Raw genomic sequence first — 42740 nt, forward strand, 5'->3', positions numbered from 1 at the left:
GGTCAAGGCGGTGCCGATCAGCGCGCAGGTGCGCGCGGCGCTGGGGCTGGCCGACAACATCACCTCGCTCTCGCCGCCGGAGTTGATGCGCGCCATCCTGCTGTCCCCGGTGGATCTGCTGTGGAACGGCGGTATCGGTACCTATCTGAAGGCATCCACCGAGTCCAACGCCGACGTCGGCGACAAGGCCAACGACGCGATCCGCGTCAACGCGAACGCCATGCGGGTCAAGGTCATCGGTGAGGGTGGCAACCTCGGCGCCACGGCGCTGGGTCGGATCGAGTTCTGCGCCAACGGCGGCAAGATGAACACCGATGCGCTGGACAACTCTGCGGGCGTGGACTGCTCGGACCACGAGGTCAACATCAAGGTCCTGCTCGATGGCGTGGTGACCAGTGGCGAGCTGCCCGCGGCCGACCGCAATCCGCTGCTGGCCTCGATGACCGACGACGTGTCCGCGATGGTTCTGGCGGACAACGTATCCCAGAACTTCCTGATGGGTATGTCCAGGACCGAGGCGCCGCGGATGCTGAATGTGCACATGCGCGTCATCGACGATCTCCAGGAGCGCCGCGGCCTCGACCGCGAACTCGAGGCGCTGCCCTCGGAGGCGGAGATGAATCGCCGGGCCGAGGCCGGAATCGGTTTGACCTCACCCGAATTGGCGAATCTCATGGCGCACGTGAAGCTTTCGCTCAAAGCCGACCTGCTCGAGACCGATCTGCCCGAAAGCCCGTACTTCTCGGCGCGGCTGCCGGAATACTTCCCGGCACCGCTGCGCGAGCGATTCGGTGCGGCGATCAAGCGGCATCGGCTGCGCAGCGAGATCGTCACCACCATGGTCATCAACGAGATGGTGGATCTGGGCGGCATCACCTACGCACATCGGCTGAGCGAGGAGATCGGTGCGAGCACGGGTGATTCGGCGCGTGCGTTCGCGGCGGCGAGTCAGATCTTCGACCTGCATTCGATCTGGCGGCGTATCCGTGCTTCCGACACCTCGGTCGCGGTCAAGGATGATCTCGAACTCGAGACCAAGCGCACCCTTGATCGGGCCTCGCGGTGGTTGCTGAGCAACCGGCCGCAGCCGATCGCCGTGGGCTCGGAAATTCATCGGTACAGCGAATCGGTGCGCGAGTTGGCACCGCAGGTGCCGGGGTGGCTGCGCGGTCACCACATCGACACGCTCGAGGAACAGACGACGAAGCTGATCGCCCGCGGTGCGCCGGAGGCGCTGGCCACCGAGGTGCTCGGCCTGCTCAATCTGTTCCCGCTGCTGGACGTCATCGATATCGCCGATATCACCGAACGTGACGGCGGCGAGGTCGGCGCGCTGTACTACGCACTCAACGAGCACCTCAAGGTGGACTGGTTGCTGCAGGCGGTCAGCCACCTCGAACGGGGTGATCGCTGGCACGCGCTGGCCCGGCTCGCACTGCGTGACGATATGTACTCCTCGTTGCGTTCGCTCACCCTGGACGTGCTGTCGGCCGGTGATCCGGAGGAGACCGCCGAAGAGAAGATCGCGTACTGGGAATCCAAGAACCAGGCCCGTCTCGGCCGCGCCCGCGCCGCCCTGTCGGAACTGTTCGAATCCGGCACCCACGACCTGGCCACCCTTTCGGTGGCGGCTCGCCAGGTCCGCAGCATGGTCAGCGGAGTCGGCGTGCAGTCCGACATGCGCTGAGTGCCGTCCTGCCGGTCCCCGATCGAGGGCGACCGGCAGGACCGATCCGGTCCTCTGGTGATCGCGGGTGGGCGGCATACTGGATAGCCGATTCGGTCCGCACGCGGTGTGGCGGTGGACCCGGCCGGGCACAGAAGCTCAGCAACTCCGGCCGCCCGCGATGAGCGGGCGGCCGTCCGATCGGGAGGTATCGCGTGACGAGTGTCGGTTCGCCGGACAGTGAGCAGAGCATCGAGGGTGTCGCGCTGCCCCGGCGTTTCCACACCAAGGTCGAGGTTCGGTGGTCCGATATGGACGTCTTCCAGCACATCAACCACGCCCGGATGGTGACGTTGCTGGAGGAGGCGCGGATTCCGTGGTTGTTCGGCGACGAGAAGCCCACCGATGGGTTGCGCACCGGCTGTGTCCTGGTCGACCTGCATGTGCAGTACAAGGGACAACTCCGTCACGAGGACACCCCGTTGGACGTGGCGATGTGGATCGAACAACTGCGAGCGGTGGATTTCACCATCGGCTATGAGGTGCGGGCCTCGGGTACGGCGCCCGATTCGCGGGCGTCGGTGATCGCCACCACCCAGATGGCCGCCTTCGATATCGATACTCAGCGCCTGCGCCGCATCACCCCGGCCGAACGTGACTACCTGGCTCTGTGGAAGTGATGACACGGCGATGATGCCCGGACAGGGGACGCTACTGATCCCCGATCCCGCCGAACGAGAGAACCTCACCACCTTCGTCGGCCGAGCGGTGCGCTTGGACCCGGCTGCGGTGATCCGGCTGCGCCGCCGCGACGATCGCTACATCTCTGCTTGGGCCGCAACGAGTTTCGAGGTTCTGGCCGTGCGCACGGTGGTGGGCGCACTCGGTGTCGACGATGTGACCGCCGGTGGTGACGTGTTGCTGTCGGGCTTGCGTGCTCCCGCGTCGGACGGCCGGATCGCTCTCGGGTTCTCCATGGACTCGGCCTGGCGCACGGCCCTGCCGCCGGTGACGGGATTCACCCATATCGATGACATTCCGGCCCGCTCGCTGGTCGAACTGGCCGAGCGTGGCGTGGAATTGGCCGCCGAGCACGGTAGCGGCCACGGTCCGCCCGCCTCCCTGCTGGAGCAGACGGTGCTGACCGTCACCGGCGCGGGTGAGCGGGCCGAGGTTCCTATGCGGGTCGTATTCGCCCTGACCGCAATGGATTTCATTCCGCACGCGGGTGACCGTCCCGATCCGCGCCGGATCGCTCCCGGCGAGATGGTTCGGGTCCGCGCCAGCCGGACCTGGCTGCGCCTGGACGCCCGGTACGGGTCGGTGGCCCGCCGACGCGGGCCCGCCCTGCTCGCTCGCTGACCAGCGGTTACCGGCGCACGGGATCGGAGGCGGTGAGCACGGGACGCAACGGTCCGCTCGACAGTTTCCTCACCAGGGGAGTGGCGGTGCGCCGCAACAGAATCGCGGCGACATAGCCGATGACCACACCCACGATGGCGCCGGCGAGGACATCGTGCGGATAGTGCGCGCCGACGTACACCCGGGAGATGCCCATGACCGCAGCCGCGACGAACGCCCAGATCCCCAGTCGCCGGTTGACCGCCAGTAATGCCACCGCCATGGCGAAGACGACGACGGTGTGATTGCTGGGAAAGGAATAGTCCTCCGGTGCCGGGCATTTCTCCAGCAGGAATGCGGTGGGGAACCGATAGCAGGGGCGTCGTTCGGAGACGATCAGTTTGATGGCGTCGTTGACGATGTAGGCGATGAGCGCGGCGAACGGAACCGCCAGTGCCGCGGCCATCGCCGATGCGTCGCGCCTGCGGGCCAGCCACCAGCCGATGACCATGAACACCACGAACAACCCGACTCCGATTCCGCTGTACACGGTCATCGGCGTGTTCAGCCAGGGCGTGTCCTTGGCGAATCGGGTCATGTCGACGTACCAGGATCCGTCGATACCGGACGGATCCATGCCCTGGATGTCGCTGGTCATATCCTCGATTTCTCGGTCGAGGTGCGGTCGGAACGTCGCTCGCACCGTGATTGCGCGGATTATCCAGGCTCGCACACCCACGCTGAGAAATTGCTGAGTTCGCCAGGCACGGGTGGTCTTCAGGCCACTCCGGCCAGGCGCAACAGTGCCGTGGCGGATGCCGCGGCGAGGGCGACCACGACCAGCGGGGCCTTGCGCCAGGCGAGGATCGCGGCGACCAGCACACCTGCGGGCAACGCGAATCGGGCCCGGTGGTCGACCGGAACGAGAGTGGTGACCGCCAGCGCGATCAGCAGGACGACCGAGCCGATCTCGAGCAGTTGGGCGACGCGCGGCGGGAAGGTCATGCGACGACGCAGCATCGGACCGGCGAATCGGAAGCCGAAGGTGCCGATGGCGAGGCCGGCCGCTCCGGCGATCAGTGCGGCGGTCATGGCGCGGTGCTCCGTTCCGCGTCCGGCCTGTTCGATGACACGCTCCGGCTCGCCCGGCGTGCGGCGCGAATTCTGCCGAGCATCGACCCTGCGGTCAGCGCGAGGAAGGCGGCGGGCAGCGCCAGCAACACCGGAATTCCCGCGGGCAGGAACGGGGCGGCAACGGCTGCCGCCACGGCTCCGGCCAGCGCCGCGCGTCGCGTTCCACGATTCCGCAGGGCGGGCAGCGCCAGTGCGATGAGCACCGCGGGAAAGACCGCGTCCAGGCCGAATTCGTCCGGGTTCGGAACCGCGGCGCCGAGGCCGACACCGAGCAGTGCGCCCAGCGGCCAGGCCAGCAGAACGCCCAGACCGCACAGCCAATACGAAGCGCGGCTGCGTTCGCGGTCGGCTTCGCCGAGCGCCATCGCGACCGATTCGTCGTTCATCACGTGTGTGCCGAGCAGCCGACGCCAACCGGTACCGAGCACATCCGGCAGGGCCAGTCCGTACGGCAGATGCCGGGCATTGACCAGCAATCCGGCGAGCACCGCCGCGATCGGGCCACCACCTGCGGCGATGATGCCGACGAAGAGGAATTCGGCGCCTCCGGCCAGCACCAGCACGCTGAGTACGATCGGTAGCCAGGCGGGCAGTCCGGAGGTGATCGCCGTGGCCCCGTAGGACACGCCGATCACGCAGACGGCCAGACAGACCGCCGCGATACCGGTGAGATCACTCCGAGTCAGTGTTCGTTGTATCGAACGCACGGCTTCTATAGTGAACGCGGCGGCGTGGTTCGTCAACGTCGCCTCGGGCACGCCCCATGTACCCTCTGGAATCACGATGACCGAGCAGCGCAGCATCCCCGAATCGACCCCGCAGCAGGCGATCGCGGCCGGGCTGCGCCGTGAGCGCGCGCGGTCCGGGCTTTCGCTCACCGAGGTGGCCCGACGCGCCGGAATCGCGAAATCCACACTCTCGCAACTGGAATCGGGTTCGGGTAATCCGAGTATCGAAACCCTGTGGGCGCTGTGCACCGCTCTGGGTATCCCGTTCTCGAATCTGCTGGATCCCCCGCAGCCCCAGGTGCGGGTGATCCGCGCCGGAGAGGGGCCGGAGGTGGCGTCCTCGACCTCACGCTATCGGGCCACGCTACTGGCCGCCTCACCACCCAATGTGCGCCGCGACCTGTTCCGCGTTACCGCCGAACCCGGGCACCCCCGCGATTCGGACCCGCATCTGCACGGCATCGTGGAACACGTCCTGCTGGCCGCGGGTCGCGCGATGGTCGGCCCGGCCGACGACCCCGCCGAACTACACCCCGGCGACTACATCTGCTACCCCGGCGACCGGCCGCACGTCTTCGAGGCCCTCGAACCCGGCACCTGGGGCATGCTCGCCAGTGACTACGCCTGAGCTGTTCCGCCGCAACGCATTTCCCGCAGCGCAGGTCGTTCGGCGCGGAACCGGTCCCGGCGGTCGCCGCACGTTCCGCTACCCGCGGCGGCACAGCAACCACGCGCCGAAGCGATTGTCAGCCCGGTCCTCGGTCGTCAGGTTCGCCGATCGTCTCGGCCTCGTCGCGCACTCGGACGAGTGCGTACACCGCACCACTCGGCTCGGTGGCCTCGATGTCGTCCGCCGGCGGCTACGCGGCTCCCTCGCCGAGGTACTGCAACCACACCGGATCGAGGTCGGCCGTGGTCGACAGCAGCCGCCAGTGCGGTCCTTTCGGGGCGACCATCGGGTGGTGCAGAGTCCAGCCCAGTTCGCTGAGCAGCTTGTCGGCCTTGCGGTGATTGCACGGTGCACAGGATGCGACGCAGTTCTCCCACGAATGTGCGCCGCCGCGGCTGCGCGGAATCACGTGGTCGATGGTTTCGGCCTTGCCGCCGCAGTAGGCGCAGCGGTACCGGTCGCGGTGCATGAGGGCCGCGCGGGTCATCGGGACTCGCGCGCGATACGGCACGCGGACGTAGTTGCGAAGTCGGATGACCGAGGGCAGCGCGATCGACGCACCGGCCGAATGTACGACCGGCCCCTCGGCGTTGTGGTGGATGGCGTCGGCCTTGTCGCAGATCAGCAGCACGATTGCGCGACGTGCGGACAGGGCGGTCAGGGGCTCGTAGGTGGCGTTCAGAAGCAGCACCCGGCGCTTGCGCCATGCGGCCTGCGTTGGATTCTCCAGATTGCGATGCACCGGGGTATCGCAGGGAGAGTGATGCTCGCGATCGGTGTGGTCACGATCGGGATGGGAATACTCGGACAAGATCTGCAGCGGAGAGGCCCCCGACCCACGATTGTGGACGTCGGCGGGCTGGAGTTGTCGATGCGCCCTGGCCTCCTGGGACCGGGCGCTGTGCCGCTGCTTCATGAGGACCCCGAATTCGTGTAGTCCGGTTCGTATGGTATCTGGGCAGACACTGCCACCCAGTTGACCACGGAACTCGTACCAATGCACGATTATTTCGCACATTGTCGGGCACGTTCGGATGAACAGCACGTGATCGGCGGCTGTCGCGGACGGATGCCGGTCGATATTCCCGCTGCTGGGGAATCGGCGGGATCGGCCCGGTTCGGATCGGGCGCCACGGTGCGCGTCGTGCGGGCGGTGTCGCGATCCCGCGGCCGACCGGCCGGTTCCCGGCCGCCGACTATGCTGCGAGTACGGCGGGGTATCCGGCTGGAGCGACGGCATGCGCGCGGGGCGCATGCCGCGTCCGATGGCCGCGAACGAGGCGACGAATGGAGCGAACAGGTGGCCGGTGAACGACGAGCCGCGAACAGCCGCGAGCACACCGGACCGAGCGAGGTGGTCGCATATGGCTGAGCGTTCGGGCGCGGGGGCCGCGAGCTCCCCGGAACGTGCGGCGGATCCGGCGGCGTTCTACCAGGCGGTCGGCGGCGCGGAGACGTTCCGGCGACTGGTCGCGACGTTCTACCGCGAGGTGGCCGCCGACGAGGTGTTGCGCCCGCTGTATCCGGAAGAGGATCTCGGGCCCGCCGAGCGGCGCCTGCGGATGTTCCTCGAACAGTACTGGGGCGGTCCGCGCACCTATTCCGACGAGCGCGGACATCCGCGACTGCGCATGCGGCACATGCCGTTTCGAATCGGGCCGATCGAACGCGATGCGTGGCTGCGCTGTATGCACATCGCCGTCGACGAGATCGGAAGCGATGTCATGGACGACGAACACCGTCGGGCCCTGTTGGATTATCTGGAGATGGCGGCGAATTCGCTGGTCAACTCGCCTTTCTGAATGGCGTGGCACAAAACCTGGTGCAACCCAGAGCTTTTCCGGACAACGGGTAACGTCTGCTGATCATTTGCCAAATGTCACCAACACTGCGTAGTTGCCGCACCTTCGCCGGAAACCTTTGGCACTATTGGGTGTCGTGACGCCTTCATCACCCGGAGATCCGGCGGCAAGCCCGGCTGAGGGGTCCTCCGTGGTTGTTCCGACGGCCTCGTCCGGGCCCGAGGTTTCCGACGAATCGGCAGCGGCCGCGCCCGATGCGCCCGACGGGCGGTGGTGGCGCTCGGCGGTGTTCTATCAGGTCTATCCGCGCTCGTTCGCCGACTCCGGCGGCGACGGCGTGGGCGATCTGGGCGGCTTGCTGGACCGGCTCGGCTATCTCGAACTCCTCGGCGTCGACGCGCTGTGGATCTGCCCGGTGATGCGCTCGCCGATGGCAGACGGGGGGTACGACGTCAGCGATCCGCGCGATATCGATCCGCTCTTCGGCGATATCGAGGTGTTCGACGAGGTGATCGCCGAGGCACACGATCGCGGTATGCGAATCACCATGGACCTGGTGCCCAATCACACCAGTGACCGGCATCCGTGGTTCGCCGCCGCGCTGGCGGCGGCGCCCGGCAGTCCCGAACGTGATCGCTACATCTTCCGCGACGGCCGCGGTCCCGGCGGGGCCGAGCCGCCGAACAACTGGCCCAGCATCTTCGGCGGCCCGGCTTGGACTCGCGTCACCGAACCCGACGGCACGCCCGGCCAGTGGTACCTGCACATCTTCGCCGCCGAACAACCCGATCTGAACTGGGACAACCCTGAGGTGAGCGCGGATTTCGAGCGGACCATGCGCTTCTGGCTGGATCGCGGCGTCGACGGATTCCGCATCGACGTGGCGCACGGTATGGCCAAACCACCGGGGCTGCCCGATATGGACCGCGTGGATACCCGGATGCTCGTGCATGACGACGGCGATCCGCGGTTCAACAATCCGGCGGTGCACGACATCCACCGCCGCTTCCGCAAGGTGATCGACGAATATCCGGCCGCGGTGTCGGTCGGCGAGGTGTGGGTGGACGACAACGCGCGATTCACCGAATACGTGCGACCCGACGAATTGCATCTGGCCTTCAACTTCCGGCTCGCGGAGACCGCCTTCGACGCCGCGGAAATTCGTGCCGCAGTGGATAACTCGATCGAGGCCGTGGCCTCGGTGGGTGCCGTGCCGACCTGGACGCTGTCCAATCACGACATCGAACGCGAGGTGACCCGGTACGGCGGCGGGGCCTTGGGGCTGCGCCGGGCGCGAGCGATGATCCTGCTCGAGCTGGCGTTGCCGGGCGCGGTATTCCTGTACAACGGTTCGGAGTTGGGCCTGCCCAATGTCGATGATCTGCCCGACGACGCATTGCGGGACCCGGTGTGGGAGCGGTCCGGGCACACCCGACGCGGTCGCGACGGGTGCCGAGTGCCGATTCCGTGGGAGGGCCGGCAGCCGCCGTTCGGATTCACCAGCGCCGAGCAGTCCTGGCTGCCGGTTCCGCCGCAGTGGGCCGGTTTGACCGTGGAGTCGCAGCTCGAGCGACTGGACTCGATGGTGTCACTGTGCCGGATGGCGATCGAATTGCGTGGTGTGCGACCGGAATTCGCCGGAACCGGCCTGGAGTGGTACGGCAGTCCGGCCGGATGCCTGGCCTTCCGGCGCGCGGGCGGGTTGACCTGCGTACTCAACACCTCGCCCGTGCCGACGCCGCTGCCGCCCGGAGATGTGCTGCTGTCCAGTGTGCCGATCGAGGGCGCCGCGCTGCCCCCGGATACGGCGGTGTGGCTGGTGTAGCGGCGGCGCTCGGCGGGTGTGAATCGACACGCACGGGTGACAGGCTCACCAGTCCGACGCGCTCTCCGGCGCATCGACTACCGTTGGGTCGTGAGCATTCTCGAGACAGTGCTGATCTTTGTCGGCATTCCGTTGGTGATCTACGCGGTCATCGCGGGGTTGTCGTTCCTCGGCAAGCCGTATCCCGGGGAGAAGCCGGTCCACTACAACCTCGGCGAGAAGTGGACCGCGGACCCGGTGCTGTGGAGCGCGACCGACGAGGTGACCGGCCACGGCCATCACGACACCTCGCACGGCACCCACGATGCAATCGAATCCGCCGAGTCGGACCTGATCGGAGGCCGGGCAAGTGGCAAATTCTAAGTGGCCCGCGGTGGTCGAGGCCGACCTCCCGCACGGATGGGTCGTCACCACCAGCGGACGGGTATCCGGGGTGCACGAGCCGGGCACCGTGTTCCGGGAGGCGCCGTTCAGCGACACCGAGCGGTTGATCATGGACAACACGCTCACCGAGGTCACTCGCGCGACCAAGATCCGGTTCAACGTCTACATCGGTGATCTGGGCGCGGATCCGGCCGCGGGCGCCGACGCGATCTTCCCGAGCACCCCCGAGGCGGCACGTTCGGTGCTCATCGCCGTCTCCCCGAACGACAAGGCCGTCGAGGTGCGTTCGGGTCGCGACGTGGCCGACCGGGTCAACGACCGGATCTGCCAGCTCGGACTGACCGCTCTGCTCAGCTCGCTGCGTCAGGGCCAGCTGATCGACGGTCTGGTCTCCGCGGTCCGAGTCATGGGCTCGGCCATCAGCTAGTTCCCCCGCCTCCCCGCGACTCGAGCCGTCGCACGACGACGTGCCCGTCAGCGCGAAGCTGACGGGCCGTTCTCGAGTTCAGGGGAGCCGAGTGCGGCGTACGGACCCCGTGACGGCGTTGACCGTGGTCTTCCGCATCGTGCTCGGCGGATGCATACACCGCATGCTGACGGTGCAGGCCGTCCCGGACGGCATCTCCTGGCCGCGCTGGACCGAGGATACCTCCGATATGGCCATCGCGTACCTGACCGCGCCCGCTCGCAACCGCGGGTGATACGGGCCGATATCTGCTGTGAGCAGAATCGGCGCGTGCGGCGGGCAGGGTGCTCGTAGGCTCGGATCATGGCGCAGCATCCGCGACTTCATGCGATTCCCGGCGGACGTGACGGACGATCCGAGCCGGATGCGGCTCGCCCCGATCCGGCGCGAGCCGAACCGGCGCGGCACACCGGTGAGCCGCTGTGGCGAGAGGCGCTGGGGCGACGGCTCCGGACGCTGCGCACCGAACAGGGCGAGACGCTCGTCGAAACCGCTGGCCGCGCAGGCGTTTCGCCGCAATACCTGTCCGAGGTCGAGCGCGGGCGCAAGGACCCGTCCAGCGAGATGATCGCCGCGCTGGCAGGAGCTCTCGGCACCACGCTGATCGGCCTTACCGAACTGATCGTGCGCGATCTGTATCAACAGCGCCGCAGCGCATTCGCCACGGGCGTGCCGCGGCGAACCTCCGGGCCGACGATGTACGCGCTGGCCGCGTAAGTGCCCACGGCTGTCCATTTCTGGTGTGGCCCTGGCATTCGGGCATCGGGCGACCGGCCTGCCGTCACCGCGATGTCCGCACCGGCGTCGCGGACGATTGTTGCGAGGCCACGGCGGCCGTCGTCGCCGGGTACCGGTCGATGCCCGGTCTCGGCGACGCCCCCGTGCGGCCGTCCCAGCGGCGAGCTGTCCGCCACTGACTGAGGGCCTCTCGGCGGCAATAGGTTTCGAGCCGCGCCGCGGAGTGGTCGGAGCTGACGGCCGCCGAGGAATTGGTCAGCCGATGGGGTCGAGGATGCGGTCGACCAGGCCGTAGTCGACGGCGGACCGCGCGGTGAAGACCCGGTCGCGGTCGGTGTCGTGCCGGAGAGTCTCGATGTCCCGACCGGTGTGCCGGGACAGGATCGATTCGATCTCCGCACGCATGCGGACCAGCTCGTCGGCCTGGAGGATCAGGTCCGGGATGGCGCCTTGGCCCCGGGTGGCGGGCTGGTGCAGGACGACGCGGCCGTGCGGCAGCATCGAGCGGCGTCCCGCGGTGCCGCCCGCGAGCAGGACCGCGCCGACCGCGATGGCCTGGCCGACGCAGGTCGTCGCGACAGGGGAGCGGACGTACTGCATGGTGTCGTAGACCGCGAGCATGGCGGGCAGATCGCCGCCCTCGCAGTTGATGTAGAGGTTGATGTCCTGTCCCGGACTGTCCGCATCCAGATGGAGCAGCTGCGCGATGAGAGCGTTGGCGACGCCCGCATCGATCGGGGTGCCCAGGTAGACGATCCGCTCGGTGAGCAGGTGGGAGTAGACGTCCATGATCCGCTCGCCGTGCGGATGCTGGGCGATGACGTTCGGAATCGTGTAGCTGGTCATGAGTGCACCTCGGTGGTCGTGGTCCGGTCGGTCATGCGTTGATCCCCACCCGTGGCCGTTTCGGGATGACCTGGTCGAAGGAATCGACAATGTGGTCGATGAAGCCGTAATCCCTGGCCTGCTCGGCGGTGAACCAGCGGTCGTGCAGCGAATCCTCGTAGATCCGGTCGAAGGGCTGCCCGGTGTCCTCGGCGATGATGCCGAGCACCGTGTTCACCGTGTGCCGCAGATCGTCCGCCTGAACCTCGACCTCACCGGCGGTGCCGCCGATGCCGGACGAACCCTGATGCATCAGGATTCGAGCGTGCGGCAGGGCGAACCGCCGTCCGCGGCTGCCCGCCGAGAGCAGGAATTGTCCTGCGCTGCAAGCCAATCCGAGCGCCAGCGTGGACACCTCGCACGGGATGAGCCGCATGGTGTCGCGGATCGCGAGCATGGAGGGAACCGAGCCGCCGGGGGAGTGGATCCACAGCGAGACCGCCCCGCCGGGATCCTCCGCGGCGAGGGTGAGCAGTTGCGTCGTCAGCACCGTGCCGTTGTCGTCGTCCAGCGGTCCGTCGAGTACCAGAATGCGGCGGCCGAACAGCTGTTCGCGCATCCGCCAACCGAACATCGGGGTTTTGTCGTCTCGAGCCATGCCACCACAGTGCCGTGCGATCGCCGCGAAATCGCCGCATGCTGCCCAGAGCGGATCTGCTCACAGCAGCGGGAGACCGGTGATCTGAATATGCCTGCGAGCAACATGTTTCGGTTGTGCGGTGCGGACAACTCGTGGAATGCCGTCGGTTCATGGAGCACTGGCCGGGCTAGCGCTGACGCCGACCTGTTCAGCACATGGCCCGGCCGGGCTTTCGCACACAGGCATCGCCCCGGTGCGCACGTCGTGCCCGCACGGGCGCGGGCGGTGCTGGTCGAGCAGTGTCCGGATGCGGGACGACCCCCTGCCGTAGCGGTGGCAGGGGGTCGTCCGTGCGGCGTGCGAATCACTCAGCGCGCGTCGAAAGCCCTTGCGCGCAGGGAACGTTCGATCCCCGCCTTGCCCTCGACGACCAGGCGGCGCAGGGCCGGGGGATGATCGTCGGCGAGGAACTTGTCCGCCACGGCGACGGCCTCGTCGGTGATCGCCCAGTGCGGGTAGAGGCCGACCACGACGGTCTGGGCGACCTCGCTGGAACGCCGCTCCCAGACCGCGGGGATCTCGGCGAAGTAGCGCGCCACGTAAGGGGCGAGCAAGTCGGCCTGGCCGGCCGGTGCGAAGCCGCTCACGATCGCGCGGGTAGTGATGTTCGGCAGCGAATCATCGGTCAGCACCGAATCCCACGCGCGCTCCTTGACCTCGGCCTGCGGGCGCGCGGTCGCGGCGGATGCGGCCTGCCGACGGCCCGCGGCGGTCGGGTCGCGATCCAATTCGGCGTCGATGACCGGGGTTTCGGCGCCGTCGGCGTCGATGACCCCGGATGCGGCCAGCGCCTGCACGATTCGCCAGCGCAGGTCGGTGTCGACCACCAAGCCGGACAGCCCGGCGCTCGCGGGATCGGCGGACAGCAGCGCGTTCAGGACCTCGGTGTGCGCAGGCGACAACCGCGCCGCGGTCAGTGCGTTGACGAAGGCGAGCTGGTGGTCCGATCCGGCTTCGGCCGCCCGCGCCAGCTCCAGCAGGCGATCGGCGAATTCCGGCCAGCCGGTGCCCGCGGCCCACTCCGGATCGGCATAACTGCTCAGCGCGGTGTTCGCCTGCATCAGAAGACGTTGCACCACACCGATTTCCGACTCCGCACCGACGCCGCGGCGAATCAGCGCGACGAAATCACGGGCCCGCATCTCGGCCTGGCGGGTCATCTCCCACGCCGCCGACCAGCACAGGGTGCGCGGAAGCGATTCGGCGATATCGGCGATGCGGGTGGTGACCGTCTCCAGAGATTCCGGGTCCAGCCGCACCGAGCAGTAAGTGAGATCGTCGTCGTTGATCAGCACCAGTTTGCCGCGCTCCACGCCGACCAGGTCGGGCACCTCGGTGCGTCCGGCAGCGTCCACATCCAGCTCGATGCGCTTGGTGCGCACCAGCTTACGGTGCCCGATGGAGGCGTCCGCGGGGCGCTGCGTGGTTACGCCGGCTGCCTCCTGCGTGCCCGTCGCTCCCGCCTCGTCCTGGTCATCGTAGATGCCGATGGCCAGACGGTGCACCCGGTGCTCACCAGCGCCGGGCGCGGCCCCCTCCTGCACCACCGCGAACGAGGTGAACTTACCGTCGGTCACCTCGAATTCCGGGCGCAGGATGTTCAGGCCGGTGGTTTTGAGCCACTGCGAACCCCAGCTGGAAAGGTCACGGCCCGAGGACTTTTCGAGCGCGCCCACCAGATCGTCGAAGGTGGCGTTGGCGTAGGCGTGGTCGGCGAAATAGTCGCGCAGTCCGGCCAGGAACGGCTCCCGGCCGACGTAGGCGACAAGCTGCTTGAGCACCGAAGCGCCCTTGGCGTAGGTGATTCCGTCGAAGTTGACCTCGACCGCGGCCAGATCCGGGATGTCCGCGGCGATCGGATGGGTGGAGGGCAGCTGATCCTGGCGGTACGCCCAGGACTTCTCCACATTCGCGAATGTGGTCCAGGCGCTGGTGTATTCGGTCGCCGAGGTCTGGGCGAGCACCGAGGCGAAGGTCGCGAAGGACTCGTTCAGCCACAGGTCGTCCCACCACTTCATGGTGACCAGATCGCCGAACCACATGTGCGCCATCTCGTGCAGCACGGTCTCGCAGCGGCGCTCGTACGAGGCGCGGGTCACCTTGGAGCGGAACACATAATCCTCGAGGAAGGTGACCGCGCCCGCGTTCTCCATTGCGCCGGCGTTGAATTCGGGGACGAACAGCTGGTCGTACTTTCCGAACGCGTACGGCACACCGAAATTGGCGTGGTAGAAGCCGAAGCCCTGTTTGGTCTCGGTGAACAGCCGCTCGGCGTCCATGTATTCGGCCAGCGAAGCGCGGCAGTAGATGCCCAGCGGAATGCTGCCGTGGTCGTCGGAGTACGTGTCGGTCCACTTCGCGTACGGACCCGCGATCAGCGCCACCAGGTAGGTGCTCATCTTCGGGGTGGTGGCGAAGGTGTGCCGCACCGCCTCGCCGGTGCACTCCGTATCGGTGGCCGCGCCGTTGGAGATGACCTCCCAGTCCTGCGGCGCGGTGACGGTGATGTCGTAGGTGGCCTTCAGGTCGGGCTGGTCGAAGCAGGCGAACATCCGCTTGGCATCGGCGGTTTCGAACTGCGAGTAGAGGTAGACCCTGTCGTCGGTGGGGTCGACGAACCGATGCAGACCCTCGCCGGTGTGCGAATATTCGGCGTCGGCCTCGACGACGAGTTCGTTGCGCTCGGCCAGACCGGTCAGCGTGATCCCCGCGGATTCGTCGTACTCGCCGATCTCGATCGCGACTCCGTTGAGCACCGCGGACCGCACACCGGCCCCGACGAAGTCGACGAATGTCTCCGCCCCGGGCTGCGCGGTGAACGTGACGGTGGACCGGGAGAAGAACGTCTCGTCAGTGCCGCCATCCGACACGGCTTCGGACCCGGACTGCCGGCCCGTCAGGTCGAGTTCGACGCGATAGTTCTCCACGGTGATCGTCGCGGCCCGTGTGATCGCCTGTTCACGGGTGAGGTTCGGTGCGGACAAGGAGACTCCTTCGCTGGTCGGAGAACTGTGCCGGGCGGGCTGCCCATCCGGTCCGTGGAGTGGGCGGCGCCGTCGGCTCGGTGCGTCGTCCATTCGCCTCCGCGGCGCGATAGGGATCGCCTGTCGTGCACGGGTGCGAACGCAACGGTGCCCAGAATGCCACGTCGCGGGGCGTCGGGGGCGGGTACGTGCCCGCGACCGGCGGCCGGGTGCCCCTCGGTAGGCTGAGCGCGCAGGTCGGCAATCGGTTGTATCACCGGCGCGCATACGAGGAGGACAGTTGAGGCACATCCACGCGGGTAAGGTGCGCGATCTGTACGAGGACGGCGATTCGCTGATCCTGGTCGCATCGGACCGGGTATCGGTCTACGACGTGGTGCTGCCGACGCCGATCCCGGACAAGGGAGCGCTGCTGACCCAGCTGTCGAACTGGTGGTTCGACCATCTGACCGGCATCCCCAACCACGTGCTGTCGACGACGGATGTGCCGGCGGAATTCGCCGGACGCGCGGTCCGGGTGAAGCCGCTGAAGATGGTGCAGGTGGAATGTATCGCCCGCGGCTACCTGTCGGGCTCGGGCCTGAAGGAGTACCGGGCCACCGGCTCGGTGTCGGGAATCGCGCTGCCGCCGGGGCTGCGCGAAGGCGACCGGCTGCCCGAGCCGATCTTCACCCCGACCACCAAGGCCTCGGTAGGGCACGACGAGTCGATCACCTTCGACGACGTCGTCGCCCAGGAGGGGCGCGAGGTGGCCGAGCACCTGCGCGATCTGACCCTGGAGATCTACACGCGCGGCGCGGCTCACGCCGCCGACCGCGGTGTGATCATCGCCGATACGAAGGTCGAATTCGGCTGGGACGCCGACGTTCTCACGCTCGGTGACGAGGTCCTCACCTCGGACTCCTCCCGCTACTGGCCCGCCGATCGATGGCAGCCCGGACACAGCCAGCCCTCCTTCGACAAACAATTCGTCCGGGACTGGGCCACCTCCACCGGCTGGAACAAGGAGTACCCGGGTCCGGAGATTCCCGAGAACATCGTCGCCGCGACCCGGCAGAAGTATCAGGAGGCATACGAGCTGATCACCGGGGAGACATGGAGTTCGGCTCGCGCTTGAGCGGCCCACCGGCGACGGCACGGAGTCCGTCCCGAGTCTGCTCGGCGGTGTCGTCGACGGCGCCCCGCGCCGGCGGACGGGCTGGTCGAGGTTCGGCCGGGGCCCGTCGGCGGGCGAGTTCGATTCGTACGCCGGTGGATTCGACCGAGCGCCGATCGGTTCGGTCATGGCGTTTCGACAGCCGTACGCGGTCGGTGCGGTGGTCGATATCCACCGCTGCGGGCGCTGTCGGTGCCTCGATGCCTCGACGGTTCGAATAATCCTTTGCGCAGCGTCATTGCCGCAGTTGTGCGGCGCGCAGGAACAGATAGTCGCGTTCGGGGACGCTGGTCGTGCGGTGGGCGGCGGCGGTGTAGCAGGCGATTGCCGCGGGCCGGTCGTCAGCCATCTCGTACAGGTGGGCGCGTACGGCATCGAGGCGGTGATGGCCGGACAGTGCGGCGGCGACGGTGTCGGTCAGGGCCAAGGCGGCGGCCGGGCCGTACACCATCGCGGTGGCCACCGCGCGGTTCAGGGTGATCATGGCGTTGGGGGTGAGGGCTTCCAACTTGGTGTACAGCAGCAGGATTCGGGACCAGTCGGTGTCTTCGGCCCGGCGGGCCTGGGCGTGCAGGGCCGCGATCGCGGCTTGGAGCCGGTAGCGGCCGTCGAGGCCGGTGGCGATGGCCGTCGTGGCCAGGCGGATGCCCTCGGTGAGTTGGGTGCGGTTCCAGCGGGTCCGATCCTGTTCGGGCAGCGGGATGAGTTCGCCGCTGGGGCCGGTGCGGGCCGCGCGGCGGGCGTCGGTGAGCAGCATCAGCGCGAGCAGGGCGGTGACCTCGGGGTCGTCCGGCAGCAGGCGGTGGGCGATCCGGGTCAGCCGGATCGCCTCGGAAGCCAGGTCGGCACGGTGTACCGCCTGGCCGGTGGAGGCCGTGTGGCCCTCGGTGAACATCAGGTACAGCACGTGCAGAACCGATTCGCGCCGATCGGCCCATCCGGCGGTTTCGGTTCGCTCGGACAGCGCGAAGGGGCGCTCCAGTGTCTCCAGGCGCTTCTTCGCACGCGAAATACGTTGCGCCATGGTGGTTTCCGGAATCAAGAAGGCGTGAGCGATCTCCTCGGTGGTGAGCCCGCCGACCGCGCGCAGGGTCAGCGCGATCGCACTCGCCGGTGACAGCGCGGGATGGCAGCACAGCAGAAACAGGGTCAGGGTGTCCTCGCGTGCGGGCTCGATATCGTTGTGCGGCTGTATATCTCGCGTCGCGGCGGTGATCTCGCGGTTGCGTCGGGCGATATCGGCCCGGACCGCATCGACCATCCGCCGCTGCGCGACCTGGATCAACCAGGCCCGAGGATTGTCCGGCAGCCCGGTCTCGGGCCACTGCGTCGCGGCCGCCAGCATCGCCTCCTGTACGGCGTCCTCGGCAGCGTCGAAGTCTCCGAACCGCCGCGCCAGCACCCCGAGCACGGTCGGGGCCACCTCCCGCAGGAGATAGGCGACTTCCATGTTTCGCCGATCGGTCACGGCGCGAACCGATCTCACGAGTCGGTGGCCGGAGCATCCATGACCTGACGGACCTCGATCCGCTCGCCGATGGGTCTGCCGCCCGGACCGGGTGCGGCCGAGGCCTGGGCCGCGATCTCGACGGCGCGGTCGGGAGTGTCGACGTCGACGATCCAGTACCCGGCCAGGAACTCCTTGGTCTCGGGGAACGGGCCGTCGGTCACCACCGGAGCCGAGCGGCCGTCGGAGCTGACCACCCGCGCCTGATCCGGGTAGGCGAGGCCCTGCGCGTCGACGAGTTCGCCGGAGTTACGCAACTGCTCGCCCAGCATCCGCTGGAACTCGATATGTGCGGCGATCTCCTCGGGCGTCCACTCCGTGATCGGGATGTCGCAGTACTCGGCGGGCGAATAGGTCTTCAACAACATGTATTTCATGGTCGGCTCCGGTATCTCTTCGGCCGTTGCTGTGCTTCGGCGGGTGCACGATCCGCGGCAGGCCGCGAACGTGGGTCCGTGTCTTTGCTTCGCATCGGGTGTCTGATGAGAGGTCGGAGCCGCGGGCGAAGAATCATCACATCGCGATAGTGACTTACGTCACAGCGGCGTGGAGGTGTCGGCAAGATGCTGACGATCGACCGGCTCACCGGCCTGGATGAGTTCCTTGATCCGGTCGGTGACATCCCAGATGTTGACGTTCATCCCGGCCAGCATCCGATCGCCGGAGTCCAGCCAGAAGGCGACGAATTCACGGGTGGAGGTATCGCCGCGCACCACCAGGGTGGTTTCCTGATCCGGGCCGACGTAGCCGGTGTACTCCATACCCAGGTCGTACTGGTCGGTGAAGAAGTACGGGACCCGGTCGTAGACCGCCGGCGTGCCCAGCATGGTCTGTGCCGCCACGGCGGGTTGATTGAGCGCGGTCGCCCAGTGCTCCACCCGGATTCGCCGTCCCAGCACGGGATGCTGCTGATCGGCGATATCGCCGACAGCGACGATATTCGGATCGCTGGTGGCCAGCGATTCGTCGACCAGAACCCCGCCCTCGACGGCGAGCCCGGCATCGGTGGCCAGATCGGTGTTGGGACGCGCGCCCACGGCGACGAGTACCGCGTCGGCCTCGATGACGCTGTCATCGTCGAGCCTGACGCCGGTGGCGCGACCCTGATCGGTGACGATTTCCGCGACCCGGACGCCGCAGCGCAGATCCACCCCGTGCGCGCGATGCAGATCGGCGAAGACCCGGCCCATCTCCGGGCCGAGCGCGGCGCGCAGCGGAACGGATTCGGTCTCCAGCACCGTCACCTCGACATTCGCCGCGCGGGCCGCCGCGGTGACCTCCAGCCCGATCCAGCCCGCGCCGATCACCGCGAGCCGCCGGATCGAGCCGAACAGCTCGATCAGCGCATCGGAATCCTCGATGGTGCGCAGGTGATGAACGCCCTGGGCATCGGCGCCGGGCAGCGGCAGCCGACGCGGGCGCGATCCGGTCGCCAGGGCGAGTTTGTCGTAGGGGAGGGTCGAACCGTCCGGGAGCGCAACGGTTTTCGTCGCGCGATCGATTCCGGCCACGGTGGTGCTCAGCACCACCTCGACATCGTGCTCGCGGTACCACTGGGCGGGCTGCACCGTGAAATCGGGCAAAGCCTGCTTGCCCAGCAGATGTTCCTTGGACAGCGGCGGCCGCTCGTACGGCAGATGATCCTCCGCGGTGATCAAGGTCAGCGCACCGGCGAAATCGCCTGAGCGCAAATTCTCGGCGATCTTGGCCCCGGCGAGCCCGCCGCCGACGATGACGAACCTGGAATCTGTGCTCATACCAACCCTCCGTGCGACGGTGACCAGGTCGTCTCCGACCCTACTGCCAGGCACCGACACGGTCGGGAAATATCCGGAAGTTTCCGTGGTTGATCAGAATCGAGGGTGGCAGTGCGCCACCGCCGGCGAACTTTCGAGAGGACTGCGACGTGAGTGATGCGACAACCGGCGCCAAGGACCGGGTGGACTTCTGGTTCGATCCGCTGTGCCCCTGGTGCTGGATCACCTCCCGCTGGATTCTGGAGGTCGAGAAGGTCCGCGACATCGAGGCTCGTTTCCACGTGATGAGCCTGGCGGTGCTCAACGAGGGACGTGAGGGTCTGCCCGAACGGTACGTGGAGCTGATGAAGTCCGCCTGGGGACCGGTGCGCGTGGCCATCGCCGCCGCGCAGAAACACGGTGACGAGGTACTCGCCCCGCTCTACACCGCGATGGGCACCCGTATCCACAACCGCAAGGAAGAATACGAGCGCGAGGACCGCGCCGAGACGTTCGCCCTGGTGATCGCGGAATCCCTCGCCGAAGTCGGCCTGCCCGCGGAACTGGCCGAGGCCGCCACCAGCACCGAGTACGACGAGGCGCTGCGTGTGAGCCACCACGCCGGGATGGACAAGGTCGGCCCGGACGTGGGCACCCCCACCATTCACATCAACGACGTGGCCTTCTTCGGCCCGGTGATCTCCCGCATCCCGCGCGGCGAGGAGGCCGGCAAGGTGTGGGACGGCGCGGTGGCGCTGGCCTCCTACCCGCACTTCTTCGAACTCAAGCGGACTCGCACCGAGGGGCCGGTTTTCGACTGAAACAGCCTGGGGCGCACCGTCATTCGGTGCGCCCCGGTCGCCGTCGCGTTATCGCGACCGCCCGCTACGGCGCAACCTCGTGCGGGAACCGCGATCCGATCGTCGGCGGCGAAGGGGATTCCGGTCGGTCAGCGGACGCTGCTCGGGATCTCGATGTGCCGACCCGGCGGCAGATAAGCGGGAAGATGAGTCCCATTGTGCTGCACCGGAGTCGGTGCGCTGGGCCGCAGGAACAGCTTCCCGTGTCGGCTGCGGTCGCGCAGCGCCCAGATTCGCCGGGTCAGCACCGGGTGCGAGGACATCGCATTGGCCACCCAGATGAAGAAGCCCTTCTCCTGCGGGGCCCGGTCGGCCATCTCGTTGATGTCGACCAGCGCGTTCAGATACTTTCCGGCGGCCAGCACGCGCATCGCGCCGGGCGCGCCCATGTGCCGGTGGCAGTAGCCGTGATTGTCCGCGGTGTATTCCTGGGTGCGGATCAGGGCATTGCCCAGGATCGGCAGGAACGGCACCAGGAACATGCCGAGGTTGCGCCAGTACGAGGTGTGCCCGGCCGCGATGTGGCCGACCTCGTGGCCGATGATGAACGCGAGCGCGTCGGGGTCGCGGGCCTGGCCGCCGACCTCGAACAGATCGCTGTACACGCAGACGTAGCGGCGGAAACCGTGGCCGGACGCGAAGGCGTTGATCTGGCCGTTGCCCAGCAGCACATAGGCCTCCGGCGGGGTGAGCATGCCGTAGCGCGCCGCCGCCTCGGCCACCATCCGGTGGCCCTCGGGGAACTGGGTCGGTGACATCTTCACCGCGTTGACCCGCTGCGTCGCGTAATTCGCGCCGCGGCCGAACCACAGCAGGATCGGCGCGGCCAGGAATGCCAGCGTGTAGTAGTTGATCACGCCGAGCAGCACCAGCATCGAGGTCACCAGATAGGCCAGCACGGTCACCACGATCACGATGATCAACATCGGGATCTCCCAGCTGTGTCTGGCGGGCATACCGTACGGCGACAGTCCCCGGGCGTGCTGCACCAGCGGCGGCCGCGGCGGTGTGTAGGGCGTCTGCGGTGACCAGCCGGGCGGGCCCAGCCGCGGATCCCACCCAGACATGCCGGTGACCGGGTTCCAGCCCGGCGGTTGCTGCGGTGTCGAGGGCGGCGGGTGGTGCTCGGGCTGCATGCCGTGAACTCTATAGAAAATCCGCCGTCGGCCCCGCGTCGGAGCGATGTGCGGGGCCTGACACAATCGCTGCCATGCGCGTATACCTGGGTGCCGACCATGCCGGCTTCGAGCTGAAGAACCACATCAAAGAACACCTGAAGCAGGCCGGGCACGAAGTGGTCGACTGCGGCGCACACGAATACGACGCCGTCGACGACTACCCGGCGTTCTGCATCGATGCCGCCCGCCGGGTGGTCGCCGACGAGGGCAGCCTCGGCATCGTGCTGGGCGGTAGCGGAAACGGCGAGCAGATCGCCGCGAACAAGGTGCCCGGCGCGCGCTGTGCGCTGGCCTGGAGCGTGGAGACCGCGCAGCTGGCCCGTCAGCACAACAACGCTCAGCTGATGGGCATCGGTGGCCGGATGCACCCGCTGCCCGAGGCGCTGGCGATCGTCGACGCCTTCCTGGCTACCCCGTGGTCGGACGAGCCGCGTCACCAGCGCCGCATCGATATCATCTCCGAGTACGAGAAAACCGGTAAGGCGCCAGAGGTTTCAGCGGCCGGCTGATCGCACCACCGGGAGTCGATCGCACCCCGCCCGTGGACTCGTCGCGGAGCCCGGCGGGGTGCGGTCGTTCCTGGCGCGTGCCGTCGGTCCGGGGTGAAGGATGAGGTGAGGACGGGTCATGCCGGAGGGGCATACGCTGCATCGGCTGGCGAAGCTGCATCATCAGCGGTTCGCCGGGGGAATGGTGCGGGTGTCCAGTCCGCAGGGCCGGTTCGCCGAGGGGGCCGCGCTGGTGGACGGCCGGGTGCTGGTACGTGCCGAGGCATGGGGAAAACACCTTCTGCACCATTATGATTCGGGCCTGGTCGTACATGTGCACCTGGGGTTGTACGGGACCTTCTCCGAATCGGCCGGGCCGCTGGGCGATCCGGTGGGCCAGGTGCGGATGCGGATGGCCGGAGCCGGTCGCGCCGGCGAACAGCTGTACGGCACGGATCTGCGCGGGCCGACCGCCTGCGAGGTGCTGCACGAGCCGGAGGTCGCCGCTCTCGCCGCTCGACTGGGCCCGGATCCGTTGCGCCGCAACGCCGATCCCGCCCTCGCCTGGGAGCGCATCCGTCGTTCGGCTCGCCCGCTGGGCGCATTGTTGATGGACCAGAAGGTACTGGCCGGAGTCGGCAACGTCTACCGCGCGGAATTGCTTTTCCGGCACGGGATTTCACCGCATCGCCCCGGCCGTGAGCTGAGCTCGGCCGAATGGGATTCGCTGTGGGACGATCTGGTCGAGCTCATGCGGGTCGGGGTGCGACGCGGCAAGATCGTCGTCGTGCGCCGCGAACACGACCACGGCGCACCGTCGTACGCCGAGGGGAAACCTCGCACCTATGTCTACCGCCGGGCCGGGGATCCCTGTCGCCTGTGCGGTACGACTGTCCTGCACTCGGTGCTGGACGGCCGGAATCTGTTCTGGTGCCCGGCCTGTCAGCCCGGCTGACGATTCGCCGGCGCATCACCGGCGAATCGATCCGCTCAGTACGGGGCCCGGGTGGTGAGCGCGAGGGCGCGGCCGCGATCGCTGATCTGCCAGCAGCCCTTGTAGGGGATGGCGACGATCAGGCCGCGCGCCTGTAAGCGCGCGAGTGCGTTTCGAGTGCTCCATCCGGTGAGCTGTGCTTGGCGCTGGATCTGCACCTCCGACAACAGCCCGCCTGGACGCAGGATGCTCAGCACAACCGATTGTGCTGCCTGGCCGAACTTCATGGCTTCTCCTCGAAATGCTCGAATTCCGAAAGGTATAGGCAGAGCCCTGAATTCGCTGGAATCGCGGGGGGTTACACTGACCAGGATAAATATCGACATCACCTGCTGTCAACAGCGTGTGATGTCAACATCTGCCCGGTGAAATCGTTGTGAGAGGACACAGATGCCGACCGCCACCGAGGAGCCCAAGGGCGAGCCACGGCGCTGGCGGGGACGTGAGCCCGCCGACCGCACCGCCACCCGCCGACGGCAGCTGCTCGACGCCGGGCTGGAACTGATGGGGACCATCGGAGCGGCGGAGATGTCCATGCGGGCGGTGTGCCGTGCCGCGGGCCTCACCGAGCGGTACTTCTACGAGAGCTTCGCGAATCTGAGTGCGCTACAACTGGACATCCTCGACGAGGTCGTGCTCGGTGCCCGGGATCGCCTGCTCGCCGCGCTGGCCGACGCACCGCCCCAGCCGGAGAAGGTTTTCGCGCACGTGGTGTCGCGTTTCACCGACTACATGGACGAAGACCCGCGGCGCGGGCGGATCATGTTCGTGGAATCCCAGGCGACCCAGGCGCTGGGCGAACGCGGCAATCAGCTCATCGTGGAGTTCACTGCGCCGATCGCGCTCAGTCTGGCCGGTGGTCAGGGGAGGAAGAATCCGCCGGACGAGATCGATCTACGGCTCAATGCGCACGCCATCTTCGGTGCGCTGGCCTTCCTGTATCGGCCCTGGCTGGACGGGGCGCTGGATATCTCGCGGGACAGATTCGACCGGCACGCGACGAGCGCGATCACCGAACTCGCGCGGGCGCGGTCCTCCTCGCTGGGGCCGGCCGCCGCGAAGTAGCCGACGCGTCGCGGCGGGCGAACGTCGTGGTCAGAAGCTGCCGTCGAATCCGCCGCCGCCCCAGTCTCCGCCGCCGTCGAATCCGCCGCCCCAGTCGCCGCCGTCGAATCCGCCGCCGTTGTCGTAACCGCCTTGGTCGTAACCGGCCTGGTCGAATCCGCCATTGTCGTAACCGGATTGGTCGTAACCGGATTGGTCGGAACCGGCCTGAAAGTCCTGTCCGGCGGCGAATCCGTCGTCGTAACCGGAGCCGTAGCCGCCCTCGAATCCGGCGGCGCCGTATCCCACACCGGACATGCCGTGGAACAGGGTGTCGAACAGCAAGGCCGAGCCCACGCCCCAGGCCCCGGCCACCAGGGCGGTCTTCCACCACGGCTCGGAGTACCAGCCGGCCGGGACGGGGCGTCCGGCGACGCGACCACCCGGATAGTAGTTCGGGGTCTGCGGGGAAGGCGCGGGTGAGGCCTGTACGCGGCGGCCGTCGAAATCGACCGCGCGATCCTCCGAAACCTGCCCTGCCGAACGCTGCCCGTCGAGTTCGGGAACCGGCGGGCCCGGGTCCAGACCCATCGCGGTCCGCGCGGCCCGTACGTAGTAGAGCCCCTCCAAGGCGGTCTCCTTCGCCAGGTGGGCCTGGGCGACGGTGGATGCCTGATCGATCTGCGAACCGGCGGCGTTCAGCCGCTCACCGGCGTCGGCGAGGGCTTGTTTGGCAGCCTGATCGGTGCCGGTGAGGTTGTAGACCTGCCCGCCGAGACGTTCGATCAGCCGACGGGCGTCGGCTTTGGCATCGGCGAGCTGGGTCGCTCGATGATCACGGGCGGTATTGCGCCCGGCGAAGCTCGCCGCCAGGAAAGCCACGAGGACGACGGCCAGGATGACCACGAGTATCATCACCTCGTCCAGCGTACGCGGCTCGAACAGCCGCCCGGTCGCCCTCAGCCCGCGACGGCCACGTCGTATCGCAGCCGTAGAGGGATGGACGTTCCCGGCTCGGACTCCTCGTCCTCCGGCTCGGCGACCGCGAACCGCCGCTTACCCGCCGTTTTCGCCGAATACATGGCTCGGTCGGCGCTGCGCAGCAGGTCGGAGAAATCACAGCCGCGTCCGGGTGGGCAGTACGCCGTACCCACGCTCGCCGACACCGGAATCGGGCCCGCGGCGGTGGGTACCGGATCGTTCAGCGCGGCCAGCACGTGCTTCGCCACTTCACCGAGGGTGTTGCGGCGGGCCGAGAGCGCGAGCACGAATTCGTCGCCGCCGTATCGGCAGACGACCGTGTCCTGCGGGCAGGTGACTCGCAGCCGACGCGAAACCTCCACCAGCACTTCGTCTCCGACGCTGTGCCCGTAACCGTCGTTGATCTGTTTGAAGTCGTCCACGTCGATGAGCAGCAGGCCGACGCCGCGCGAGCGGTCGGCCGCCATCAGGCGCACCCGCTCCTGCAGCAGGGAGCGGTTGGCCAGATCGGTGAGCGCGTCATGGGTGGCCTCGTGTCGCAGCTGGTGGTGCAGCTGTGCGATTTCCTGGACCCGGACCGAGACCCGCTCCTCGAGATTGGCCTCCTGCTGCGCGAGCGCCTGCTGTTGCAGCGCCTCGGCGTAGCTCTCGATGGCGTGGCTGGCCACGAGGGGCCAGCGGGTGGCTATGAGCGAGCCGGGACACCCCGGTGCGAAGCCGAGCAGCGCGCGGCTGGCGGGGGCCAGCATGCGGGTGCGGTCGAACGGCGCTTCGGCCAGTCGCCGCCCGATGCCGCGGGCCGGTCGAACCGGGAACGGTTCCGAACGCGCCAGATCCAGTAGTTCGTTGATGAGCGAGGCGAAGACCCGCTCGAGATGTGCGGGCTGAATCGTCAGTCCGCTGCTGGGATAGACCGCGGAAACCCAGTACCGGGACGTCGTGGTGACCGCGGCGGCGGTCACCGGATCGATATCGGCGAGCATGGCGCTCACCTCGTACAGACGTCACGGGGCGCGCCGGGCGCGCCGACTGTGCTCTCCGGACCCAAACCCTCCGGATCATGCCTACTGCTATGCGGTCCGCTCCACCGAACTCGGTGCATGCTCACCGCCCCCTTTCCAGATACCCCCGTCCGGCAAAACGATCCTAGCAAGCCACCCGACTCCGAAAAATGCTGTTTTCCAACCTCTTCCGGAATTCGGTGAATGGCAACGCGTAGGTCATCGCCCCGAGTCGCGGTGTCACCCGCTGCATCCAGCGTGTCTCTCGCGACTCGCCGAGCGTCACCGGCAGATGCGGGCGGGCGTTGCTGTGACATCCGTCTCGCTCAGCTGTGGCGCGGCCGATCCGGGCTCGTCCCGGAGCCGATCTCGTCGATCCGGCGGCGCGCCTGGCAGGGCGATTGGCATTTCCGAAGTGAGGTTCGGTACAGTCTCAGACGCAGACGACATCGAGGCGATCCCGTCGGTGTCGTGTGCCTGCGGGCGTAGTTCAATGGTAGAACCTCAGCCTTCCAAGCTGATGGTGCGGGTTCGATTCCCGTCGCCCGCTCTGGCGGTCCGCTGTGGCCCCTCCGGGATGTAGCGCAGCTTGGTAGCGCATCCGCTTTGGGAGCGGAGGGTCGCAGGTTCAAATCCTGTCATCCCGACTGTAATTTCTTGTTGCTCAACGAGATCCGGTCCCCCGGACTCCGGGGCCGATTCCGGTGAGGCCGGCGCAGATGGTGATGTCGGCGTCCTGGATGGCCAGGGTCGGCACCACCGGGAGCGGGTCCAGGATGCCGCAGTCTGCGAGCACCCGCTCGCCGATCACCAGCGGGGAGCTTCGGTCCGGCCATCACCTCACACCTCACACCTCACCGTAGGGTCACCGATGTGACCGATTTCGACAATGCCCTCGGTGGCGAGGTGATCACGCAGGTCGCCTGGGTGGTGACCGATATCGCCGCGACCGAGCAATTCCTGAGCGCCTGCTTCGGCGTGCGCGCCTGGACCCGGATGCCGGATGTGCACTTCGGTCCCGAAACCTGTTCCTACCGTGGCGAACCCGCGGATTTCACCGCGCATATCGGACTGTCCTATCGGGGCGCGACGCAGCTGGAGCTGATCCAACCGGTGCGCGGGGTGTCCATCTACTCCGAATTCCTCGACCGGTCCGGACCCGGATTGCACCACATTTGTTCCGAGCCCGCGGATTTCGATGCGGCGGTGGCGGCCGCGATCGCACGGGGAATCGAAATAGTGCAGCAGGGCAATATGTTCGGCGAAATGCGGTTCGCGTATCTCGACGGTGCGGCCGCGGGTGTGCCGTTCCTGGAACTCGCCGAGATCGGCCCGAATATGCGGAAGATGTTCGAGCGGATCCGGCGGGAGTCATGAGCGGCCGGTACGACCCTGAGCTCGAAATATAGACTCCGGCCATGAGATCAAGCGCCGGAGTCCTGCTGTTCCGCCGTGCCTCGGGGATCGAGGTGCTGCTGGGGCATATGGGCGGGCCGCTGTGGGCGCGCAAGGATCTGGGAGGCTGGTCGATTCCCAAGGGTGAATACGATCCCGAAGCCGAGGACGCGCGGGCGGCTGCGCGCCGGGAGTTCACCGAGGAGCTGGGACTGCCGGTGCCCGACGGGGAGTGGATCGAGCTCGGCGAGGTCCGATACGGCAGCGGAGGCAGTAGGAAAGAGCTGACCGTTTGGGCGGTCGAGGCGAATCTCGACACCGCACAGGTGAATCCGGGTACGTTCGAGATGCAATGGCCGCCGCGGTCCGGCCGGATGCAGCGGTTCCCGGAGGTCGATCGTGCCGAATGGTTCGACACCACCGTCGCTCGGGACAAGCTGAGCGCAGGTCAGCGCCCCTGCCTGGACCGCCTCGTCGAACATCTCGCACCCGGCTGACGCGCCTGCAGCAAATGCCCAGTCGGCTTGCAGGATTCTCCCAGCTTCGCTCGGTAGAGATAGGGCGGTGACTACCGTATTCCGGCGCACCCGCGCGATGCTGGGGCGTCGTGTATCGGCGGTCCCGCTGCGTATCGCGCTGGTCGTCGCCATGGTGAGTCTGGCCGGAATAGTCCTGGCCGCCTCCGGAATCGCGGTGACCTCCGCTCTGTCGAAGTCGTTGACCGACCGCACCGACGAGCAGTTGTTCGATGCGGCGCACAGCTGGGCCCGGCCCACGCCGATGAAGCTGATCAGCACCGGCGCCGGGGAGATGACCTGGGTTCCGGCCGATGCGACCGCGCCGCCGCCGAAACTCGGCTCGGCCGACCAGCCGCACCGTTTCTTCGAACTGCGCCGCGGTCCCGAGGGGGAGCTGTATCGCATTCAGCCCGATAAGACCACAACGATGCCGAAACTGTCCGGGCTGAAGGCGCGCACCCCGGTGACGGTCCCTTCCGCCGACGGTGCGGACACCAACTGGCGAGTTCTGTTGACCACCAACTCACATGGTTCGACCATCATCGGTCTGCCGCTCACCGACAATGTCGACATCGTCTCCAAACTGATCGGCTTCGAGATCGCCACCAGTGTGGGCGCGCTGGTCCTGCTGGGTGCGGGCGGCTATCTGGTGGTACGGCGCAGTCTGCGCCCGCTGAGTCAGGTGGAGGAGACCGCGGCCGCGATCGCCGGGGGCGATCTGAGCCGTCGTGTGCCGGTGCGCGACGTGGACACCGAGGTCGATCACCTCGCTCGTTCACTCAATGTGATGCTCACTCGGATCCAGCAGGGCGTCACCGCGACCGAGGCCTCGGAGGAGGCGGCGCGACGTTCGGAGGCCAAGATGCGGCAGTTCGTCGCCGATGCCAGTCACGAACTGCGCACCCCGTTGACGACCATCCGCGGTTTCGCCGAACTGTATCGCCAGGGCGCGAGTCAGGATCCGGCGCTGGTGCTCGAACGCATCGAGGCCGAGGCCGGGCGGATGGGCCTGCTGGTGGAGGATCTGCTGATGCTGGCGCGCATGGACGCGCAGCGCCCGCTGGAATCGGTCCCGGTGGATCTGCTGGCGCTGGCCGGTGACGTGGTGCACGGCGCACAGGCGATGGCCGCCAAGGAGGACGGCCCCAATCACCCTGTGGCGCTGGATATTCGGTCCGGTCCGGGCACGCTCGAGGTACCCGGCGACGCGGCCCGGCTGCGGCAGGTGCTGGCGAATCTGGTCGGCAACGCGATGGCGCACACGCCGCCGGGCACGCCGGTGACGGTGCGGCTGACGCCCGGGCAGGACGACGTGCGGATCGAGGTGAGCGATAAGGGGCCCGGTCTGTCGCCCGAGGCGGCCCCGCGCGTTTTCGAGCGGTTCTATCGCACCGACGCCTCCCGCGCGCGGGCCAGCGGCGGCAGCGGACTGGGTCTGTCGATCGTGCAGGCCTTGGTGACCGCGCACGGCGGTACCGTGCGGGTGGACACTGCCCCGGGCGAAGGGGCGACCTTCACCGTCGTGCTGCCGCGCACTCGTCCGCGATAACGGCAGGCCGAGAGTGAAATCGGCTCCCAGCGATCTCGCAGCTCCGATCCAGTGCCCACCAAGGCTGACCGTCGAATCTTGGTGACATGACCGAGACTTCGACCGTTACCGCTTCGACCGGCAGGGGCGCGGCGGTTACCGCGCCCGTCCTGGATGTGGTTGTTCCCGTTTACAACGAGGAACGTGATCTCGGCGTCTGCGTGCGCCGGTTGCACGAATTCCTCGGGGACGGCTTCCCGTTCAGCGCGCGGATCACCATCGCCGACAACGCGTCCACCGATGCCACCCTCGAGGTCGCGAACTATCTCGCGGCCGAACTGGACGGCGTGCGGGTGGTGCACCTGGACCGCAAGGGCCGCGGCCGGGCGCTGCGGGCAGTCTGGGAGGCCTCCGACGCACAGGTCGTCGCCTACATGGATGTCGACCTGTCCACCGATCTCAACGGGCTGTTGCCGCTGGTCGCTCCGCTGGTCTCCGGACATTCGGATCTGGCGATCGGCACCCGTCTGGCGAAGTCCTCCCGCGTGGTGCGTGGTCCCAAGCGCGAATTCATCTCTCGCTGCTACAACCTGATCCTGAAGGCCTCGCTGCAAGCGCGGTTCTCCGATGCGCAGTGCGGTTTCAAGGCCATGCGTACCGATGTGGCGCGCAAGCTGCTGCCGCTGGTGCAGGACGGCGAATGGTTTTTCGATACCGAGCTGCTGGTGCTGGCCGAGCGTTCCGGGTTGCGGATTCACGAGGTTCCGGTGGACTGGATCGATGATCCGAACTCGAGCGTGAACATCGTGGACACCGCGCGCAAGGATCTGGAAGGCGTCTGGCGGGTCAGCAAGGAGCTGGCCAAGGGGACGCTGCCGGTGAACGAGCTGCGCGCGGCCATCGGCCGTGAACCGCTGGTCGACGGGGTGCCGCTGGGCATGGTCGGGCAGCTGGTGCGATTCGGCATCATCGGGGTTATCTCGACGTTGGCCTACATGCTGTTGTATCTGGTGCTACAACCGCTGACCGGCCCGCAAGCCGCGAACTTTCTTGCGCTGCTGATCACCGCAGTCGGCAACACCGCGGCCAACCGGGCGTTCACCTTCGGTGTGCGCGGCTCGGCCAAGGCCCTTTCGCACCAGGTGCAGGGCCTGTTGATCTTCGCGTTCACCTGGTTCCTGACCAGTGGCTCGCTGTTCGCCCTGCACCACTGGGTTCCCGGTGCGTCCGTGCACGTGCAGTTGCTGGTGCTGGTGGTCGCGAATCTGGTCGCCACGCTGATCCGGTTCGTCGCCCTGCGCTGGGTGTTCCGCAACGCCGTTCCCGCCGCCGCGATCCGCAACGAGCGGGCCGCGAGCGAGATGGTCGCCGCCGACGCGGTCGACCCGCAGGCCGCGACCGCCGAGATGGCACTGGCCTCCCGGGGGGAGCGGCTGTACGCCGACTGATAACTCGATCGGTCATGGCCGGGGCCGGGATCCCATAGGACCCCGGCCCCGGTTGCGTCCGGGGCAGCTGTCCGCCGGAGACGGTTCCCAGCTTCTTCTCAGCATGGTCCCAGCAGAGGCGTGGACGGATGGACCATCATTGGTCGCCATGACCGACACCGCGATCGCGCCGAGTGTGCCGAGCAGACTGCCCGCCCGCCCGGGGCGACGCCTCCCGCGCCGGGAAGATCTGGCCGTGGCCCTGCTGCTGATCGGGACCGCCGTCGCCTATCTGTGGAATCTGGGCGTCAACGGGTGGGCCAACTCGTTCTACGCGGCCGCTGTGCAGTCCGGGGCGCATTCGTGGAAGGCGTTCTTCTTCGGTTCCTCCGACTGGGGCAATTCGATCACCGTCGACAAGACCCCGGCCTCGCTGTGGCCGATGGAGATATCGGCGCGGCTGTTCGGCATGCATCCGTGGAGCATGATGCTGCCGCAAGCGCTGCTGGGCATCGCCTCGGTGGCGCTGCTGTGGGCGACGTTGCGGCGCACGCACGGCAGTGCCGCGGGCGTTCTCGGTGGGCTCGCGCTGGCGGCGACTCCGGTCGCGGCGCTGATGTTGCGCTTCGACAACCCGGATACGCTGCTGGTATTCCTGATGCTCGCCGCGGTGTGGGCGATGACCCGCGCGCTCGAGGACGGGCGCTGGCGGTGGCTCGTGTTGTGCGGAGCATTCGTCGGATTCGGTTTCCTGGCAAAGCAATTGCAGGTGCTGCTGGTGCTGCCCGCGCTCGGGGTGACGTATCTGATCGCCGGGCCGCCGCGGGTGCTCACCCGGCTGCTGCAACTGTGCGCGGCCGGGGCGGCGATGATCGCGGGTGCGGGTTGGTGGGTTCTCGTCGCCCAGTTGTGGCCGGCTTCCTCGCGGCCGTACTTCGGTGGCTCCGAACATAATTCGATCATCGAGCTGACGCTCGGCTACAACGGGCTCGGCCGGCTGGGGGTCGGATCGTCGTCGAGCCCCGTTCCCGGGCCGCCCGGCGGGCACCAGCCCAAGGGGGGATTCTTCGGGTCCTCGCCCGGTATCACCCGGATGTTCCAGGAGACGGTCGGCGGTCAGATCGCCTGGCTGATCCCGGCGGCCATCGTGCTGCTCGTCGCGGGAATCCTGCTGCGCGGCAAGGTTTCCCGGACCGATCCGCAACGGGCCGCACTGCTGCTGTGGGGCGGCTGGATGCTGGTCACCGGACTCGTGTTCAGCTTCATGCGGGGTATCTTCCACCAGTACTACACCGTGGCCCTGGCGCCCGCGGTCGCCGGGACCGTGGGACTCGGCGCGGTGATGGCGTGGCGTGCGCGCGATCGGATGTGGGTTCGGTTCGCCGCGGCGTCGGCCGTCGCGCTGAGTACCGCCGCCGCGATTCTGCTGCTCTCCCGCACCCCCGATTTCGTGCCGTGGTTGCGTTGGGCGGTGCTGGTCGTCGGCGTGGCGGCCACGGTGGCACTGTTGATCCCCCGGCCACACGCCGTCGCGGTGGCGGCGGCGGTGGCCGCCGTGTTGACCGCGCTGGCCGGTCCGGTCGCCTATTCGCTGCAGACGATCGGGACGGCGCATTCCGGCGGCATCGTGCTGGCCGGTCCGAGGACACAGTTCGGCGATTTCCCCTTCGGTCCGCCGCCGATACCGGACGAGCCGGAGCGCGGTGCGAGCACGCCGGGGCAGCGGAACGGCCACGGCGCGCCCGCCGACGCGCAAACCCCTGCGAACCGGACGGGCAGAGGGCATCAGGGGCCGTTCGGCGGCCCTCCCGACCCGGCGCTGATCGCGAAGTTGCGTGACGGCGGCCCGAACCACACCTGGACCGCGGCGTCGGTGGGTTCGATGACGTCCTCGGACCTACAACTGGCATCCGGCTACCCGGTGATGCCGGTCGGTGGTTTCGCCGGTGGTGACCCGTCGCCGACGTTGCGGCAGTTCCAGGACTACGTCTCCCACGGCCGGATCCACTACTTCATCGGCCGGCCCGAGGGCATGCGCGGTCCCGGTTCTCGGGATCGGACCTCCACGGCATCGCAGATCACCCGGTGGGTCGAACAGCACTACACCGCGACGGCCATCGGTGGCCTGCCGGTCTACGACCTCACCGCGCCGCAGCACGCGGCGCGATAACCGGTTCGGGCCGACCGGCCGGCACGGAGCGATTCTCCGAGCCGACCGGCATGGTTCCGGAGCCGGATGGGCCGGTCGGCCCGCGGGGTGTCACATCCGGAGTGGTTGCCGCGGAAGGGAAGCGAAGGAAAACCGCCGGGGTCCGGTGCATCGTGATGCGCGGCCGGTTCGCGACGCCGCCTACAGGCGTGGGTCGACCGGTTCGGACTCCAAGGCCAGGACCGCGAAGACGGCCTCGTGGACGCGCCACAGCGGCTCGCCCGCGACGAAGCGATCGAGCGATTCCAGGCCCAGCGCGTATTCGCGCAGGGCCATGGAGCGTTTGCGGCCGAGGCCGCGAGAGCGCAGCCGGCGCAGCTGGTCGGGGCGCAGGTACTCCGGGCCGTAGATGATTCGAAGATATTCCGGCCCACGGCATTTCACGCCCGGCTGTACGAGACGGCCGCTGCCCGCGGCGGTTCCGTGCGTCAGTGCCTCGAGTGGTTTGACCACCATGCCCTCGCCGCCGGCCGCGGTGAGGGCGGCCCACCAGGCCGTCGCTTCGGCCTCGGAGCCGGGGTCGGACAGCCGCACGATCATCCGACGGGTTCGGGTGAACAACCCGGTATCCGCGGCGGCGAGCGCATCCAGCTTGTCGAGATGCCATTCATGTTCGCGCACAGCGTAATTCACGCCCTCGGCGGCCAGGATCTGGAACGGTGCCAGCCGTAGGCCGTCCAGGCCCGCCACCGGCCAGCAGTAGCGGCCGTAGGCGGTGGTGAACGCGTCGGCGTCCGCGCGGCGGGCGGTCGTGCGGGCGGCGAGCTCGCCCACGTCCTGACCGCGTGCGGCCACGGCCGCGACGATCTCCGCCGCTGCTTCGAGCGACGCCCGTGCCGCCGCGCCGACGGCCGCGTACTGATCGCGCAGCAGACCCATCGCCTTGGCCGACCACGGCATGATTTCCGCGTCCAGGGCGAACCAGTCCGATGCCAATTCCTCGAACAGTCCGGAACTTTCGGCCGCGACTCGGATTCGGCTCAGCACTTCCTCGGTCAACGCCGGATCGCCGAAGAACGGGCGGCCGGTGCGGGTGTACACCGCGCCGGTGCTGCCGTCGTCGATGCCGAACCGGTCGCGGGCGGTCGCCGCCGTGCGGGTCAGCACGGCGATCGCGCGTGAACCCATATGCTTCTCCTGGCACACCACGGCCGGGACGCCCTCGGTGCGGTAGTACGCGAACGCCTGTGCCGGATGTTCCAGCAGATCCTCGGAATCGGCCGTGGCGCAGGGCGACATCGTCGGCGGCAGGTGGATCAGCCAGCGCGGGTCCACCGCGAATCGGCTCATCACCTCCAGCGCCGCGCCCGCGTTCTCCTCCTGGACGCTCACCCGCCCGAGCCGGCGGGTCTCCACCACGCGGCGGCCGAGTACATCCTCCAGCTCGAGGACGCCCGGATCACGGTGCGTCGCACCGCCCGGTGCCCCGGCATCGGCCGTTAGCGGGCGCGCAGGCTCGCACCAGACCTGTTGCGCGGGAACCGATACCGGCTCGCGCTCGGGATAGCGCAATGCGCTGAGACGCCCGCCGAAGACCACGCCGGTGTCCAGGCACAGCGTGTTGTTCACCCAGCGCAGTTCGGTGGTCGGGGTGTGCCCGTACAGGACCGTCGCCCGGCCGCGATAGTCCCGCGCCCACGGGTAGCGGACCGGCAGGCCGAATTCGTCGGTCTCCCCGGTGGTTTCGCCGTACATCGCGAACTGGCGGACCCGGCCCGAGGCCCGGCCGTGGTACTCCTGCTTCAGTCCGGCGTGCGCGACCACGAGATCGCCGCCGTCCAGGACGTAGTGTCCGATCAGTCCTCGGCAGAATTCGTGTGCGGCCCTGCGGAATTCGTCATCCTCTCGCTCCAGCTGGGCCAGCGATTCGGCCAGTCCGTGCGCGATGGTGACCTTTCGCCCGTCCAGGGCCCGGACCAGCTTGAACTCGTGGTTTCCGGTCACGCACAGTGCATGTCCGGCCTCGACCATGCCCATGACCAGCCGAAGCACGCCGGGGGTGTCGGGGCCGCGATCGACCAGATCGCCGACGAATACCGCCGTGCGCCCGTCGGGGTGCTGCGCGTCCACCGGACGCCCGGCCTCGTCGCGTCGCAGGGCATAGCCCAGTTCGCCCAACAGCGTCTCCAATTCGGCGCGGCAGCCGTGCACGTCACCGATCACGTCGAACGGGCCGGTCAGCTCGCGCCGGTCGTTCCAGAGCTTCTCGTCGACCACGGTCGCCGCGTCGATCTCCTCGACGCCGCGCAGCACGTACACCCGGCGGAAACCCTCACGTTCCAGACTGCGCAGGCTGCGGCGCAGATCGCGCTGCTGCCGGGTCACCACGTGCGCACCCAGGTGGGCGCGTTCGGCGCGTCGCGAGTTGCGGTCCAGGCACACCCGGTCGGGGACGTCCAGCACGATCGCGACCGGGAGCACATCGTGTTCGCGGGCCAGGCGGATCAGCTCCTGACGCCCGGGCTGCTGCACATTGGTCGCATCGACGACGGTCCGCAGCCCGCGGCGCAACCGCACGCCGGCGATGTGATGCAGGAGCGAGAAGGCGTCGTCGGTGGCTGACTGATCGTTCTCGTCGTCGCTGACGATGCCGCGGCAGGCGTCGGAGGAGACGATCGCGGTGTGCGGAAAATGCTTGTGCGCGAAGGTGGACTTACCCGAGCCGGTGCAGCCGACCAATGCCACCAGGGACAATTCGGGGACGGACAGTTCGGCCATCACGCCGCTCCCTTCCCGGCCGCCCGCGCCCGCTTGTCGAACACTGCCAACTGCGTCGGAGAGCCGTATGCCGGATCCTGCGGGCCGACCGGCTCGAAACGCACGTCGTACCCGTGCGTTCCGGCCACACGGAGCGCCCACGCCTCGAATTCCGCACGGCTCCACTCGAATCGGTGGTCCGGATGCCGGAACGATCCGGCGGGCAACGTATCGAACAGCGTGTTGTATTCGCCGTTCGGCGTCGTCACGATCACCGAACCCGGCGCGGCGGAACCGAATACCGCCTGTTCCAGTGCACCCAACCGAGGCGGATCGACATGTTCGACGACCTCCATCAGCACCGCTGCGTCGAACCCCCGCAACGCGGCGTCGCTGTAGGTCAGCGCCCCCTGCCGCAACGTGATCCGCTCGGCCACCCGGCGCGGCGCGCGGTCCAGCCGCAGCCGCCGCTGCGCGATCCGCAACGCCCGCATCGACACATCCACCCCCACGATCTCGGTGAACATCTTGTCCGACAGCAGTTCCCGCAACAGCGCCCCTTCACCGCAGCCGAGATCCAGCACCCGCCGGGCGCCCACGTCGTGCAGTGCGCGGACCACTGCGGCACGCCGCGCGACAGCCAGGGTCGGCCGCACCTCCCGGGCCGAGTCCGCTTCGCCCGCTCGGGTACCCGAGTTCGATGCGTCCTGCGACGTGCCCGAGGTCGTGGGCGGTTCGGCCTCGGCGAGATCGCAGACGGATTCAGTGGTTCCGGTTGACGGTGCTGCCGCATGCGCGCGGCCGCTGGCGGGTTCGATGGCCGTGTCCGGCCCCGCGTGCCTGCCGGACCGAACAGTGCACGCCTCGAGGAGCGTCGTGCCGCATCGGTCATCGGCTACACCGGCACCGTCCTCGCAAGCCGCTGTGTCCGAGGCGTATTCGGCCACATCGGCCTCGTCGACCGCATCGATCGACTCCGGAGCGGTGTCGTCGATCTCGGCCAGGCGAGCCAGGGCGGTGCGGACCAGGGAGTGCTTGCGGGCCAGGTAGCGCCGGGTGATCCAGGTGCGCTCGGGGTGGGTGGGTAGCCAGCCGGAGCCCGCGCGCAGGAGTTTGTCGATCTCGTCCGCGGCGAGCCAGTAGTGCTTGCTGCCGTCCAGGACCGGCAGCAGCACGTACAGGTGCGAGAGCGCCTCGGCCAGACGTATCGTGCCGGTCAATTCCAGTCGTACGTAATGGGATTCGCCCCACTCGGGAAATGCCGGGTCGAGGGCGATCGGGGTCGCGCGGACCCGCCAGCCCAGCGGTGCGAACATCCGCTCGACCGTGTCCGGGCCGCCCCTGCACGGCACCGCGGGCAGTTCGATCCGCAGCGGCAACGCACCGGCCGCGAGCTCGGGCCGCTGGTCGCACCGGCCGTGCAGGGCGCTGGAGAACACCGTCGAGATCGCCACCGACAGCAGTGAGGACGCCGCATACGGTCGGTCGTTGACATACTGACCGAGGCTGAATTCCGCTGTGTCGCGGTTCTTTCCGCGTACCAATCGGACCGGATCGATCTCCAGCAGCAGCGCCGCGGTGCAGCGCTGCTCGGTCGCCTCGGGATACAGCACGTGCGCCGACCCGTAGGACTGCTCGAACACCTGCGCTCGCGCGGGGTTCTTGTGCAGCAGAAAGCCCAGGTCGGTGGCGGCCCAATCGGCGCCTTCGGCTCGGGTACAGGTGATGGTCAGCAACACCCTGCGATCTTCGCCCCCGCGTGTCTGCCGCGGCAACCCAATTCCGGACACCGCCGCGGCGGGGTCACTCCGCGCGATACGGCCATTTCCACTCGGCGACCGCCGGGATGTCCACCCCGTGTTCGCGGGTCCACGCGCGGGCCGCCAGCCGGGCGTCCACCATCTCCTGCCGCAGTCCGGCCGCGCGCTCGCGCAGGCCGGGCACCCGGTCCACGACATCCATGACCAGGTGGTACCGGTCCAGGTCGTTGAGCATGACCATATCGAAAGGCGTTGTCGTGGTGCCCTTTTCCTTGTACCCGCGGACGTGCAGACCGCCGTGGTTGGTGCGGCGGTAGGTCAGGCGGTGGATCAGCCACGGATAACCGTGGAAGGCGAAGATCACCGGCCGGTCGGTGGTGAACAGGGTGTCGAACTCCCTGTCGGGGAGCCCGTGCGGATGCTCCTCCCGGGGCATCAGACGCATCAGATCGACCACGTTCACCACGCGGATCCGCAACTGCGGCAGTCGTTCTCGCAGGATTGCCGTGGCCGCCAGGGTCTCCAGCGTCGGCACGTCGCCGGCACAGGCCAGGACCACATCGGGGCTGGTGCCGATCTCGTCGTTGTGCCCGGCCCACTCCCAGATGCCGATGCCGCGGGTGCAGTGCGTGCCGGCGTCGGACACCGAAAGCCAGTCCGCCTGCGGCTGTTTGCCCGCGACGACGACGTTCACATAGTGACGCGAACGCAAGCAGTGATCGTAGGTGGACAGCAGGGTGTTGGCGTCCGGCGGCAGATACACCCGCACGATCAAGGGGCTCTTGTTCAGCACGACGTCCAGGAATCCCGGATCCTGGTGGGTGAATCCGTTGTGGTCCTGCCGCCACACATGCGAGGACAGCAGATAGTTCAGGCTCGCGATGGGACGTCGCCACGGGACCGCGGCGCTGGCATCGAGCCATTTGGCGTGCTGGTTGAACATCGCGTCGACGATGTGGATGAACGCCTCGTAGCAGGTGAACACCCCGTGCCTGCCGGTGAGCAGATAACCCTCCAGCAACCCCTGGCACATGTGCTCGGACAGCACCTCCACGACTCTGCCGGTGCGATCGAGTTTCACGTCGTTCGCACCGATCTCGGCCTGCCAGCTGCGGCCGGTCACCTCGAGGATGTCCTGTAATCGGTTGCTGGCCAGCTCATCCGGGGCGAAGGTGAGGAAGTTGTCCGGATTTGCCGCGGTGACATCGCGCAGCCAGGTGCCCAGCACCCGGGTGGCCTCGTGATCGGTCGAGCCCGGCGCGGGCACGTCGACGCCGTAGTCCCGCCAATCCGGCAGCCGCAGATCGCGGACGAGCGCGCCGCCGTTGCTCACCGGGTTGGCGCTCATCCGGCGGTTCCCGAGCGGCGCGAGGGCCCGCAGCGCGGGCGTCGGCGCACCCGTGTCGTCGAACAACTCCTGCGGCCGGTAGGACCGCAGCCACTGTTCGAGCACCGCTCGATGCCGGGCATCGGTGCGGGCCGCGGGCAGCGGCACCTGATGGGCGCGGAAGGTGCCCTCGACCCGTTCGCCGTCGACCAGCGGGGGACAGGTCCAGCCCTTGGGTGTGCGCAGCACGATCATCGGCCAGATCGGGCGTTCGTCAACGCCGTCCTCGCGCGCGGCGCGCTGGATCTCCGCGATGCGGTCCAGGCAGCTGTCCACGGCCGCGGCGGTGGCCTGGTGCACTTCGGCCGGATCGCTGCCCGCGACGATGATCGGCTCGTAGCCGTACCCGCGCAGCAGCGAGATCAACTCCGATTCCGGAATGCGGGCCAGCACAGTGGGATTGGCGATCTTGTATTCGTTCAGCGCCAGCACCGGCAGCACCGCGCCGTCCCGGCTTGCGTTGAGGAATTTGTTCGCGTGCCAGCTGCCGGCCAGCGGACCGGTCTCTGCCTCACCGTCGCCGATGACGCAGAACACCGTCAGGTTCGGATGGTCCAGCGCCGCGCCGAAGGCGTGCAGCAGCGAGTATCCGAGTTCACCGCCCTCGTGGAACGAACCGGGCGTCTCCGGGGCGCAGTGACTCGGCACCCCGCCCGGATAGGAGAACTGGGCGAACAGTTCGCGCATCCCGTCGGCGTCGCGGGCGATATGGCTGTACAGCTCCGAATACGTGCCCTCGAGCCAGCCGCAGGCGTTCGGTCCCGGCCCGCCGTGGCCCGGCCCGGCCACGAAGACCGCGTCGAGGTCACGGGCCAGGATCGCCCGATTGGCATGTGCCCAAATTAGATTCAAGCCGGGAACCGTGCCGAAATGCCCGAGCAGACGCGGTTTGATGTGCGCGGGTTCGAGCGGCGTGCGCAGCAGCGGGTTGGCCGTCAGATAGATCTGCCCGACCGCCAGATAGTTCGCCGCACGCCACCACGCGTCCAGATTCGCGAGTTCCGCACCACTGAGCGGACCCGCCGCGTCGGACAGGCGATAAGGCTGCGGCGCGCGGGTCTCACCGCCGTGACCGCCGATATTGTCGGCCGAGGTGTCCTCGATGATGGTTGCCGGATCGGACATTGCGCAGAATCCCCTCTCGAATGGAGGTCGTGCTGGGCTCGAGACGATGCGAGACGTAATCGCTTCTGATCCGGTTCTCACGTTACCGGGCTCGGCGCGCGGCAGCACGGTGGATTAGGGTGCGGCGCATGCACACACTGGCCAGAATTCTCGGCGCGACGGCGGTCACGGCGGCCGCGGTCGCGCTCACCGCGTGCAGCAGTAGCAGCAGCCCCTCGTCGTCCCCGGCGAGCTCGACCACCGCCGCGGCCTCGACGGCCGCGCAGGCACAGTCCGCCGCACCGGCGAGCCACGGGCGCGAATGCACCGCCGACGACGTCAAGACCACCGGCGGATTCGGCCAGGCGCCGACCATCACCATCCCCGACGACTGCGATCCGCCCACACATCTGGTGACCAAGGATCTGATCACCGGAACCGGGCCGGCCGCGAAGTCCGGCGATCAGGTCAGCATGAACTACACCCTGGTCACCTGGTCGGACAAGAAGAAGCTGGACAGCTCCTTCGATCGGCACGAGCCCTTCCCGCTGCAACTCGGCGCGGGCCAGGTCATCCCCGGCTGGGATCAGGGCCTGGTGGGGATCCGGCAGGGCGGTCGCCGACTGCTGATCATCCCGCCCAACCTCGGCTACGGCGAGGGCGGCAACGGCATCAAGCCCAACGAAACCCTGGTCTTCGTCACCGACGCGGTGAAAGTCGGTAGCTGACGCGCCTTCGGGCCGTCGGCGGGTGTCGTCGGAGCGCCGGTCATTTGTCGGATATGCCTAGTAGTGTTCGGCGAACAGGGGAACGCCCGTCTGTTGTCCGGTGACGAAGCAGCGGTCCGACGGTGCAGGGAGGCGAAGGGGATCGTGCCGTGTGGTCGAGCCGCCGGGTCGTGATGGAGGCCCGGTACCGGCTGCCGGCCGTCCGCGGGGAACAACAGCGAGTCGGCTGTGTGCTCCGCGGGGCGGCATCCTGGCCGGTTTCTGCCCGCAGACCGGGGTCGACTAGGCTGTTCGGGATGTATCCGGGGGACGAACAGAAGACTTTCGACAACCAGTGAACAACGAACAAGGAGCATGTCCGTGAAGAGCACCGTCGAGCAGCTGAGCCCGACCCGGGTCCGCATCAACGTCGAGGTGCCCTTCGAGGAGCTGAAGCCGGACTTCGATCGAGCCTACAAGGCGTTGGCCGGTCAGGTTCGTATTCCGGGCTTCCGCCCGGGTAAGGCCCCGGCCAAGCTGCTCGAGGCCCGGCTGGGACGCGGCGCGGTCCTCGAACAGGTCGTCAACGACGCCCTCCCTGCCCGCTACAGCGAGGCCGTGACCACCAGCGACGTCAAGGTCATCGGTCGTCCGGAGATCGAGATCACCAAGATCGAGGATGGCCAGGAGCTGGCTTTCACCGCCGAGGTGGACGTTCGCCCCGAGATCACCCTGCCCGACTTCTCGAGCATCGCGGTCACGGTGGACCCGATCGCGATCGAGGATGCGGACATCGAGGAGCAGCTGCAGTCGCTGCGCCAGCGGTTCGGCACCCTGACCACCGCCGAGCGCGCGGTGCAGGACGGCGACTTCGTCTCCATCGACCTGTCCGCCACGGTCGACGGCCAGGAGGTCCCGGAGGCATCCACCACCGGGCTGTCCCACGAGGTCGGGTCGGGCCAGCTGATCGAGGGCCTGGACGAGACCCTGATCGGCCTGAACGCCGAGGAGTCCAAGGAGTTCACCTCCACGCTGGTCGCCGGTGAGCACGCCGGTAAGGAGGCGGTCATCACCGTCAAGGTGAACTCGGTCAAGGAGCGCGAGCTGCCCGAGGCCGATGACGAATTCGCGCAGCTGGCCAGCGAATTCGACACCATCGACGAGCTGAAGGACGATCTGCGCACCCGCGTCGAGCGGGTCAAGAAGGTCGAGCAGGCGGGCGTCATCCGCGACAAGGTGCTCGAGTCGCTGCTCGAGCAGACCGAGGTGCCGCTGCCCGAGGGCGCGGTGCAGGCCGAGATCGATGCGGTCCTGCACGACGCCGTGCACGGCTTCGACCACGACGAGGCCAAGTTCGCCGAGGCGCTCGAGGCGCAGGGCTCCTCCCGCGAGGAGTTCGACAAGGACACCAAGGAGTCCGCGGAGAAGTCGGTCAAGACCCAGCTGCTGCTGGACGCGGTCGCCGACGCCGAGGACACCCAGGTCGGCCAGGACGAGCTGACCGAGCGGATCCTGTTCCAGTCGCAGCGCTACGGCCTGTCGCCGGAGCAGTTCATCCAGCAGATCCAGCAGGCCGGGCAGCTCGGCGCGATCTTCGCCGACGTGCGCCGCGGCAAGGCGCTGGCCGGTGTGGTCGGCCAGGTGACGGTCACCGACACCGCGGGCAATACGGTGGACACCGACGAGATGTTCGGCGGCCCTGCCGATTCCGAGGACGAGGGTCAGGACGAGCAGGCCGCGGAGGCGGCTGCCGCGACCGCCGAGTGACAAAAGGGATTCGTGGCGAAGTTGCGCCGCGCG

Annotated in this window: 40 protein-coding genes and 2 tRNA genes; 24 read left to right on the plus strand and 18 right to left on the minus strand. The window is 68.1% G+C overall.

Going from position 1 to position 42740, the window contains the following annotated elements; translation table 11 throughout:
- The 3 genes from NV1_RS13790 to NV1_RS13800 form a co-directional block, all read left to right on the plus strand.
- A partial coding sequence (locus NV1_RS13790) for an NAD-glutamate dehydrogenase domain-containing protein (protein WP_174557438.1) occupies positions 1-1687 on the plus strand: 1687 nt, incomplete at its 5' end.
- Positions 1688-1917: 230 nt separating this feature from the next.
- Complete coding sequence (locus tag NV1_RS13795) at positions 1918-2346, plus strand: acyl-CoA thioesterase (protein ID WP_281181827.1); 429 nt, start codon at positions 1918-1920, stop codon at positions 2344-2346.
- Positions 2347-2359: 13 nt separating this feature from the next.
- On the plus strand, positions 2360-3028 hold the full coding sequence (locus NV1_RS13800) for a DUF8185 domain-containing protein (RefSeq protein ID WP_067890714.1): 669 nt from the start codon (positions 2360-2362) through the stop codon (positions 3026-3028).
- Between the two features lie 7 nt (positions 3029-3035).
- On the opposite strand, the gene NV1_RS13805 is transcribed toward NV1_RS13800, so the two are convergent.
- The 3 genes from NV1_RS13805 to NV1_RS13815 all read right to left on the minus strand — a co-directional run bounded on the left by NV1_RS13805 (position 3036) and on the right by NV1_RS13815 (position 4848).
- Positions 3036-3665 carry a phosphatase PAP2 family protein gene (locus tag NV1_RS13805; protein WP_067890645.1) on the minus strand — a complete coding sequence of 210 codons (630 nt, stop codon included), beginning with the start codon at positions 3663-3665 and terminating at the stop codon, positions 3036-3038.
- A 119-nt stretch (positions 3666-3784) separates the two neighbouring features.
- The gene (locus NV1_RS13810; RefSeq protein ID WP_067890648.1) at positions 3785-4099 is read right to left on the minus strand and encodes an AzlD domain-containing protein; all 315 of its coding nucleotides are present in this window, start codon (positions 4097-4099) and stop codon (positions 3785-3787) included.
- Positions 4096-4848, minus strand: a complete 753-nt coding sequence (locus NV1_RS13815) for an AzlC family ABC transporter permease (RefSeq protein ID WP_084525357.1) — start codon at positions 4846-4848, stop codon at positions 4096-4098. Before NV1_RS13815 ends, NV1_RS13810 begins: the two co-directional genes overlap by 4 nt.
- 76 nt (positions 4849-4924) lie before the next feature.
- On the opposite strand from NV1_RS13815, the gene NV1_RS13820 reads away from it, so the two are divergent.
- Positions 4925-5497 carry a helix-turn-helix domain-containing protein gene (locus tag NV1_RS13820; protein WP_067890720.1) on the plus strand — a complete coding sequence of 191 codons (573 nt, stop codon included), beginning with the start codon at positions 4925-4927 and terminating at the stop codon, positions 5495-5497.
- A 232-nt stretch (positions 5498-5729) separates the two neighbouring features.
- Here the strand turns inward: NV1_RS13820 and NV1_RS13825 are convergent, their stop codons facing one another.
- Positions 5730-6455, minus strand: coding sequence for an HNH endonuclease (locus tag NV1_RS13825; RefSeq protein ID WP_174557439.1), 726 nt, complete (start codon positions 6453-6455; stop codon positions 5730-5732).
- Positions 6456-6903: 448 nt separating this feature from the next.
- Between NV1_RS13825 and NV1_RS13830 the strand changes: the two genes are divergently transcribed.
- The 6 genes from NV1_RS13830 (at position 6904) to NV1_RS13850 (ending at position 10733) form a co-directional block, all read left to right on the plus strand.
- Positions 6904-7341, plus strand: coding sequence for a globin (locus NV1_RS13830; RefSeq protein WP_067890651.1), 438 nt, complete (start codon positions 6904-6906; stop codon positions 7339-7341).
- 286 nt (positions 7342-7627) lie between these two features.
- Positions 7628-9166, plus strand: coding sequence for a glycoside hydrolase family 13 protein (locus NV1_RS13835; protein WP_067890726.1), 1539 nt, complete (start codon positions 7628-7630; stop codon positions 9164-9166).
- A 90-nt stretch (positions 9167-9256) separates the two neighbouring features.
- Positions 9257-9529: an aa3-type cytochrome oxidase subunit CtaJ gene (gene ctaJ, locus NV1_RS13840; protein ID WP_067890653.1), complete on the plus strand. Its 273-nt coding sequence runs from the start codon at positions 9257-9259 to the stop codon at positions 9527-9529.
- Positions 9516-9977, plus strand: a complete 462-nt coding sequence (locus tag NV1_RS13845; RefSeq protein ID WP_067890656.1) for a DUF5130 domain-containing protein — start codon at positions 9516-9518, stop codon at positions 9975-9977. Before ctaJ ends, NV1_RS13845 begins: the two co-directional genes overlap by 14 nt.
- Positions 9978-10068: 91 nt before the next feature.
- Positions 10069-10251, plus strand: coding sequence for a hypothetical protein (locus NV1_RS43460; RefSeq protein ID WP_157116896.1), 183 nt, complete (start codon positions 10069-10071; stop codon positions 10249-10251).
- 68 nt (positions 10252-10319) lie between these two features.
- A complete protein-coding gene (locus NV1_RS13850; RefSeq protein WP_084525358.1) occupies positions 10320-10733 on the plus strand; it encodes a helix-turn-helix domain-containing protein in 414 nt (137 codons plus the stop codon).
- A 276-nt stretch (positions 10734-11009) separates the two neighbouring features.
- Here the strand turns inward: NV1_RS13850 and NV1_RS13855 are convergent, their stop codons facing one another.
- The 3 genes from NV1_RS13855 to pepN form a co-directional block, all read right to left on the minus strand.
- Entirely contained in the window at positions 11010-11600 is a 591-nt protein-coding gene (locus tag NV1_RS13855) for a ClpP family protease (RefSeq protein WP_067890659.1), read from the minus strand.
- Positions 11601-11631: 31 nt separating this feature from the next.
- Positions 11632-12237, minus strand: a complete 606-nt coding sequence (locus NV1_RS13860) for a ClpP family protease (RefSeq protein WP_067890661.1) — start codon at positions 12235-12237, stop codon at positions 11632-11634.
- A gap of 350 nt (positions 12238-12587) precedes the next feature.
- Positions 12588-15263, minus strand: a complete 2676-nt coding sequence (gene pepN / locus NV1_RS13865) for an aminopeptidase N (RefSeq protein ID WP_067890666.1) — start codon at positions 15261-15263, stop codon at positions 12588-12590.
- A 280-nt stretch (positions 15264-15543) separates the two neighbouring features.
- On the opposite strand from pepN, the gene NV1_RS13870 reads away from it, so the two are divergent.
- The gene (locus NV1_RS13870) at positions 15544-16380 is read left to right on the plus strand and encodes a phosphoribosylaminoimidazolesuccinocarboxamide synthase (protein ID WP_067890668.1); all 837 of its coding nucleotides are present in this window, start codon (positions 15544-15546) and stop codon (positions 16378-16380) included.
- A gap of 274 nt (positions 16381-16654) precedes the next feature.
- Here the strand turns inward: NV1_RS13870 and NV1_RS13880 are convergent, their stop codons facing one another.
- The 3 genes from NV1_RS13880 to NV1_RS13890 all read right to left on the minus strand — a co-directional run bounded on the left by NV1_RS13880 (position 16655) and on the right by NV1_RS13890 (position 19683).
- Positions 16655-17869, minus strand: coding sequence for an RNA polymerase sigma factor (locus tag NV1_RS13880; RefSeq protein ID WP_067890732.1), 1215 nt, complete (start codon positions 17867-17869; stop codon positions 16655-16657).
- 32 nt (positions 17870-17901) lie between these two features.
- Complete coding sequence (locus tag NV1_RS13885) at positions 17902-18303, minus strand: YciI family protein (RefSeq protein ID WP_067890674.1); 402 nt, start codon at positions 18301-18303, stop codon at positions 17902-17904.
- A gap of 159 nt (positions 18304-18462) precedes the next feature.
- The gene (locus tag NV1_RS13890; RefSeq protein WP_067890677.1) at positions 18463-19683 is read right to left on the minus strand and encodes an NAD(P)/FAD-dependent oxidoreductase; all 1221 of its coding nucleotides are present in this window, start codon (positions 19681-19683) and stop codon (positions 18463-18465) included.
- A 149-nt stretch (positions 19684-19832) separates the two neighbouring features.
- Between NV1_RS13890 and NV1_RS13895 the strand changes: the two genes are divergently transcribed.
- Positions 19833-20483, plus strand: a complete 651-nt coding sequence (locus NV1_RS13895; RefSeq protein WP_067890680.1) for a mycothiol-dependent nitroreductase Rv2466c family protein — start codon at positions 19833-19835, stop codon at positions 20481-20483.
- Positions 20484-20611: 128 nt separating this feature from the next.
- On the opposite strand, the gene NV1_RS13900 is transcribed toward NV1_RS13895, so the two are convergent.
- On the minus strand, positions 20612-21658 hold the full coding sequence (locus tag NV1_RS13900) for a M48 family metallopeptidase (protein ID WP_067890683.1): 1047 nt from the start codon (positions 21656-21658) through the stop codon (positions 20612-20614).
- Between the two features lie 74 nt (positions 21659-21732).
- Here NV1_RS13900 and NV1_RS13905 point away from each other — a divergent pair, with 74 nt between their 5' ends.
- Together NV1_RS13905 and NV1_RS13910 are read left to right on the plus strand one after the other, a co-directional pair.
- Complete coding sequence (locus NV1_RS13905) at positions 21733-22209, plus strand: ribose-5-phosphate isomerase (protein WP_067890686.1); 477 nt, start codon at positions 21733-21735, stop codon at positions 22207-22209.
- 118 nt (positions 22210-22327) lie between these two features.
- Positions 22328-23143: an Fpg/Nei family DNA glycosylase gene (locus NV1_RS13910; RefSeq protein WP_067890690.1), complete on the plus strand. Its 816-nt coding sequence runs from the start codon at positions 22328-22330 to the stop codon at positions 23141-23143.
- A 35-nt stretch (positions 23144-23178) separates the two neighbouring features.
- Here the strand turns inward: NV1_RS13910 and NV1_RS13915 are convergent, their stop codons facing one another.
- Complete coding sequence (locus NV1_RS13915; RefSeq protein WP_067890693.1) at positions 23179-23409, minus strand: helix-turn-helix domain-containing protein; 231 nt, start codon at positions 23407-23409, stop codon at positions 23179-23181.
- Between the two features lie 163 nt (positions 23410-23572).
- On the opposite strand from NV1_RS13915, the gene NV1_RS13920 reads away from it, so the two are divergent.
- On the plus strand, positions 23573-24247 hold the full coding sequence (locus NV1_RS13920) for a TetR/AcrR family transcriptional regulator (RefSeq protein WP_067890695.1): 675 nt from the start codon (positions 23573-23575) through the stop codon (positions 24245-24247).
- 30 nt (positions 24248-24277) lie between these two features.
- Here NV1_RS13920 and NV1_RS13925 read toward each other — a convergent pair whose 3' ends face one another.
- Both NV1_RS13925 and NV1_RS13930 read right to left on the minus strand, forming a co-directional pair.
- The gene (locus tag NV1_RS13925; RefSeq protein ID WP_373864612.1) at positions 24278-25141 is read right to left on the minus strand and encodes a DUF1542 domain-containing protein; all 864 of its coding nucleotides are present in this window, start codon (positions 25139-25141) and stop codon (positions 24278-24280) included.
- A gap of 44 nt (positions 25142-25185) precedes the next feature.
- The gene (locus NV1_RS13930; protein ID WP_067890735.1) at positions 25186-26190 is read right to left on the minus strand and encodes a GGDEF domain-containing protein; all 1005 of its coding nucleotides are present in this window, start codon (positions 26188-26190) and stop codon (positions 25186-25188) included.
- A 497-nt stretch (positions 26191-26687) separates the two neighbouring features.
- Between NV1_RS13930 and NV1_RS13935 the strand changes: the two genes are divergently transcribed.
- Positions 26688-26758, plus strand: a tRNA-Gly gene (locus NV1_RS13935).
- A gap of 23 nt (positions 26759-26781) precedes the next feature.
- A tRNA-Pro gene (locus NV1_RS13940) sits at positions 26782-26855 on the plus strand.
- A 17-nt stretch (positions 26856-26872) separates the two neighbouring features.
- Here the strand turns inward: NV1_RS13940 and NV1_RS43465 are convergent.
- Positions 26873-27019: a hypothetical protein gene (locus NV1_RS43465; RefSeq protein ID WP_157116898.1), complete on the minus strand. Its 147-nt coding sequence runs from the start codon at positions 27017-27019 to the stop codon at positions 26873-26875.
- Positions 27020-27081: 62 nt separating this feature from the next.
- Between NV1_RS43465 and NV1_RS13945 the strand changes: the two genes are divergently transcribed.
- The 5 genes from NV1_RS13945 (at position 27082) to NV1_RS13965 (ending at position 33246) form a co-directional block, all read left to right on the plus strand.
- Positions 27082-27585, plus strand: coding sequence for a VOC family protein (locus tag NV1_RS13945; protein ID WP_245713712.1), 504 nt, complete (start codon positions 27082-27084; stop codon positions 27583-27585).
- A gap of 41 nt (positions 27586-27626) precedes the next feature.
- Positions 27627-28100 carry an NUDIX hydrolase gene (locus tag NV1_RS13950; protein WP_067890702.1) on the plus strand — a complete coding sequence of 158 codons (474 nt, stop codon included), beginning with the start codon at positions 27627-27629 and terminating at the stop codon, positions 28098-28100.
- Positions 28101-28197: 97 nt separating this feature from the next.
- The gene (locus tag NV1_RS13955; protein ID WP_067890740.1) at positions 28198-29670 is read left to right on the plus strand and encodes a sensor histidine kinase; all 1473 of its coding nucleotides are present in this window, start codon (positions 28198-28200) and stop codon (positions 29668-29670) included.
- 86 nt (positions 29671-29756) lie between these two features.
- Positions 29757-31097: a bifunctional glycosyltransferase family 2/GtrA family protein gene (locus NV1_RS13960; protein ID WP_084525359.1), complete on the plus strand. Its 1341-nt coding sequence runs from the start codon at positions 29757-29759 to the stop codon at positions 31095-31097.
- A 148-nt stretch (positions 31098-31245) separates the two neighbouring features.
- Positions 31246-33246 carry an ArnT family glycosyltransferase gene (locus NV1_RS13965; RefSeq protein WP_067890705.1) on the plus strand — a complete coding sequence of 667 codons (2001 nt, stop codon included), beginning with the start codon at positions 31246-31248 and terminating at the stop codon, positions 33244-33246.
- 180 nt (positions 33247-33426) lie between these two features.
- On the opposite strand, the gene NV1_RS13970 is transcribed toward NV1_RS13965, so the two are convergent.
- From NV1_RS13970 to NV1_RS13980, 3 genes are all read right to left on the minus strand, one after another.
- Entirely contained in the window at positions 33427-36003 is a 2577-nt protein-coding gene (locus tag NV1_RS13970; protein ID WP_067890743.1) for a polynucleotide kinase-phosphatase, read from the minus strand.
- A complete protein-coding gene (locus NV1_RS13975; protein ID WP_067890708.1) occupies positions 36003-37721 on the minus strand; it encodes a 3' terminal RNA ribose 2'-O-methyltransferase Hen1 in 1719 nt (572 codons plus the stop codon). The genes NV1_RS13970 and NV1_RS13975 overlap by 1 nt, the downstream gene beginning before the upstream one ends.
- 64 nt (positions 37722-37785) lie before the next feature.
- Positions 37786-40254 carry a phosphoketolase family protein gene (locus NV1_RS13980; RefSeq protein WP_084525360.1) on the minus strand — a complete coding sequence of 823 codons (2469 nt, stop codon included), beginning with the start codon at positions 40252-40254 and terminating at the stop codon, positions 37786-37788.
- A gap of 128 nt (positions 40255-40382) precedes the next feature.
- Here NV1_RS13980 and NV1_RS13985 point away from each other — a divergent pair, with 128 nt between their 5' ends.
- Together NV1_RS13985 and tig are read left to right on the plus strand one after the other, a co-directional pair.
- Positions 40383-40961 (plus strand): FKBP-type peptidyl-prolyl cis-trans isomerase, encoded by a 579-nt coding sequence (locus NV1_RS13985; protein ID WP_067890711.1) that lies wholly within the window; start codon positions 40383-40385, stop codon positions 40959-40961.
- A gap of 360 nt (positions 40962-41321) precedes the next feature.
- The gene (gene tig, locus NV1_RS13990) at positions 41322-42707 is read left to right on the plus strand and encodes a trigger factor (RefSeq protein WP_067890748.1); all 1386 of its coding nucleotides are present in this window, start codon (positions 41322-41324) and stop codon (positions 42705-42707) included.
- The last annotated feature ends 33 nt before the right edge of the window (positions 42708-42740 follow it).

The sequence above is a fragment of the Nocardia vaccinii NBRC 15922 genome (genome assembly GCF_001613305.1).
GTDB lineage: Bacteria > Actinomycetota > Actinomycetes > Mycobacteriales > Mycobacteriaceae > Nocardia > Nocardia vaccinii.

What these genes read in the sequence shown, in the direction of transcription:
- NV1_RS13965 (WP_067890705.1), top strand. Translation starts at nt 31,246, where the DNA reads ATGACCGACACCGCGATCGCGCCGAGTGTGCCGAGCAGACTGCCCGCC.
- NV1_RS13810 (WP_067890648.1), bottom strand. Translation starts at nt 4,099, where the DNA reads ATGACCGCCGCACTGATCGCCGGAGCGGCCGGCCTCGCCATCGGCACC.
- NV1_RS13860 (WP_067890661.1), bottom strand. Translation starts at nt 12,237, where the DNA reads ATGGCTCGAGACGACAAAACCCCGATGTTCGGTTGGCGGATGCGCGAA.
- NV1_RS13820 (WP_067890720.1), top strand. Translation starts at nt 4,925, where the DNA reads ATGACCGAGCAGCGCAGCATCCCCGAATCGACCCCGCAGCAGGCGATC.
- NV1_RS13885 (WP_067890674.1), bottom strand. Translation starts at nt 18,303, where the DNA reads ATGAAATACATGTTGTTGAAGACCTATTCGCCCGCCGAGTACTGCGAC.
- NV1_RS13880 (WP_067890732.1), bottom strand. Translation starts at nt 17,869, where the DNA reads ATGGAAGTCGCCTATCTCCTGCGGGAGGTGGCCCCGACCGTGCTCGGG.
- NV1_RS13900 (WP_067890683.1), bottom strand. Translation starts at nt 21,658, where the DNA reads ATGCAGCCCGAGCACCACCCGCCGCCCTCGACACCGCAGCAACCGCCG.
- NV1_RS13970 (WP_067890743.1), bottom strand. Translation starts at nt 36,003, where the DNA reads ATGGCCGAACTGTCCGTCCCCGAATTGTCCCTGGTGGCATTGGTCGGC.
- NV1_RS13955 (WP_067890740.1), top strand. Translation starts at nt 28,198, where the DNA reads ATGCTGGGGCGTCGTGTATCGGCGGTCCCGCTGCGTATCGCGCTGGTC.
- NV1_RS13915 (WP_067890693.1), bottom strand. Translation starts at nt 23,409, where the DNA reads ATGAAGTTCGGCCAGGCAGCACAATCGGTTGTGCTGAGCATCCTGCGT.
- NV1_RS13855 (WP_067890659.1), bottom strand. Translation starts at nt 11,600, where the DNA reads ATGACCAGCTACACGATTCCGAACGTCATCGCCCAGCATCCGCACGGC.
- NV1_RS13800 (WP_067890714.1), top strand. Translation starts at nt 2,360, where the DNA reads ATGCCCGGACAGGGGACGCTACTGATCCCCGATCCCGCCGAACGAGAG.
- NV1_RS13905 (WP_067890686.1), top strand. Translation starts at nt 21,733, where the DNA reads ATGCGCGTATACCTGGGTGCCGACCATGCCGGCTTCGAGCTGAAGAAC.
- NV1_RS13925 (WP_373864612.1), bottom strand. Translation starts at nt 25,141, where the DNA reads ATGATACTCGTGGTCATCCTGGCCGTCGTCCTCGTGGCTTTCCTGGCG.
- NV1_RS13910 (WP_067890690.1), top strand. Translation starts at nt 22,328, where the DNA reads ATGCCGGAGGGGCATACGCTGCATCGGCTGGCGAAGCTGCATCATCAG.
- NV1_RS13930 (WP_067890735.1), bottom strand. Translation starts at nt 26,190, where the DNA reads ATGCTCGCCGATATCGATCCGGTGACCGCCGCCGCGGTCACCACGACG.
- NV1_RS13950 (WP_067890702.1), top strand. Translation starts at nt 27,627, where the DNA reads ATGAGATCAAGCGCCGGAGTCCTGCTGTTCCGCCGTGCCTCGGGGATC.
- NV1_RS13825 (WP_174557439.1), bottom strand. Translation starts at nt 6,455, where the DNA reads ATGAAGCAGCGGCACAGCGCCCGGTCCCAGGAGGCCAGGGCGCATCGA.
- NV1_RS13805 (WP_067890645.1), bottom strand. Translation starts at nt 3,665, where the DNA reads ATGACCAGCGACATCCAGGGCATGGATCCGTCCGGTATCGACGGATCC.
- NV1_RS13850 (WP_084525358.1), top strand. Translation starts at nt 10,320, where the DNA reads ATGGCGCAGCATCCGCGACTTCATGCGATTCCCGGCGGACGTGACGGA.
- NV1_RS13830 (WP_067890651.1), top strand. Translation starts at nt 6,904, where the DNA reads ATGGCTGAGCGTTCGGGCGCGGGGGCCGCGAGCTCCCCGGAACGTGCG.
- NV1_RS13890 (WP_067890677.1), bottom strand. Translation starts at nt 19,683, where the DNA reads ATGAGCACAGATTCCAGGTTCGTCATCGTCGGCGGCGGGCTCGCCGGG.
- NV1_RS13985 (WP_067890711.1), top strand. Translation starts at nt 40,383, where the DNA reads ATGCACACACTGGCCAGAATTCTCGGCGCGACGGCGGTCACGGCGGCC.
- NV1_RS13920 (WP_067890695.1), top strand. Translation starts at nt 23,573, where the DNA reads ATGCCGACCGCCACCGAGGAGCCCAAGGGCGAGCCACGGCGCTGGCGG.
- NV1_RS13960 (WP_084525359.1), top strand. Translation starts at nt 29,757, where the DNA reads ATGACCGAGACTTCGACCGTTACCGCTTCGACCGGCAGGGGCGCGGCG.
- NV1_RS13980 (WP_084525360.1), bottom strand. Translation starts at nt 40,254, where the DNA reads ATGTCCGATCCGGCAACCATCATCGAGGACACCTCGGCCGACAATATC.